A 57,671-nucleotide genomic window follows, 5' to 3' on the forward strand; every position below is an offset into this window, starting at 1 on the left:
AGTTTCGTTCACCGATTGTCGCTTCGAACCGTAAATATTCGTGTTTTGAGCAGTAATCAAGCAGTAATTCGAATTCGAGAATTATCGATTCAGCCTCTTTTATTTTTAGGCTTTAGCTATGTCACACCAATCGGAATTGATCGCAGAAGATATTAATGCTTATCTGGCGCAGCACGAGCGGAAAGAGCTTTTGCGTTTCCTCACTTGTGGGAGCGTCGACGATGGCAAAAGCACCTTGATTGGTCGTTTGCTCTATGACTCGAAGATGATCTACGAGGACCAATTAGCTGCGGTTCAGCGTGATTCGGCAATTCATGGCACAACGGGTGGGGATTTTGACCCGGCCTTGCTGACCGATGGTCTGAAAGCAGAGCGTGAGCAGGGGATTACGATCGATGTTGCTTATCGGTATTTCTCCACAGCGCGACGAAAATTTATCATCGCAGACACGCCTGGACACGAACAATACACGCGCAACATGGCGACAGGGGCCTCGACGTGCGATCTCGCCATTATCCTGGTGGACGCTCGCCACGGAGTTGTCGAGCAGACAAAGCGCCACAGTTTTATCACTTCATTACTTGGCATCAAGCACGTACTGGTCGCCATCAACAAGATGGATTTGGTTGATTACAGCCAGGAAGTTTTTGAACAGATCAAATCGGATTACGCTGAATTTGCTGCCCGTATGTCAGTGGAGGATTTGCACTTCATACCGATGTCTGCCTTGCTTGGCGACAATGTTGTCGAAGCGGGCGATAATATGCCTTGGTATGAGGGCGGAACTTTAATGCACATGTTGGAAACGGTCCACATTGCGTCGGATCGAAATCTGATCGATTTCCGCTTTCCAATTCAATACGTAAACCGTCCAAATTTGGATTTCCGGGGTTTTTGCGGTACGGTCGCATCTGGCATTGTCAGGAAGGGCGACGAGGTGATTGCGTTGCCGTCGCAGAAATCTAGCCGCATAAAAGAGATCGTCACGATGGACGGGAATGTGGATGAAGCATTCTCGCCGATGTCCGTCACTCTCACACTTGAAGATGAGATTGACGTGAGTCGTGGTGACATGTTGGTGCATCCCGCAAACATGCCTCGATCCGAACAAAAGTTTGACGCGATGATCGTTTGGATGGACGAGGAACCTCTAGTACCTGGTAAACAGTATGCGATTAAGCACACGAGCAAAGAGGTGGCTGGAACAGTTGACACGTTGCGTTATCGGGTCGATGTTAACACCTTGCGACGGCAAGATTCCCCGACTCTTAAATTAAATGAAATCGGTCGATGTCATTTGACATTGAATCAGCCGATCATGTATGACGGCTACCGTCGCAATCGCGGAACCGGTGCCTTCATCGTGATGGATCGGCTCAACAATACCACCGTGGCTGCTGGGATGATTCTCGATCGAGTGACGACCGATGATCAGAATGATTATTGGGACGATGCGTCGACGAATCAGCACCTGCGTTCCTCGACCGGTGAGGTCACGTTGGAAGAGCGTTCGGCTCGATTCGGACAAAGTCCTCTGACCATCCTTTTGACCGGGCTGACGGGTTCTGGGAAAACGACCCTCGCTTATGCGTTGGAACGACGTCTGTTTGATCAGGGCCGAGCAGCGATGGTTGTAGATGGCCAGAATTTGCGGCTAGGTCTCAACAAAGACCTTGGCTTTTCCCAGGAAGATCGCTCGGAAAATCTTCGCCGTACGGTGGAAGTTTCACGCCTGCTAAACGCGGCAGGCATGATCAGCATTTGTGCTTTTGTTGCACCCAACCGGGCGGTACGACAGCGGTTTCGAGAGGCGTTCCCGCAAGATCAATTTATGTTGGTGCATCTTGCGGCACCGATCGAAGTGTGTCGTGAACGTGATTCTGAGGGAATGTATGCCAAAGCCGAATCAGGTGAAGTCGAAAACTTCCCTGGTGTCTCCATTGAATACGAGCCACCACGTAATAGCGATCTGACACTTTCAACGGACAAGATTTCCGTCGAACAATGTGTTGACGAAATCATGGAACTCTTGACCGCTCGTGAGGCTATCGCGTAACTCGTAACTGTGAGCATAAGCAATTCCCAATTCTACGCGACCCATCAAATAGCTCGCTGAGAGATGTCGGGCTCGGGGGGAATTTGTACTGCCTGAGTGCATCGAAGGTCAAGTCTCTCGCAATGTCGACTAATTTCAGTCACCGCATCTTTAGCGATGGAGCTTGTTAGCTCTCTGCGCCATTGGAAATGATGACGCTAACATCGCTGTCCGGATGCGTGCCGGTATCCAGTCGAGCGAGCGATCCGCTCACAATGACGCTGCGAACGACCGACCTATTCTGGCGTATGTCCGGCATCATGCCGCGTAGTTTTTCGGTCTGTTCGAGAGACCAGCCTGGTGACGTCGCAATCTCTGGGAATTCACGCCAGTTGAAATTCGCGATGCGGGATGTCGAAGAAGTGGAGTGTATCGAAGGTGGCGTTTCACCCCTGTCATCCCGCTTTTCTTCATGGCTAAAGGTGAGCTCGCAGCGGAATCTGTAAGCAGCATACGATCCTGCTTTCTGTTTTGGTTAATTCCTGCCGGGCGGGTGGTTGGACCGTTTATCAACTTTAACCAATCCACTCACTCAAGCAGAGTGAGTCGCGATGATTTTGGAAAATGGGTGTTGTTTTTGTAGATAAACAAAGGCGCCGTTGATAGACTGCCAGCCAATTCCCCGATTTGCATTGGTTCTGAGGCTGTTGCTAACATGAAAAAATTCTATCGATATTCAATGTTGTTAGTTTGCTTTTTGGTTGCTGTATCGACCAGTGTTGCTGGGACCTACAGCGATCGGGTGATTTCGTTGGAGCCAAATTACTATTTCCAGCTCAACGAGCCAGAATCCAAAGCGACGCGGGGCGCACTTGATACGATCAGTAATCAGCATTTTGGAAGTTACAAAGGTGTCTATGGAGTCGGTGGTCCTGAGTTAGGCATGCCTGGACCTGATTTTCTCATCGAAGATGGTCGTTGGACAACCTCGGATGAGTGGGGTGAGCGAGGGAATCTGATTGAGCTCATCGGGCTCGACTCGGACAACACAGCCCATGCGAGCAACAATGCGGCCCAAGTCGTATTAGGTCCTCATGAGGGTTTTGGAGCGCCTGCGATGACTGTCGCGATGTTCGTCCGAGGTGGGCCGACAGAAGGTGGAGATCGTATCTTTACTAATAACCTCTTTGACCCGATGCTCAGTTTTCAGATCGTCTCAGGCTTTGACGGTCTTGCTGTGGTGACGAATCCAACTGTCACTTGTTCCAGCGAAATCGATTGTGGTCATCGTGTGTTATCCTTGCCCAAGCAGGGTGTCAGATTCTCCAATTAGGGAGCCGATCATGGGCTCCTGAGCGCAGATAATGCTTGGTGGCATATTGTGGCCACGACCGAGGGCGCGAACCCTGACCAGCGTACGAAAAATATTCGTCTCTGGTTAAATGGCGTCGATCGCACTGAGGATATGTTACCCGGACGGGATTACGGTTATGGGGTCAACACCGATCTGGCAAAGATCGGTGGCCGTTTCCACAATGAAACCCACCCAACAACTCACTCAGGTGCCCAGGATGAAGTTTCGCTCTGGTTGGATCGTGCCTTGTCGGACGAGGAAATTGGGAGTCTCTATGAGGCAGCAATTTCTGCCGGCCCGATTGCGGTGCCGGGTGACTTTGACGGCGACGGTCAGTTGACGGCGTTGGATATAGATCGACTCTCGGATGCGGCTTTGGCTGGCGACAACAAATCTCAGTTTGATCTCAACGGTGACTCTTTGGTCAATCAATCCGATCGTGAAGTCTGGGTTGATGAATTGAAGTTCACGTATTTTGGAGACTCAAATCTCGATGGCGAATTCAATAGCACGGATTTCGTCGTTGTTTTCGCCGAAGACAAATATGAGGACGGTGTCGATGGCAATTCGGGTTGGGGCAGTGGTGACTGGAATGGAGATAAAGATTTCGACTCTTCCGATTTTGTCGCAGCATTCGGGGCGGGTGGCTATGAAATGGGTGCCCGTCAAGTAGCTGCCGTCCCCGAGCCGTCGACCTTCCTGCTCTTCGCGATTGGATTATTGATCTGTCTCGTGCGGCGGCGTTAGATCGGGCACTTGATCTTCTCCAAAAGCTTGATTGCAAAAATTCATTTTCCAAAACCAGCGGAGGTCGCCGATTTACGCGTTGACCTCTACTTCCATGTCTGTCGGGAGCCGGACGAATCGGCCTGCTTCACTCTATCCAGCCGGGTACACGCGTTGGAAGAGCGTTCGGCTCGGTTTGGCTAACAGCCGCTGACCCTCGTTTTGATTGGTCTTAACAGGTTCTGGGGAAAGGACTCTCGCTGATGCGCTGGAACGATGCGTTGTGGAACAAGGTCTGTTTGATCAGGGCCGAGCAGCGATGGTTGTGGATGGCTAGAATTTGCGTCTAGGTCTCACCAAAGACCTCAGCTTTTTTCCACAAGGTCGCTCGGGAAATCTTTGCCGTGCGGTGAAAGTTTCACGTCTGCTAAACTCAGCAGACATGATCAGCATTTGTGCTTTTGTTGCACCCAGCCGGGCGGTACGGCAGCGGTTTCGAGAGGCGTTCCCGCAAGATCAATTTATGTTGGTGCACCTTGCGGCACCGATCAAAGTGTATCGTGAACGCGATTCTGAAGGAATGTATGTCAAAGCTGAATCAGTTGAAGTCGAAAACATACCTGCTGTCTCGATTGAATACGAGCCATCACGTAACAGCGATCTGACACTTTCAACCGACAAGATTTTCGTCGAACAATGTATTGACGAAATCATGGAACTCTTGGTCGCTCGTGAGGCTATCGGGTGACTCGTGTCTGGACTTAGAAGGAAGAAGAGCCGCTTACCTTTTCCAGATAAGCGGCTCTTTTCAGTTTGGTCTATGAATGCGACAGATTCTCTCTGCCGATCGCGGCGATAACTTTGCTGGCCCTGCGGAACGAGTCACAAAGTATACGAAAATGGAAGGGGAAAGTGAGGTCGAGCTGTTTCGAAACGATCTCTTTCCTCAATCAAAAGCATAGCTTATTTCAAAGCGCGTTGATGGTGTTTTTTTGCTCCTCTCGCGCTGCACGCGTTTCGTCATCAAAGACTTTAATGAAACGTCCTCCACTGTCGTACCAGCCGGGATGGAGGAAGCGACACCAGGACAGTTTGAGTACTAAATGAGTGCAGTGGTCAGGACCTGATTCCAGTGAGACCAGTCCGTAACGATGCGTGATAGGCTCGTGATGGTAGAAATCCAAGCCTAAGGAAGCTAAATCTTTGCCGACGACGTAAAACGGTGCCCCTGCCGGTGTCAACATGTCGGTGCATAGTGGTGTCAACGGAATCAGCTTGGGATAGGAAACGCGATCTTGACTTCGGCGCTCATGACCGTTCGACGGTAACTGGCTGAACTGGGCGATTCGACTTGCCACTTCGCGAATTGTTATCTCGCAGCTGGTGGACACCTGAGTCTTTATTGCAGACGGGTTGCGTTGGAGAGATTCCTGGGTGATCAATCGACAGGTTCCTAGACAGGTTGGGATAGGATCGCAAGGGTTATCTGCGAATTGGCGTAGCGGTTGCAGAGTTGAATCGAATCGTCATTCGTGAATACGTTTGACGATTGGACAGCCGATGGGTTTGTGCAGATGAGTGATGGGATCGAGGGTTCCCCTCACACCCAAAGGATTCTTACGTCCTTTTCGAGCGGTTGTCAAATTTCCGCCACGATTACCCTCCGTTTCTTTCGAGAATGCGACCCTGAAGCTCTTTCGAAATCTGGTCGGCCTGGAGATGGTTGCCATGACGTCGCAAGGCAGTGATCCATTTTTGATGCACATAGACATCATTTGCAGTGAGGGGACCGTAATTCGAATCGATCAGCAGGCCACGAAGAACGAGATGAGCCGCCTGAGGGTAGTCGCCTTGAGCACACAACGCGATGGCCCAGTTGTTGATGGTTGCTAACATGTTGACGCGTGCTGAGCTGTCGAACGGATCCAATTGGCAACTTCGGCTTGCCGCTGTGAGTGCCTGGGCATACTGGTTTTGATGGGCGAGCCGAATCGCTTGGTTGTAGTAAAGACGGCCTAGTAAGGCGACATCCGAGAGCTCTTGAGACAAATGGATTTGCGGGATACGCCTGTCATGGGGATTCAGGAGCGTGAAACTGGGGTGGGTCGTCTCAACCAATGGCCCCGCGGGTAGAGGGAGTCGGACCAGCACATGGTTAGGAACAGCAACAGCACGTGCGTTCAGGCCACATTCGCGGCACAGGCAGATATAGAGCAGGGTTGAAGTGATGCAATTGAAATTGCCTGATTGTAAGGTCTGCAGGACGCAATTTGTATTCTCGTTGTAACCGGAAGTCAGAATTTGGTCGTGAAGGTAGCGAAACACGAGTTCCGCTCGTTGGTCGCTGGATGTGTTTGCGGGGATAAGGCGGGCGCACTGTTCCGCGTGCCATTGAAATCGACGTTGCCATCCCGTCGGTACGCGTGCGTCAGGGGCTGTACAGAGCATGGCCGCCTGGAACAACGAAAACTGGTCCAGTTGACCATCGGCCGTGTCGAGAAAAAGCCGATGCTGTGCCTGGGAACTAGCGCTCTGATCCGCTGACGACGTGGCGACGATGGTCAACGGAATACTTAGAGTGAGAATAATGCGGATGATCATTGATGTCAGAATGCCACATCGTGAACCAAAAAATGTTGCCCAGAAAGAATACGTTGCAAAAACGCAACCGGCTATTTTGTGCAGAGGTCAAAAACTGTTTTTTCAGGAACGGTTGTTGCCTTTTCCGTTCGTAGCGGCTGTAACGGATTCTGATGTGAAGGGACGATCGGCTCGTCAGCATGACGACCGGGTCTCTTGTCGATCGCGACTGCGGACTAGCTGCGGGCAGATCGACGGGGCACGAGACTTTGTTTGTCGAGAGCCAGGCGTCCCTTGGATTCTGATCGTTGTAGGAGTTTACCGATTAGTAGATCGGAACTTTCGCTTGGCGAGCAGGGCCTGAGATGCGAACGACCGCAACCCATTCTTGATCCGGATCGGATCCCAGCGGCTGAGTTGGATCGGCGAAAGCAGTCATGCCGTCAATAATCAATAGTGCGGGATTCTTACCCCAGCCCATTTCTTGATTCAGCCACGCTGTTGGAAGAATTGTTTGGCATCCTCCACGCTCTCCATACTCCTCTTACCGCTTGATTTAATTTTCGGAAACGTTGTCAGGCAGTTTGTGCCCCATCTTGTCCCGCTTCGTGGCGAGATAATTTGCGTTGTGTTTGTTGATTGGTGGCATGATTGGAACTTGGTCGACGACCTCTAACTCAAATCCACCGTAGATAAACGCATCTGTTTTCTTCGGGTTGTTCGTCAAGAGGCGGACTTGGGATAGACCTAAATCTTTTAGGATCTGAATCCCGACGCCGTAATCGCGGGTGTCGGCTTGGTATCCGAGTGCCAAGTTGGCCTCGACCGTGTCTAAGCCTTCATCCTGGAGTCCGTAGGCTTTGATCTTATCGACCAAGCCGATACCTCTACCTTCTTGAGGAAGGTAGACCAAAACGCCGGCCTCTTCCCGTCCAATCATATCCAGTGCCATGCGTAGTTGGTCACCACAGTCGCAACGTAGGGAATCCAAAAGATCACCCGTGAAGCAAGAAGAGTGCAGCCGGACCAGAGGATTGCTTACCTTGGATAGATCACCCATCACAAGCACAATTGGCTGCTGCGTTTCATACTGCACTTCGTAAGCAATGACGCGGAACGGACCAAATTTCGTGGGCAAATCGGCTTCAGCTAAACGGTGCACCAGCCGTTCGCTGCGACGGCGATACCGGATCAAGTCTTCGATGGTGATGATTCGTAGATCGAACTCCTCGGCCAATGCGAGTAGCCGGGACCGGCTGGCACGTTCCCCCGTTTCATCGAGGATTTCACAGAGCACGCCGGCTGGTTGGCATCCGGCCATTCTTGCGAGGTCGACCGCCGCCTCGGTGTGGCCGGCCCGTCGCAAGACACCGCCCGCTTTCGCGACGAGGGGTAGAATGTGGCCGGGTCGGACGAAATCGGCTGCCTTACTTGCCGGATTGACCAATTCTTGAATGGTTTTGCAACGTTCACTGGCTGTAACACCTGTGCGAACCGAGTGGTAATCGACGGTAATGGTGTACGCTGTACGATAGGAATCTGGCCGGGCACTCGTCATCGGAGGCAATTCCAACCGATCGGCCGTTTCCGACAGCATCGAACTACACAGGAGCCCCTTGCCGTGTGTAATGAAGAAGTTGATGATTTCGGGCGTGACCTTGTCTGCGGCGCAAATGAAGTCTCCCTCATTTTCGCGGTCCTCCGCGTCCAATACGATCACAATTTCACCGCGACCCACTGCCTCAACAGCGGCCTCAACGGAAGAAAATTCGTCACCCATGGCTGAACTTCCTCTTGTGGGGTGGCAGATGAAACGAGAGAGAGCGTGAAGGTAACTGGGATGGTAACTCGGAAGACCGAATTAGCGGTGCCCAGGCGTTGATCGACCCATTGCTTGGGGATTGTCCGCTAAGTCAGTATAGCAACAGTGCACTTTCTGCGAATGACCTTGAACCGAACGATCAAGACGATGATTAACAATCCCCTTGTGCAGCGACATCTTGTCCCTTGGCTGGCCACCGCTTGGTTTTGCGCGATCACCAACTTGGTAGCACTTATGCCGATGATTCTGCCGTCAAGCGTCCATGCAGACGGGACCATCGAAAGAAATGTCGAATATTTGCGGCGAGAAACGGTTCAACTGCTGGCCGATATCTATCAGCCGACTGGTGATGGCCCTTTTTCGGGAGTATTGATGGTTCACGGAGGCGCCTGGATGTCGGGAAACAAGTCTCATGTCGTTCAGCATGCGAAACGCTTCATGCGGCGAGGCTATGTAGTTGTCGCGATCAATTATCGTCTCGCTCCACGCCATAAATTTCCAGCGCAACTCGAAGACTGCCGTGCTGCTCTTCGCTGGATGCGATCCAATTCAGAGAAATATCGCATCGATCCCACGGAAATTGCCGGATTCGGCTACTCCGCCGGTGGGCAACTTGTCTGTCTGTTGGGGCTGAATCCGTCGGAGGATCATCGCGAGTGTTTGCAGGCGATTATTGCTGGAGGTGCACCCTGTGAATTCCGTCAGATCCCCGAATCTAGCAAAGCGTTGGCCTACTGGCTCGGGAGCACGCGCCGTGATCGCCCTGACATTTATCGGAATGCGTCGCCAACCTCCTTTGTGACGTCGGATGACCCACCCGTCTTTCTGTTTCACGGTGCCAGTGACTCTTTGGTTCGCTCCTCGAGTTCGCTTGATCTGTACCAAAGGCTGCAAGATAAGGGCGTGGAGAGCAAAATGCATATGGTTGCTGATTCGGGACACTTGAAGACGTTTTTCGACCCGGAGTCCTCTAATCTCGCGGTGGAGTTCCTGGATGAGGCATTGGGGTCAGCCGTTCAGAAGCAGGTGGCACCGTGAATCGTACGGCCGCTGAATCGACCGCAAAACCCAACCCAGGGCTCGACCGGGAGGAATATGTTGAGCAGGCATATTTCTTTCAGACGCTGTTGGACCGACTCGGGGACAATATACCCCTGCAGGAAGTGATGGATTCGATCCGACACGAGGTTCTGGCGACCACCAAATTACCGATGGCGATCGATTTTTTGTTGAGTGAACTGAAGCATGCTGGTGGTTTTGGGCTCGCTATGGCCCGCCTCGATCACTACTTCACGCCTTATCAGACGTTTCTGATTCAGCAAGCCGAAGATGAACGCGGGCGATTCGACTTTCGCATTGCACTGGCGATCCTGCAAAAAGAAGCCCAATACCGTATCGATCAGCCCACTCGGGAGGGTGTCTTTCTCTATCAGTTTGAGACCCTTTCTCGTAACCGTTTGGTCTACGATGCCGGTCTCGGAGCGTCGGCGAAGGATCCGATTTTTGACGAGAACTGGAGTGATTGGATTTACACCGTTCGACGGCAAATCGGCCTGGTCGAACTCGCCGATTTGATCTACGTGCGGAGTGTTCACGCTTTGGAACAGGCGCGACGTCGGGGTAAACAGCTGGAAATCGTGCCGCTTTTCGGTGAAAAAGAAGGGAAGATCGCCCTGGCGAATCGAAGTAAGAATCCTTTGCTGCTATTTGCCGCGCTCCAACGCCATCTGGGATATCCGCCGGTGCCACGGCCGAAGCCCGTGGATGAGTCTCAGGATTTGCTCCCGGCAATGGCTCGGCGATTGGAGCGGTTCGAGGCTCGATTGAAGCTGCTGGAGGACGAACAGCAAGGTGGCATCGATCTGTCGAAATTCTACCGTGGTCCGAACGCAGCCGAGCCCTAGACTGATTTCGGGATCGCGCTATTTAGTCGCGAACCTCGGGCGGTGAGGCCTGCAGACTCAGTTCCTCCGCGGCCCTGACTAACCTCGAGCCGAGTTTCAAGATTGAATCGCCACGAAAATGCGGCTCACACACGAGTTTTGTCCTTCTAACAAATTGAGTCGCGTGGTAGATTTTATTTCATCTGATCGGCTGCCGTTGGCGGTACGCCCTCGAGATGGCCGATTAGTGATAAAGGGGAGCCTGAGGTGGGATCGAATCTGATTGGGCTGGTTCGGACACCTTTGTGTTCCCGTGGGCACAAGTTCCGCCCCTGAAACCCTATGTAAGGCGACCAATCGTGGTCTTTCAGCTCCACCTGGATACAGAGAAGGTTGAGCACATCGATCTTTCCGAGCCGTTGTGTGTGGGCCCGGAAATATCGGTTCGAGCTGTGCTTGAAATGCTCAAAAAATCTCGCCGTTCAAATGTACTGATTTGTCGCGATGGCAAATTAGTCGGCATTTACACGGAGCGAGATGCATTGCGGATGATGGCGGCTCAATCGGACCTCGACGGCCCGATTGAACAGTCGATGAGCGTTGATCCGGTGACGATCCAGCCTGGAGATACGGTGCAAGCCGCCATTAAGAGAATGTCTTCTGGCGGCTATCGACGCCTTCCCGTGGTCGACGATGACCATCGTCCCGTCGGCCTGCTCAAGGTGACGGCCATCCTGCATTACATCGTTCAACACTTTCCTCAATTTGTTTATAATTTACCTCCCAGCCCGGATGACACGACAAAGCAGCGAGAAGGAGCTTGATCTGTTTCTTGTTGTCCTTGTCACCCGCCCTCCGCGACAATTGTGTTCTTCGGAACCCTATCATTTCTTTCAATCTTTGATATTTGGCATTCACGATGGCGACATCTACTAAAGATAAATCTGGAACATCCAAGGAAATCATTACGCTTGAATCGGCAACGGTTCGCTTTGCTGGCGACTCGGGCGACGGCATGCAATTGGCCGGGACACAGCTCACGAACACTTCGGCACTTGCTGGAAACGATGTGGCGACCTTTCCGGACTTTCCGGCTGAAATTCGAGCGCCTCGGGGTACTCTGGCTGGCGTAAGCGGTTTTCAAATTCATTTTGCTTCGGAAGATATTTTCACGCCGGGCGATAATTTGAACGCACTCGTGGCAATGAACCCGGCTGCGTTGAAAACCAATCTTGCGGATCTCGAGTCGGGGGGGATTCTGGTTGTTAACGAAGACAGCTTTGACAAAAAAAGCTTGGTTCAAGCCGGCTACGAAGTGAATCCCCTCGAGGATGATTCCCTCGACGGCTATCGGCTCTTCAAAGTAGGGATGACCAAAATCACTCGAAATGCGGTAGAGGGGCTTGGACTCAGCCAAAAAGAAGCGGATCGCTGCCGCAACTTTTTCGCCATGGGGCTGGTTTATTGGCTGTTTGGTCGTGGTCTGGATGCAACGGAACGGTTTATCGAAAACAAATTCGGCACGAAGCCGACAATTGCTGAAGCCAATCGTCGGGCGCTGCGAGCAGGTCGCAACTATGGCGAGACGACCGAGGCATTCGCCAGTAGTTATCAAGTCGATCGTGCCAAACTGCCAGACGGCACCTATCGCAATATGACCGGAAACGACGCTCTCGCGTGGGGCTTCGTGGCCGCATCCAAAATGAGCAAGACTGAACTGTTTTTGGGTTCCTACCCAATCACACCCGCCAGCGACATATTGCATGAACTCAGTCGCTTCAAGAACTTCGGAGTTCGTACCTTTCAGGCGGAAGATGAAATTGCTGCGGTGACCGCTACGATCGGTGCTGCCTTCGGTGGAGCCATGGCAATTACGACCTCCTCCGGCCCGGGTATCGCTCTGAAAGGTGAAGCGATGGGGTTAGGGATGATGCTTGAATTGCCGATGATCATCGTAAACATCCAACGCGGTGGCCCCAGCACGGGGCTCCCAACGAAAACGGAGCAATCGGACCTGTTTCAGGCGATGTTCGGTCGAAACGGTGAGTCGCCGCTTCCTGTCATCGCTGCACGCAGTCCGGCAGACTGTTTCGATGTGGCTCAAGAGGCTTGGCGGATCGCAGTGCGATTCATGACACCTGTGATTTTGCTCTCCGATGGTTACATCGCTAATGGTTCTGAGCCTTGGCGTATTCCCGATGTGGCCGATTTAAAGACGATCGACGTCAAGCATCCGCCAGCCCGCGACGATGACAGCGAACCGTTTCTGCCCTACGAAAGGGATGAACGTCTGGCTCGCCCATGGGCCCTGCCTGGCACCAAGGGGCTCACCCATCGGATCGGTGGCCTTGAGAAAGATGATGTTTCCGGCAACGTCAGTTATGACCCCATGAACCACCAGCACATGACGGATACGCGTGCTCTCAAAGTGGCGAAGATTGCCGACGATGTGCCACTCCAGGAGGTCAATGGAGAGGTGACTGGCGACGTTCTGGTGCTCAGCTGGGGAGGTACTTTCGGGGCTTGCACGACCGCTGTCGAACGGTTGCGGGCAGAAGGTAATTCGGTCTCGCACGCCCATTTGCGATACCTCAACCCCTTGCCGAAAAACCTCGGTGAACTCGTCGGTGGCTTTAAAAAAGTCGTGATCCCTGAGTTGAATATGGGGCAACTCCGACTGCTGATTCGAGCCAAGTTCTTGGTTGATGCCTACGGCCTCAATAAAGTGCAAGGCAAACCGTTTTCAGTCGGTGAGATTGTTGAATTCGTTAGAAATCTGCTCGATTCCTGACTCAAGGCGAACGCCGGCAGTCAGATCACCTCTGTTCAAAGCAGCATTGAAAACACGAGAAGCTGAAAGAAAATACGAAAATGAGTACTGAATTGCCGGTCCTGAAGGCATCCGATTTTGCCAGTGACCAAGATGTGCGGTGGTGTCCGGGATGTGGGGACTATTCGATCTTGGCCCAGATGAAAAAAGTCTTGCCAACGATGGGGATCCCGCGAGAAAAGCTGGTATTTGTTTCCGGGATCGGCTGTTCGAGTCGCTTTCCCTACTACATGAACACTTACGGCATGCATTCCATTCATGGTCGTGCACCTGCCATCGCTTCCGGCTTGAAATCCGCGCGACCCGATTTGACGGTGTGGGTGATTACCGGTGATGGTGACGGCCTCAGTATCGGCGGCAATCATCTGATGCATGCGATTCGCCGAAACCTCGATATCAACATCGTGCTCTTCAATAATCGTATCTACGGTCTCACGAAGGGTCAGTATTCGCCGACTTCACCACTCGGAAAAATTACTAAAAGCACTCCGATGGGCGCCATTGATAATCCGTTACACCCGCTCTCGATTGCGATCGGATGCGAAGGTACGTTTGTCGCTCGCTCCATTGATGTAAATATCAAGCATCTCGGCATGGTCTTGAAGCGAGCGTCCGAGCATCGCGGCACGGCCTTCGTTGAGGTCTATCAAAACTGTAACGTCTTCAATGATGGTGCCTTCGAGTATGCAACGGACAAATCGAGTCGCTCTGATAACACGATTCAACTCGAACACGGGAAACCCCTGATCTTTGGCAAAGATCGCGATAAAGGAATTCGCCTCAACGGGATGGAACCTGAAGTTGTTGAGTTGGGGAAAGGCATCACCGAGGACGATCTCTTGTTCCACGATGAGAAATCGTCAGAGCCCAGTTTGGCTTATCTACTAAGCCGTATGCGACACCCCGAGTTCCCGGAGCCGATCGGCGTTTTTCGTGCCGTTGATCGACCCAAGTACGACGAAGAATTAAACAAGCAAATCGATGTGGCACGCGAGACCAAAGGCGAAGGTGATCTCGAGCAACTCTTTAATTCGGGCGACACCTGGACGGTGACATCATGATTCCTTGTCCACTGTGTGGTGAAGATAACATCCAGGGCGTCGACGTCTGCGATCAGTGCGGCCAACCACTCAGTGACATGCATCTTCCCGATCCAAAAAATGCGGTCGAAATCGGCCTGCTGAATGACAAGGCGGGGAGTCTGGAAACGATCCCGCCAATTAGCGTCGTGGGCGAAACGCCCGTGCGAGACGTGCTTGATCTGTTAGTCAGCGAGGGCATCGGTTGCGTCTTTGTCGTCGATGATCAAGAAACGATTATCGGGGTTTTTAGTGAACGAGATGCGCTGCTGCGGTTGAACACGCAGAGTGCCGATCTGCTCGACCACCCGATTTCCGACTATATGACCGAGAATCCTGCCTCGATTAGAGAATCGACTCGGATTGCCTTTGCGGTTCACCAGATGGATATTGGCGGCTATCGCCATCTACCTATACTGGGTGGTGTGGGTAGCGCTGTAGGGGTGATATCCGTACGTGACATTTTGAGTTATCTTACCAAGAAGTTGGCAGCAGGTTCGGCCCTTTAAAGCCGACCACGTTCCAACGATTATTTTGCCCCCTGGTGCGTCCTCGAAAGCTGGCTTTAGCCGCCTTCGAGGACGCTTTCTTTTGGTAGCGGCGTTTTCCGCGACAGCCACGCCCGGTCTCGTTCTCGAACGGTGGATTGGGGCCGCTTGGCTCCGGCCTTCCCTATCTTGCTCAGGCTGCTTGTTTTGGCAGTGTTTTTGCGTGGCGGTCTTCCAACGGGGGTGGCAGCTTGTGGGCAATACCAGGAAGGTTAGAATCAGGGCGTGCGATTGGGCCCGTCAGAGGGCAGATCGCGTTAGTTGCCGCATCGAAAAGGCGTCTAAGAACAGGGGATCTTATTTCCCGCTGCGGAAGTCATTCTGGCTTGTCGCGTGCTGCTTCGACGTCAACCATTGTGAAGAGAGATCAAAATGCGTATTTCGGATTGGTTGAACGGTCGAATGTTCAACATGGTTCACGGCAACAACCTCGTCTACAACACCTGCTGGGAGGATCCACGTCTGGATCGCGTGGCGCTCGATCTGGGTCCGGATGATCGTGTGGTGGTCATCACGTCGGCGGGTTGCAATGCGTTGGACTATGCGTTGGAAGCACCGCGCCACGTGCACGCGGTCGATATGAATCCTCGCCAAAATGCCTTGCTCGAGCTCAAGCTGGCCGGCATTCGGCATTTAGAATACGAAGATTTCTTCGACATGTTTGGTCGCGGTCGCATGAAAGATGCGGTTGATACTTATCACCAAGTACTGCGAACTTCGATTTCTCCGTGGTCGCAGCAATATTGGGACCGCTGGATTCGGTTTTTTGACAATCGCCATCGTCCTTTCTACTATCGTGGCACCTCTGGCACGTTCGCAAAGGTAATGAATGTCTATGTTGATCGTGTGCTTCGTGTGCGGGAGTGGCTTGATGCCATTTTGGATGCCGCATCGGTCGACGAGCAACGTCGAATTTATGATGAGCATTTGCGTGAGAGATTCTGGACGCGATCCTTAAAGTTTGCGATGGGTCGGAATGCGACGTTATCAATGGTTGGTGTGCCGAAAGCTCAGCGACAACAGGTAGATGACGACTACGATGGCGGGATCGTAAAATTCGTACAGGATTGTGTTGAAGCCGTGTTTGCCCGATTGCCCTTGGCGGACAATTACTTTTGGCGCGTCTATCTTACCGGCGAGTACACGCAAAACTGTTGCCCCGAGTATCTTAAGCCCGAGAATTTTCAACGGCTCAAAGAAGGCCTTGTTGATCGTGTTACGGCCCATACCAACACCGTGGAGGGTTTCTTGGATTCAGCGTCAGAGCCCATTTCACGATTTGTCCTTTTGGATCACATGGATTGGCTTTCGAACCACCACTACCATTTGCTGGAATCCGAATGGGGAGCCATTTTGCGGAAGGCAACGCCCGACGCGAGATTTCTCTGGCGTAGCGGTGGGCTGCAGACCGAATTCGTTAATCAAGCTCGGGTTCGGTTCAACGGTCAACCACGACAAATGGGCGAACTGTTGAAGTACGATCGAGAGTTGGCCGATAATCTGCATGATCAAGATCGCGTCCACACCTACGGAAGTTTTCACATCGCAGATCTTGCGGCCTGACCCTTGCTCCGTTTGCTTCGAGAGAATCTATCGTAGCTGCTTTGGGAAATCTTCGATGGCGTTACTTGCTGACCTGAGAGTGCTGTATCATCTTGCAGTCAAGCCGGTACGTGGCCGTGATCATGCCGAGCGGATGGAGAGTTTCTACTCGGGGCAAGCCGATGCGTACGATGATTTTAGACGTCGGCTGCTCAAGGGGCGGGAGGAAATGTACTCGTCCCTTGAATTGCCCGACGCGGGCGTGTGGGTGGACATGGGAGGCGGTACGGGGTCCAACGTCGAGTACCGTGCTGATGATCTTGAACGACTCAAATCCGTTTATGTGGTCGATCTGTCAAAGTCGTTGTTGGAAGTGGCCGACAAGAGATTCAAGGAGCGGGGCTGGTCGAATGCCCGGGCCTGCACGGCTGATGCGACAACGTTTCAGCCAGAAGAGCCTGTCGATGTCGTCACCTTCTCTTATTCGCTGACGATGATTCCCGATTGGTTTACTGCAATCGAAAATGCTTTACGGATGCTGCGACCGGGAGGCCTGATCGGTGTCGTCGATTTTTACGTCTCTCGCAAGTATCCTCAAGCAACCGCAGAGAGGCATGCCTGGTGGACTCGCCATTTTTGGCCCGCATGGTTTGGCAATGATAACGTCTTTCCTTCCGCCGACCATTTCCCCTATCTGCATGGCCATTTCGAGCCTGTGAGCGTCGGCGAGCATCGTGCAAAGATTCCCTACTTGCCCTTCGTTCGCGCACCCTACTACACGTTTGTCGGCAGGAAAAGCGAATCGGTTTAACCGGTCGTTATTGTGGCCGACTCGATTTACGCCCTTTGCGTTGAAACAGGTGCTTCGCCCCCTCGATAGCAGCTACCATCTGATCGATTTCAGCGAGCGTGTTGTAGAGGTAGAAACTGGCTCGATTGCTTGCATTGATTCCGAGACGCCGGTGCAGTGGCATCGTGCAATGGTGGCCGGCCCGAATTGCAATTCCTTCGCGATCTAGAAGTTGGGCAACATCGTGGGCATGGACTCCGTCGACCGTAAAGCTGACGATGCCCACCTTGTATTCGGGGGCTGGGCCTAAAAAGTGAATGCCACCAATCATTTCTAAGGCCGCGTGAGCCCGTTCTGTTAAGTTTTTTTCATGCTGGTGAATGCTGTCCAGGCCAACCTGATCCAGGTAATCGATCGCCGCACCAAGCCCGATGGCGGGTACGATTGGCGGGGTACCGGCTTCAAATTTTGCCGGCAGGTCTGCCGGTTCGTAGCGGTCCAGATAGACGCGCCGGATCATGCTGCCGCCGCCAAAAAACGGTGGCATCTCTTCTAAAACGTTCTCGCGTCCGTAGAGGATGCCCACTCCGGAGGGGCCCATCATTTTGTGGCCGCTGAAAACCAAGAAGTCCGCACCGAGTGCTTGAACGTCGGTCTTGATTTTGGGAACACTCTGGGCAGCGTCCACCAACGTTTTAGCTCCGGCGGATCGAGCCATCTCAATGATTTGTTGCACGGGATTGGTGGTGCCCAAAACATTCGAGGAGGCGGTGAAGGCTACTAGCTTCGTCTTCTCACTCAATAGTTTCGCGTAGGATTCAAGGCACAGCAGGCCATCGTCCGTTATCGGTATGTGGCGAAGCTTACACTGGGATCTTTCCGCGAGCTGTTGCCAGGGTACGAGGTTCGAATGGTGTTCCATCTCTGTGAGGATGATTTCGTCACCCGCCTGGATATTGGCGTCTCCCCAACTGCGAGCGACCAGGTTGATCGAATGCGTCGTTCCTGTGGTGAAAATAATCTCTTGCGGGGAGGGGGCATTCAAGAATGACTGGACTTTGCCACGAGCTTCCTCATATAAATCCGTACTTTGGTCACTCAGCCAATGAATGCCGCGATGGACGTTCGCGTATTTTTTTTCGTAGGTGTTGACCAGAGATTGGATTACTTGTCGTGGACGTTGTGTGGTGGCCGCGTTATCGAGGTAGACGAGCGGTTTGTCGCCATGAATCACAGTCGACAGAATTGGGAAGTCGGCACGTAATCGTTCGGGATCAAGTGGCAAAGTGGAGTCGGCAACGCTCATTACGATTCTTCTCCCAAATCCGGGCCGTTGAAATCTGGACCCGGATTCGAATCCGGGTCGCTCGCGTCGAGGGGCGAGAAAATGGCGGATTGCAACACGCGCCAGGACAACAGGCAGCATTTTTGTCGATTGGGTGTCAAGCGAGCGCCGAATAGATCCAGCATTTGTTCTGCGCTGAAATCCTTGACGTCATCCACTGACTTGCCATTCATTTTTTCGATCAACATGGAGGCGGAGGCTTGGCTGATGCAACATCCATCGCCGTCGAACCAAACGTCGTGGATTTTACCCCCTTCGTCTAGCTTGAGCTCGATTCGAACAATATCCCCGCAGAGGGGGTTGTCGTCTTCATGGGCATGAGTGGCCTTTTCGCATTGACCCCGATGATAGGGGTCCTCGTAATGGTCGAGCACGTGCTCCTGGTAAAGTTCTTCATCGTTATTTGGCATGGAATTATTTTCAGTTGAAGCTGACAGTCGTTGTTCGGAAGCAGTTAGTCGAGTTTCAGAGAAATAAACCCTCAAGACAGTGTAGAAACGACATCCATTGGGGTCTAGGTGCGAGTTGTTTGAATCGTTGCAGAGAACGCTGAAGTTCGTCGAGATTCGGCTATCGAATTCGCCAGAGATCGTGATCTTGAATGCCAAGTTTCGCTTGAGTTGGCTCGATCTGGTGTTTAAATCGCTTCGCATCTACCGGGTAACCGGCGGTCGGCTTCAAATCCTGGACGAGTTCTGCCCAAAAATGATTGAATGCTCGCATGGCCATTTCGCGAAGATACTTGGAGGTCATCGATGCGAGTGCTGATGGCAGGAAGCTCTCTCCGCCAGCTCGAAAGCTGATTTGAATTGGCTGTTGGGGGGTGCCAAATTCGTAGGCACTTTCTTGCCTACCTTCCGCAATGACTCGGACTAGCCCAGACGCGAGGCTTGTCTGCAAAAGTCCACCGTAGCGATTGCGCCCTCCGTGTTTGTCGCAAATGATTTGTGTCGGAGCTGGAGGCAATTGATTTAATTGTTCTGCGACGAGTTCGAGGGTGGTTGCCGATAACAGTGTGCCTTTCGATCCGGTTTGCTCGACTGACCGATTGAACGTCGCAGGAAAGACTGCGGTCGAACGAATGCTGAGCAATTCCACGCCCGCTTGTGTTAATTGACTTTTTAAGTGATCGGTAAGTTCGCCAAGTTTGGCCTGGTCCAGATCGAGCGGGATTGAACATTGGAAATCCTTGTACCAAGGCAGTTCCCCCAGATGTTCTCCGGCCTTTGGGCAGAGGTGCAACCAAAGCTGTCGCCAGTCCGTCGGGCAACTGGTGGTCTGACTAATCGCTGACAAGACACCTTGTTCGAGAGCTGCGAGACCACCGCCCGGTCGATAGAGCGTTTTGGAGTCCGCAATGCTGATGACGTTTTCGTCATCGATCGAACTGCGCGAGACGGATGGACTCAGGGAATCGTAGAGATCACCGTCAAGCTTGCCATCTGCGACTTTCCAAACGGTAGTCGAGACAATCAGCGGTCCCAGATTGGGGCCGTACCCAGCTTCGTCCGTGCCGATTAAGTATGCCATACGGGCAGAGTCGCTGATCCCAACTCTGTCGTCAAGGTGCGGCTATTCAAAAACCAGCATCCCAAAGCGAGCTTCACTGGGGTTGGTGTCACCAGGACACCAGCTTTGCATTCCGGAACCGGGCACAATCCGCTGGATCCCTAAGGCCCATGCGCTTTGCGGGATAGGATTTTTTGAGCGAAGTTGATGCCAAGGGATCGCTGCCTCGATTGTCCAACTTTTAAGATCATCGTGAGCTGCAATATACCAATTCGGATCCCAAGACGAGTCTTCATTGAGCGCATCGACGGCCCAGCCACGGTCATCGATCACCAATTTCCAGTGTGTGCAATAATCTCGGTCTGTATCCAAACGCAAGATCAGTCGGTCGTGGTTGGAGAGATCAGCATCACGTTTTCTGGATTCGGTTGATTGAATGCTCAGGCCGTAATCGGCACGTTGGCAACGAGCTGCGAGATAGAGAAACTTTTCATCCCAGGCCCAGAAAAGTTCGGTGTTCAGATCACCGACCCCATTCGTTTGAACTTTGAGCATCATCGGCGAAGCGGTTGTCCATGTGTCGTCTTTCAATTCACCATCCAAAAATGGTGGCGACTGGGTGAGACGACAGACGTGCAGCGTGGGTGTGTGAAGCTGGTTCCGCTTAATGAGACTGATTTCATTGGCAGCACAGCTCTTCCAAAACGGATCCGTTTGATTTGCGAGTTGGTAACGCCAGAATCTTTCCGCTTCCTCACGACGACCAAGTCGCCGGTGCAAAGCGGCTAGAGGAAAACGAAACATCGGTTCAAAGTAGAGGTCGGGGCGCTTGAGTTGTATCTCTTTGGCCACATTCAATGCTTGGGTTTGTCGTTGTTGAGAGACATTCGATTCCAAAGGGCCTACAGTCGATGCGTCTCGGCCTTGGGTTGGTTTCTCAAAGGTCGCCGGGCGAACTCCTTTGTCGCTCTGCGGTACTTGGAAAGCCGCCGTGGCTAAATGTTCGATTTGGTTTTCCGTTGGGAGCTTCCAATGTTGTTGACCTTCTTCACTGGAGAGAACGGTGAACTGCAGCAGCGAGGCCGATTCGGCGAATCGATGTTTCGGCATCTCGGCTACTTGCGAAAGCAAGGCGAACGAATCAGCGCTTTGTCCTTTGGCACTGAGTTGCATCGCCGTCTGGTACATTAGATCACCCCGGTCTTGTTCAGGGAGGTCACGCAACAACTGAGTGGTTTGCTGCAGTTGGATTGGCCCTTTTGTTTCTGCATTGCGTAACAAGCTTTCGACCGTTCGCCGTTGTTGAGCATGACGTTGCATTTGCCGGAAATTATCGTGAATGTTCAATTCGATTCGATGCATGCGTTCATCGCGAGAAAGTGTCGCACTGTCGAACAGACGTGAACGCTTTCGCCGGTTTCGAGCGACACCATCGTGACCGACAATGTCAAACAGCAAAAGTTCTGTGCTTGGTTGATAATGCGAGCAAACAATCGAACGAGCTTTGGTTGCTAAATTGGCGTTGGATTGACCCATCGACAACACCAATCGTGAATCGCTGACACGATACGCTTGTTCCGATTCCGTATTCGTCCGAGTAGCGATTTGTCGAACTTGCCATGGTTTCAATCCACCAAAGTCGATTTGGGACCGATACGATTGTGCATCGGCGGCTTGATCGATCGCATTGCGAACCAGGTTTCGACTGAGTTCAAATGCTCCTTGGGCCCGTTGGGGATGATCGGCGATCAGCACCATCTCCGGACGATACAAGCGAAATTGGCGGACCAGGTACTCCGTCAGTTGCTCTCGACTGCTAGTGCCGATCGCAAGATCCCAGTTCTTCGAGATTTGGGCGGCGGTCAATTTGAGTTGTGGATCGAAAGTGGGTAGCGACTGGATGACATTTGCACCGGTGCACGAAACGGATGTTGCCGCATCATAGAGGCGGCTCGCAATCGGAACGGTTCCGGCACTTTGGTTTATCGGGGCGGGACCGCTCAAGACTTCAATCGAGGCGAGGAATCCCTCCCCTGCGGTGGCTTGCGCGAGAAATTCCCAGGGTATATCGGCAATGTTGCTGACGATTGTGGTGACTGCCAGCCGTTGCGGTCCGCCGTTTTGGGTATGCCAAGTCGTGCCGCCATCGGTTGTCGCGAGGATGGTGCCCATCGCTCCGACTGCCCAGCCATATTTTGCATCAGCAAAGTGCAAGGCAAAGATAGGTAGACTCTGGCCTGTCTGTTGCACCTCCCACGATCTGCCGCCATTGTTGGTATGCAGGACGTGACTGCCAGGAACGCCGGCAATCCAAGCCTGTTGGCCCTGACCTGCCATTGCCAGCCAATCGTATTCGGCTAACCATTGATCGGGGACCAAGTTTTCAGGTTTCGACCAGTTGGTTCCACCATCGCGAGTCAATCCAATTCGACCTTGAGTTCCACAGATGATTCCTTGTCTTGCCGATTGCATGTAGAGTTGTCTTGCTAAGGCGCCTCCTAAAGGCGCTTTCGACAAAGGTGTTAGGCGTTGCGATTCCATGCGAGTGAGCCTGCCGTCACGTTCGATCAACAGGCCGTTACCATCGGGATTGAAACTGGCGAAGATGCCGCCACTGGTCTTACCCGAACACGGTTTCCAATGCTTGCCGCTGTCTTCCGTGCGATGAACGGCAGACGGGTACATCGCGGAGGGATGCCCAGCCACAATCCCTCGCTGTTGATCGAAAAATTCGACCTGAGTCAGCCAGGGTAAAAAATTGTTTTCCTGTTTGGTCCAGGTTTGTCCCCCATCATGAGTTTTTAGCAAGACGCCCAACGTTCGGTGGGTGTAGGGAACGGTCTGACCACCGACTGCCCAGCCATGATTCTGGTCCAGGAAATGAACGGATTCCAAGCGACAGTCGACAGAACTCGATTGGAGGTGCCAAGTCGCTCCACCATCGGATGTCTTGAGAATCGTGCCTCGGTCGCCGACCGTCCAGCCGATTTGAGCATCAATGAAACAGATGTCGTAGAGATTTGCATCCATTCGAAATGCTTTTGGCCAGTCGGCATTCGCCGAACCGTTCTGCAGGGCGATGACCGCCGTAAGCAAGCAAAGAATCTGCCGCATCGATCGTCCTCCATGATAGATCTAAGGCTGGATTCTACAGCAGATGGGCGTTGAACTCGAATGGCAAAAGCAGCTGATCTGCGAAAAGCTTGGAGGACTTTTGCCCGATAATCGACTGCTTGCAGCACGGAAAAGCCCGTTTTGCACTCAGAGTTGAGTACGCACGAATGAAGCGAATCACGGCAGATGGATTCGGGAAATAGGGAGGGTGATTCTGCGAAAAGCGGGCGACGGGGTTCGAACCCGCGACATCCAGCTTGGGAAGCTAGTACTCTGCCAATTGAGTTACGCCCGCAGTTTCCCCTTTTTTGGGGGGGGATGAGCCTCCACAAGTGTACCAAGGGTAAATAAGCTTCTGCAAGCTTTCTGATTCTCGTTCGACTTGCCATCAATTCACTCCTTCGACTACACTTCGCCGCTATTTTTTATGCTCGATTCCCAACCCCTGACGAGCCTTGGGTTGGTGTTTGGGGTAAAATTTCAGGAGGAGATGTCACGTGAATCTTGCTCTTACGCTTTTCTTTTGCACCAATCTGGTGGCTGCCGATCCCACGGCCTCCAATTCGATTGCGGTCGATACGGTCGTCGTCTGTGATCCCGCCTTGCGCGAAGCGTTGGAGCCATGGGTCCAATATCGCCAACGCCAGGGGCACGAATTTGCCTTTGTGACTGACCTTCGCAGTGCCGATGAGGTGCACGCCTCCATTCGCCGGTTCGCCAGTTCCGATCGCTTGCGGAATGTGGTGTTAGTTGGTGATGTTGGATCTGATCGCCAGGCGGGCGGGGTGCCGACCGAATTGGTGAAAGCAAAAATCAACGTGAAGTGGGGTTCGGAGTCGGAAATCGCCAGCGATAATCGGTTTGCTGATTTAAATGAAGACAACGTTCCCGATTTGACGATCGGTCGGTTGTCGGCTGACACGCCCGATCAGTTAACGCGGATCGTTGAAAAAATCATCGCTTACGAGCAGTCCCAGGCTTATGGGCCATGGCGCCGGCGAGTCAACTTTGTTGCCGGAGTCGGTGGCTTTGGTGCGATTACCGATGCGGTTTTAGAGTCCGCTACACGGGCGTTCATCAGCCGAGGTATTCCGAATGAGTTTCGGACGTCGATGACTTATGCCAGTTGGCGCAGTCCCTATTGCCCGGATCCGCGAACTTTTCGCCAAGCCGTGCTTAATCGACTTAATGAAGGGTGTCTTTGTTGGATCTATATTGGGCACGGATATCGTCATGGACTTGACTGGATCCGCGTGCCGACGGGGCGTGCTCCTATTTTGCAAGCGAATGATGTCGTTCATGTCCAGGCTCAACAAGGAAGTCCCATCGCTGTTTTTCTTTCATGTTATGCCGGAGCTTTTGATAGCCCGGAAGATTGTCTCGCCGAGAAGCTCTTGCGACGAAAACAAGGCCCCATTGCCGTACTCGCCGGTTCTCGCGTGACCATGCCTTATGGCATGGCTGTAATGAGTAATTCGTTGATGCATCATCTCTTTCAGCAGCGTCAGGCGACCATGGGGGAGATTGTACTCGCCGCCAAACGCGAACTGGCTGACCCGAAGCCAAGTGGGTTTAATCGCCGCATGCTCGATACACTCGCGATGGCGATCAGCCCGAATTCCGACGATCTGGAAGGGGAACGACAAGAACATATTCAGCTCTTCAACTTGCTGGGGGATCCGCTGTTGCGAGTCAAACATCCGCAAGAATTGGAGGTCACGACGGCTCCGACTGCCGCACCTGGCCAATCGTTAACCATTAGCTGTCGTTCGGCTGTCACCGGTGATTGTTACGTTGAACTGGTTTGTCAACGCGGACAATTTACCCACCAGCCGACCCGTCGAACCCAATTTGACAGCACGCATGAGGGCATGAAAGCCTTAACCGCTGAATATCTGCGAGCAAACAACGATTGCTTCGCACAGCGGAAATTCAGGGCAGAAGCGGAATTGTTTGAGACTCAGCTTACGATTCCCCAGCATGTGGTTGGACGCTGTCACGTGCGAGTCTTTGTGGCAGGAGAGCAGGGTTATGCGATGGGGGCGGCGAATCTGCGGGTAGCCAAGCCGCAACCCCCGCTGGCAGGGACGAGTGATAGCACGAAAGCTGCACCTTGATTCAACGTTCGCCTTGGACGACCTATCCTCAGCCGTTATTATTGTGCGTCACGACTCATTTTTAGATTTCATGGGGTGCCCAGCACGCCCTTGGCTCAAGCTGATTAACTTTTATCGTTTCATTAAGGAAGCAGCATGTCGGAGTTTCGGATAGAACGTGATTCGATGGGGGAAGTTCAAGTTCCCGCGGAGGCTTATTACGGCGCCAGTACTCAGCGGGCTGTTGAGAATTTTCCAGTGTCCGGTTGGAGATTGCCACCACGGTTGATTCACGCCATGGGGTTGGTCAAGTTTGGTTGTGCCGTCGCCAATCGAGATTTGGGGAAATTGACCAGTTCCGAAACTTCACCGCTGACGGATGAACAAGTTGAGGTTTTGATCAAGGCTTGTCGCGAAGTCGCCGACGGCAAGTTGGATCGCGAGTTCCCCATCGACGTATTTCAAACGGGTTCCGGCACCTCGAGCAACATGAATGTTAATGAGGTGATTTCCAACCGAGCGGTGGAGATGTTAGGTGGTGATCGATTTGCCACCGAGAAGCAGATCCATCCTAATGATCACGTCAACATGGGGCAGAGTACGAACGACACATTTCCAACATCGATTCATGTTGCTGTCGGAATTGAAATCAAGCGGGATTTGATCCCTTCGCTCGAGAATCTCAGAGACCATTTGCAGCAGAAGGCTGCCGCGTGGGACGAGGTGATCAAGATCGGACGGACCCATTTAATGGATGCGACTCCCCTGCGACTCGGTCAGGAATTTGGTGGTTTTGCTCGCCAAATGGAACTCTCCGTTGGGCGGGCCCAAGATGCACTCAACGCTATTCTCGAACTCCCGGTGGGGGGCACAGCCGTTGGGTCTGGGATCAACACGCACCCCGAATTCGGGCGGCGCGTCAGCGAAGCTGTGGCGGCCGAGTCGGGTATTGATTTTGTCGAGGCGGTTAATCATTTCGAAGCGAATGCGCAACGTGATGGCTTGGTGAGCTGCCACGGTCATTTACGCACCATTGCGGTGACACTGATGAATGTGGCAAATAACATCCGCTTTCTCGGAGCTGGCCCACGTTGTGGCTATTACGAAGTTAAGCTACCAACTCGGCAGCCGGGAAGCTCAATCATGCCCGGCAAAGTCAATCCGGTAATGTGCGAAAGCGCGATGCAGGTCGCCGCGCGGGTGATGGGTAACGACCAGACCATTGCGACCTGCGGGGCGGTGGGTGGGCAGTTCCAGCTGAATATCATGATGCCCGTTATGGGGCAGACTGTCTTGGAAACGGTGCAACTGTTAGCCGGTGCAAATCGCGCGTTTGTCGATTTTTGTGTCATGGATATGGAAGCAAATGAAGAAGCCTGTGAGGCGGCTGTAGAGCAGAGTCTCTCGATGGTGACGAGCCTCAATCCGTTGATCGGCTATGAAAAAGCGGCCTCGTTGGCCAAGGAAGCCTTTGCGTCAGGAAAGACGATTCGTCAGCTGTGCCGAGAAAAAGGTATTCTGCCGGAAGCAACGCTCAAGGAGGCACTTGATCCTTGGAGCATGACTGAGCCGCGGGAGTAATCTCAGCGGCAATTGGAAAACGGAGGTTCCAGTGATGAAACGTACGGCTCACAATTGGTGGACTCAGGGATGGGTATTTATCGCCTGCTGCATGATCTCTTCATCGTTGATCGCACAAACTGGTGCGGTCCAGGGCATCGTCGCACGACCAACATCTGTCGGGCCAGCAATCGGTATTCCGGCTGCTGGAAATTCAGCCAGGCAACAAGTTGATGCGCTCTACGCTCAAGCGACCACGGCAAAAACAGCCGAGGAACTGACTCAGGCGTTGGGACTCGCCAAGCAGATAACACCCGAAGATCCGCAAACCCGTGACTATCTCAAAAATTTGACCGCTTGGCTTCACAACCGTCGCGGTGAAATGTTGACCCAGTTGGCTCACGAGCAAACGAAGGCCGGCAGGCCAGCTGAGGCGGCTACGCTTGAAGAACAGGCCGTGCAAGACTTCACCGCCTCGATTCAACTCAAAGCCAACGGACGGGCTTTCCACAATCGGGGGGTTAGCCTTGCGACTCAGGGCAAGTTTAAAGAGGCCATTGAAGATTTCAGTCAATGTTTGGCCATGAATCCGTCCTACGCCAATGCGAGATTCAATCGAGCGGAACTCTATCTCGAATTGGGACAGTATGAAGATTCTGAAAATGACTACTCCATGGTGATCAGTGCTCAACCGACGGACTCTGCAGCTCTCATCGGACGCGGCCATGTGCGGTTCTACCGAGGTCAGTTCGAAGATTCTTTGATGGACTTTAATGATGCGATCGTGCGTGATCCGGGAAACGCACTTGCCTATGCTGATCGAGCCGATCTCTATTCCTATCTTGGCCGCTGGGAACCGGCTGCACGCGATTATCGGATGGCAATCCGGATCGACGGTAATTTAGGGCGGGCATACCAGAGTGCGGCTTGGCTGATGGCAACCTGTCCCGATGATCGATTTCGAGACCAACAGCTGGCTCTGAGAGCCGCGAAACGGGCGATCGATTTGGAGGGCAGTCGAGACTACCGTTATCTGGACACTTTGGCAGCGGCCCAAGCCAACGCGGGACTTTACCCTCAAGCCCAACAATCGCTTCAACAGGCACTCCAGGCGGCACCCAGTGAGGTGGTCGTGGAGCTTGAGGAGCGAATGACGTTGTATCAGGCAAATCGGCCTTATCGTGACGTTCCGCGCTGACCCCTACGGTTGGTTCAGCTCACCAAAACTGCCAAGATGATCTGAGAATCTTCTTAATAGGACCTTTTCGGATAGTCGAAATGGATTAAGATGATGAGACCCACCACTTATAAATATTAGTCGTGCCATCCCGGGAGGGCGGTGGTCGAGCCACCTGCCGGTGCCTCTCCGCGCGACATTATCCGAATGTTCCCATGCTGTTCCGGGCAACAGGACCACTAGCTGCGTCGTTGCCTCCACCCGTAACCCTTTTGATGTTTGATAGAGATTCGATGGATCTACGCAAGATTCGAAATATTGGTATTTCAGCCCATATCGACTCCGGGAAAACCACTCTGAGCGAGCGCATGCTGTTTTTCACTGGACGGATCCACAAAATGGAGGAAGTCCGTGGCGGTGGTGATGGAGCCACCATGGACCACATGGATCTGGAGAAAGAGCGTGGAATCACGATCACCAGTGCAGCAACAAGCGTCCAATGGGACGGGTTTGACATCAATTTGATCGATACCCCGGGCCATGTCGATTTCACTGTGGAAGTGGAACGCAGTCTGCGAGTTCTGGACGGGGCCGTGCTGGTGCTCTGTGCCGTCGGAGGCGTGCAGTCACAGTCGATCACCGTTGATCGTCAGATGAAACGTTACCACGTTCCGCGCTTGGCTTTCGTAAATAAGATGGACCGCACGGGTGCTGACCCGGCTGAGGTAACCAATCAGTTACGAGAAAAACTCAGGATCGATGCGGTCATGATCCAGATTCCGATGGGTGCCGGCGAACAGTTTGAAGGCATTATCGATCTCGTCTCGATGAAGGCACTCTATTTCGATGGCAATGACGGCGAAAACGTGCGAGAAGAGCCGATTCCGGCCGAATACGCTGACGAAGCCACGACTGCTCGGCAGCAAATGCTTGAGTCGCTGTCAATGTATCGTGACGATCTGATGGAACTTTTGCTGTCCGAGGAAGAAGTCAGCGAAGAACTTATTCACGAGGTACTACGCGACACAGTCCAGGCAGAGGAAGTCACTCCCGTGATGGTGGGTACCGCCTACCGAAATAAAGGTGTTCAACCCCTACTGGATGCCATCATCCGTTATTTGCCTTCTCCGTTGGATCGCTCGATCTCGGCGAAGGACTATTCGGATCCTGATAAAAGCTTTGAGCTTGAACCAGACTCCAGTAAGCCGTTTGTGGGAATGGCGTTCAAGATTGTTGACGATCCTTATGGTCAACTCACGTTCACGCGGGTTTACCAAGGCAAGATCGAAAAAGGTCAGCAGTACTACAATCAACGCACCGGCCGCAAGGAACGCTTTAGCCGAATCCTACGAATGCATGCCGACAAGCGTGAAGAAGTGGATGAGGCAGTTGCCGGGGATATCGTGGCGATCATGGGCATCGACTGTGCCAGTGGTGATACCTATGCGTCAAAACCCAAGCTTTGCACGCTGGAAAACATGTTCGTGCCCGATTCAGTGATCAAAGTCGCTGTCAGTCCTTCGCAGCGAGCTGATTCCGACCGACTCGGCAAAGCCCTTGCTCGTTTCCGTAAAGAGGATCCGACGTTCCGCGTTATGACGGATGAGGAAACCGGCGAAACCTTAATGGCGGGGATGGGTGAGTTGCACCTGGAAGTATATGTCGAACGAATTCGGCGGGAATACAACGTCGAAGTCGAAGTGGGAGCCCCCAAAGTAAGTTACCGTGAAGCTCCGACCCGTGGGGTCGACTACAACTACAAACACAAAAAGCAAACCGGTGGTTCAGGGCAGTTTGCCCACATTGTCGGGCGGCTTGAACCGCTTGAGGATGATGCCGAAGAGGCTTTTGTGTTCGAAGAAAAAGTCGTGGGAGGGCGCATCCCGAAGGAATACATTCCATCTGTTGAGAAGGGTTTTCGAGCAGCCTTGCCGAAAGGGCCCGTGGCCGGCTTCCCAATCATTGGAGTGAAGACCTTCTTGGGAGATGGCTCGTATCATGATGTGGATAGTTCAGATATGGCTTTCCAAATCTGCTCTCGAAACTGCTTCAACGAGACATTCCTCAAGGCAAAGCCAGTTTTGTTGGAACCGGTAATGAAAATGGAAGTTGAATGTCCCGTCGATTTTCAGGGTTCGGTGACCGGTGATCTCATCAGCCGTCGAGGCATGATCATCTCCACCGAAATGCAGGGAGAAATCGTTGTGATTAGCGCCGAAGTTCCCCTTTCGGAAACCTTTGGTTACTCCACCGACCTGCGTAGCCAGACACAAGGACAGGGCACCTTCACGATGGAATTGGCTCGTTACAAGCGAGTTCCTGCGAAGATTCAGGAAGAAATCATCGCCGAACGAAAGAAGGGCGAACTGGTTGGTTCCAAGTAAGCTGACAACATCACTTAACTCGAACGAGGCTGAACTCAGCCTCGTTTTTTTTGCTAGCCACCAAGCGGATCGCTTTCGAGAGGAGACTCAGAGCTGGAAACCATGCTCTGCATTTGAACGGTTTCACACCTGTGTCGTCGCTGCACGGATGGCAGCCCGCCTTTCTACCGCTGCAAGGTCCGCTCTGTGATCGGCGGCAGATCAACTATCGGTCGAACCACTTCTTGAAAGCGTGTACAGTGGTTGCCCGTCCAGCCCGTGCGATCGACGTCGTCAACGGGATTTCTTTCGGGCAAACGGCAACGCAGTTTTGGGCGTTTCCGCAAATTTGTAGCCCGCCCGGTCCACTGAGTGCTTCCAATCGCTCGGAGGCTTGAGATTTGCCAGCCGGGTTGAGATTGAATAAGACCGCTTGGCTGATCGCCTGAGGGCCAAGAAATGCGGTGGAATAGGCTTGGTCCTCCCGCTCCTTCAGCGATTCCTGCGACTCTCCGGCCTGCGGTTGAATCTCAACTTTTGTGTACTGAGGACAAGCTTCTAGGCAGCAGCCACAGCTCATGCACTGACTGAGCGGATAAATCTGTTCTTGATCGTTGCGGGGTACCAGGGGTCCAGGACCCAAGTCGTAGTATCCATCGGCGTTGACCCAGGCTTTCACGCGGCTCAGAGCGTTAAACATTCGACCGCGGTCCACCACCAAGTCACGTACGACGGGAAACTTCGTCATCGGTCTCAGTTCGATCTCCTGCGGGTTGTCGTCGAGCAGTCGGTCCACTATCGCGGAGCAGGCTTGTCTGACACGACCGTTGATCACCATTGTGCAGGCACCGCAAACTTCCTCGAGGCAGTTGCAGTCCCAGGCCACCGGTGCGACTGTCCGGCCATCGGCCGTTTCCGCCTGAGCTGCGACGGACTGTAGGACGCTGATGACGTTCATGTCCTGTTGGTGAGGCACGCGATGACGTTCCCAGTAACTAGCCTCTCCGGGGCCGTTTTGGCGGAGGATGCGGACTTCAAATGAGTGGGGTGTGGACTGCCCATTTCCAGATGCAGAAATCATGCTTATCGTCTCTATACTCGGGGTCAGTTTCAGCTTCCAGCTTTGACGGTTTGCTCAGCGGGTTTTGCGCCATTCTCGACTTTGGCAGCACGTTGTTTCCATGCTTGCTCGATTGCCTCACCTCCCACCAGGCCGTAGAGTCGAGGACGTGGTGGAATGAGTGATACGTCAACGTCTTCGTAGGTGAGGTCAGGGTGGCTACCGTCCCAACTAGCGACGGTGGATTTGAGCCACTTTTGATTGTTTTGCTCGAACGCATCACACCAAGCCTCGGCTTGGCGGTCTCGCTCGGCCGGATCTTGGGCTTCGATACCTTGGCGGGCAAAATCCGGTTTGAAGTGTGCACCGCGGCATTCGTCGCGTTGTCGAGCACCTTTCAAAATTGCTTTTGCGATTGGGAACATGTCGGACAGAGCTTTGGTGAATACGACGTTTTGGTTTGTCCACTGTCCCGTGTCTGAGAGGGAGCAGTTTTGGGCTCGGTCACTCAGCTCGCTAACCGTTTCGTAAGCCTCGTCCAGGTTTTTATTGTGTCGAACCACCGTGCAGGCTTTGGTCATCACATCCCCAAGCTGCTGGTGCAAAAGATAGGGATTCTCGCCCTTTGTGGGGCCTGAGAGCAGTTGCTCGTGACGTGCTTGCTCCCGCGACTCAGCTTGTTCGAACAGAGAGGAAGGCTGATCGGCTGCCGTGCCTGGCGCGTTCTTAAGCCAGGTGTCGATGCAGGGGGCGACAAATAGCCCTGAAAAGATGCAGCTGAGGAGCGAATTCGCTCCCAGGCGGTTGGCTCCATGGTACTGGTAGTCGCACTCGCCGATCGCATATAGTCCGGGAATGTTCGTCACCTGATTGCGTGGCGATCCAGGTTCGAGTCCACCGTCAGCAGATTTTTCGTAGTCTGCCCACAATCCGCCCATGCTGTAGTGGACTGCTGGGAAGATTTTCATCGGCACATCACGTGGGTCAACTCCCTGGAATTTCTCGTAAATCTCGAGGATGCCTCCAAGCTTACGATCCAGTTCGCTGCGTTCGATATGGGTTAGATCAAGGTAGACACATTGTCGAGTCGCGTCGACGCTCAGACCTTCATAGACGCACACATCGAAGATCTCGCGAGTTGCGATGTCACGCGGGACCAAGTTGCCGTAGGTCGGATAGCGTTCTTCCAGAAAGTAGTATCGTTCGGCTTCGGGAATGTCTCTCGGGTCTCGCGGATCCTGAGGAGTTCTCGGCACCCAAACGCGCCCCCCCTCACCTCGTGCTGACTCACTCATCAATCGTAGTTTGTCTGCGCCAGGAATGGCCGTGGGATGGACCTGGATGAATTCGCCGTTCGCGTAGTTCACTCCAGACTGAAAACATCGACTTACCGCACTTCCATTACACGCCATCGACATTGTCGAGCGTCCGAAGATTAAGCCGCAACCACCACTCGCGACGATGACCGCGTCGGCAGCAAACGATTCGATTTTCATCGAGACAAGATCCTGAGCAACACAGCCTCGACAAACGCCGGATTCATCAACGATGGGTGCGAGGAAGTCCCAGAATTCAAACTTTCGAACTTTGCCTTGGCCCTCCCAGCGGCGAACCTGCTCATCCAACGCGTAGAGTAATTGTTGCCCTGTGGTCGCGCCGGCGAAGGCCGTTCTTTTGAAAAGTGTACCGCCGAATCGCCGGCGATCGAGGTAACCTTCACCCGTACGGTTAAAGGTAACCCCCAATCGGTCCATCAAATCGATCACCTTCGGCGCCCAGTAGGCCATCTCTTTTACCGGCGGTTGGTGCTGTAAGAAATCACCTCCGTAGACGGTATCATCCAAATGTTTCCATTCGCTGTCGCCCAGTTGACGCGTCTGATCATTGCAACTGTTGATGCCACCCTGAGCGCAAACGCTGTGAGAGCGTTTCACGGGGGTCAAGCTCATCAAATCGACGTCGATCCCGATCTCGGACAGCTTCATCGCAGCCGACAAGCCGGCCAGTCCGCCACCGATGATCATTACGCGTTGCTTTGCCATTGAGACAGCTCCAGTTTTAATTATCTACTGTTCGGTCGGTGAGATCATTGAAAACGAACAGAGTCCGAGTCGCTTCCTGCGTCGGCTTGTTCCGAGTCCGTCGACTTTGCCTCCTGCTCAGCGTCGATCTCTTCCTCCACTTCCTTCAATTCGGAGGGCGAATACGTCTTGTGCTCCGCTTCGGCCCTTTCCGGGTTGAGCTCACCCGACGCAACCCGCGCGTCGTACATCTCTTCTTCTACCTTGAGGGCGTCACCCACTGGAATGGTCTTGGTCCCAGCCAAAGCAGCGAGACCAACGACGGCCAAACCGACCCCAAACGCACCACAAACATAGTTCGCCCGACGTTGGGCGGCAGGTGTGATCCAAACCCCCCAGGTAATTCCCATTGTCCAGATGCCGTTCGCGAGGTGGAACACACAAGACAAAATTCCAATCGCATACAACACTGGCACAAGTGTGCCTTTCATGGCCAACGCCAGCGAAGTGGCCGCATTGTAGGGGCGGAAATTCGCACCGTTTAACGGATGCGCCACTTTGTCAAGCCAGCCTTCAAAGTGGAACCAGCCGTGCATGTGAAACACATGCCAAACAATGAAAACAAAGGCAATCATTCCGGTTGCCCGTTGCAGGCTGTAGCGGATGTTGCTGCTGCTTTGATAAGTGCCGCTGTTCGGGAGCCCGCTACGAATGATCACGACGCCTAGAATGGCGTGGAACAAAATTGGCGTAAAAATGAAGCCCCACTCGACTAGCGGCAGGATACGCCCCAGGCTGTGGATACGGTAAACATTATTTTGGAATGTGGCCGGCGAATCCAACACACTCGCGTTCGTGATCAGGTGGACAACCATGTAGGCTCCCACCGGAATAAGCCCGCTGAGCGAATGGAGTCGGCGGATGAGGAACTCATGGCGAACCAGCCAGGATTGGTTGGAAGCAGACAGATCGTTCACGGACTTCCCTTTAAAAAGCAGTGGCGCACCCGGATCAGTCGAGTACGTGCGGTACCATGCAATGACGCCTGAGAAACGTCGGAGCCCCACTGGCGTGGCCTTTGTAGAGCCCCTCACAGGACCTGCATAGTATAGATGTGCCACAATCGTCGACAACCAGCCTTGCAGATGATCGATTGTCGCAGGCGCTGCAAAAAAGCTGCAGATTTCTCTCTGATCAGGAGAACCGAATCCGTTGATCCTCACCGCACCCGACTGCTGGCGACGGAACCTGCTGAAATGGCCGGCAACAATTCTGACTAACCGATCCGAGCACCAAAAAAGGACGTAGACAAACTACGCCCTTTTTAAACGACCGAATTCGTTCGTTGGGGATCAGACCACGTCCTTCAGCCGCTTTAACGGGCTGATCTTGACGACGTTGCGAGCTGGCTTGGCCTTGAATGTTGTCGTTTCCTTCGTGAACGGATTGATCCCTTCACGCTCCGGTTGAGCCGGTTTGCGAACCACTCGCACCTTCATCAGTCCTGGAATGTTAAAGACTCCGGGGCCAGCTTCGTCCAGGTTGTCACCGATTAATTTGACGAGTTCGTCAAAGAAACCGTTCACCTGTTGTTTCGAAAGACCCGTACTCGCCGACAAGGAAGCGATAATCTCGGTCTTGGTCATCGCCTTTTTTGGTGTATCGTTCATTTATCACCCTCTTTTAATGCGTGGGACGGTCTAGCGGCGGATCCGTTCGGATCCGCCATCTGGTCGAATTCTTTACGCTACCGGTGATTGGTCAATCACAGCGACCATTTCGTTTCCGGTGAGTTTTGGATACCTAACACGAAAAACTAGTTCCCGACTCAGCCAAATTCCTGGGGCGTTTGCCGCTATTTGTTTTAAAAGGCCACCCTCCTGGGTGGGTACACGACAACGTTTAACGAATTTAACTTGTGGAGGGCCTTTCTGCACCTCGGGAGTGGCAATAATCTTCTTCGTTTTTTTCTTATTGGAGTTTCGGCTGTCGTCTCTGATCGCGGATCAGGTCTGCATTCATCTGCCCAATTGGCAGTATTTCGCTGAAAATGAGACGAAATAACTGCCAACTTGCCGCCCGAATTTGACTCGATGTTAACTGCCAGTTAGGGTACAAACGACTACGATGTTTGGACTTAGGTCAAACTGCGGTCGCGATGCAAGAACCGGCACTCAAATTGCAGAAGTAGAGTGCGTCGCAAGGGGCTGAACTGTTTACAGGGCTAAAGAGTTGGTTATTTCACCATCATTGCTGATCACTGACGATGACCGAGATTTTCGGGAAACATTGTGTGAAATGTTTCGAAAGCGTGGTTTTCGAACGCTTTTGGCGGCCGACGGCGAGGAAGCGTTGGAGATTGTCCGTGCATCCGAGGTCCATTTGGTCCTCATGGACATGCATATGCCGCGCTTGACCGGCATGGAGGCGATCGAGCGGATAAAGCAGTTCCGCTCGCGTTTGCCCTGTATCTTGATCTCCGGACAGTTAGACGACGAGATTCGCTCGCGTGTGCAGGCTTTTGACGTTTTGGCCAAGCCCGTCAGTTGTGCGGAAGTAACTCGCTCTGTTTCAGCCGCACTCAAATTCACCTACAACTGGTCTGTGTTGTAGAGGCACAGGGCGGTGGTGGGGATTCGTTGATGTTTCTCCACTCAAGACGCTCCGCTGGATCCCCAACAGGGAGCGTTTTTCCTAGATCGATCCACTGGCTTGATTGTCGTCGCCCGTCGAGGCTGGCTCTTCGGTATCGGCGTTGCCCGTGGTTTTTATCGAGTCGACTGTGCCGGGCACCACTCGCGGACTGGTTGAACTTTCTTCCATGATCCGCTGAAGTTCCATGCCATCGACGGATTCCACGACCATTAATTCTTCCGCTAACGCGACCAATGCCTCTTTGCGGGTCATGAGGATTTCGCGGACGCTTGTCAGACATGAATCGATGATTTTGGCGACTCCTTCGTCGATCCGTTGTGCGGTGAGTTCGCTGTGTCCGTGGGTCCGATCTTCACCGGGAGTGGCCAGAAATGCCGATCGGCTGCTGTCGCGGTAGCTGATGCGGCCGAGCTCGCTCATGCCGTAGTCCATCACCATGCTGCGGGCGATGTCCGTTGCCCGTTCCAAGTCGTTTTGGGCGCCCGTGGAGATGTCACGGAAGACTAATTCCTCGGCAACCGTGCCTGCCAACAGGACCTGAATCCGACTTTCGAGCTCAGGTTGGGTCATGAGAAATCGATCTCCCTCGGGTCTTTGGAGCGTATAGCCGAGTGCTGCTAGTCCGCGTGGGATGATGGAGACCTTGTGAACCGGATCGGTATTCGGCAAGCTGAACGCGACCAGAGCATGCCCGCCTTCGTGATAGGCGACCCGATACTTTTCATCTTCATTCATGATCCGCTGCTTCTTTTCCAAGCCAGCAGTGACTCGTTCGACACCGTCGTCGAATTCGGACATCGCCACGGCCGATTTGCTTTTTCGAGCCGCCAGCAGAGCTGCTTCATTGACAAGATTCGCGAGATCAGCTCCGGCGAACCCTGGGCTAATTGCAGCAACTTCCTTGAGGTTGACTGTCGGATCGAGTTTTACCTGTTTGACGTGCACCTTCAGAATGTCCTCTCGCCCACGCACATCCGGTCGATCAACCAGCACTTGTCGGTCAAAGCGACCTGGTCGGAGCAGCGCCTGGTCCAGCATTTCGGGCCGATTCGTGGCCGCCATGACAATGACTCCGCTGTTGGAGGCAAAGCCATCCATCTCAACAAGCAGGGCATTCAGTGTTTGCTCGCGTTCGTCATGCCCACCGACCATGCCTGACCCGCGTGATTTCCCGAGTGCATCTAATTCGTCAATGAAAATGATGCACGGTGCCTTGGCCTCGGCCTGTTGGAACATGTCGCGCACCCGTGCGGCACCGACCCCGACAAACATCTCCACAAAATCGGAGCCTGAGAGGCTATAGAAAGGGACCCCCGCTTCGCCCGCGATCGCCTTTGCGAGCAACGTCTTCCCCGTTCCAGGGGGACCAACCAGCAAAACTCCCTTTGGAATTCGGCCGCCTAGCTTTTGGTATTTTTCGGGTGATTTGAGGAAGTCAACGACCTCGCGGACTTCTTCGACAGCTTCGTCGATGCCTGCGACGTCGTCGAAGGTGACTCCCAAATCCTCTTGGGCATACAATCGACCACGACTTCGCCCGAAGGACATGGGAGATCCTGCACCGCCAAGCCGCCGTAACATTAGAAAGAAAAAGAGTAAAAACAGGCCGCTAATGACAAACATGGGCGCGTAGGATCGCCAAATGCTGGGCCCCGGTCGATGTTGCCAACGGATACCAGCGGCGTCGAGTGCAGTCGTGAGCCGAGTCAGATCGGCTTCGCTTTCGCTTTTATAGCTACGGAATTCGACGACTTTGTCTTCCGTCGGGCTTTTCCTTTTAATTTTGCCTTCGATGGAGGTGTTGCCAATTCTCAGCGGCTGCCCGTTGGGCTGGAGATCGCTGTAGACGATCTCTTGTGCACCGACTTTTACCTTGAATTGAGCGTCTGGATTGGTTTTTTTCTCTTCGACCAGACGCAACAGTTGGGGATAGGCGATTTCTTCGGCTGACCCGACCACGTAAAAAACTACGAATAGGATCGCGATCCCAAAGACCGTTGCGAACAGCAGAAAGTTATAGCTGTTGTTTTTGCCCTCAGACCCACGCTTATTTGATTCGTTTTGGCTCATCGACTCGGTTTTCTCTCGCGATTAGGCGGTCTAGAGGCGGGTTCCCCGCCAGTTTTGTGGCGTAGTACGGTTTTATAGCGAAGCGGTTGGGGCTCGGTAAGGCATCTATTTTGCTCTGCATTATAGCAGTCAACGGGTGACCGTCTCAGCTTCGGTTCCTAAGCACTGAGAAAACTGTCTTGTCGCCGAAAAAACACGTCTCTAGAATGCTCCCATCCTGTCACTTGCCAATCACTTAATCTGCAGCGATTGGCGGATCTGCACTGAACCATACTTTAGTGCAATCCGAGAGGGCCACGCTTTTTGTTGTTCTGACCCGCGACGCTTGGAGACCCAGTCATCTCGTTTTGGTAGAGTTGCGTTTATCCGTCGAAATCCGTTTTTTTCAGTCCTTTCTGAGTGGTCGAGTGTCGAACGTCGCGATCCTGGGATCTACCGGCAGTATCGGATGTAGCACGTTAGAGGTTATCGATGCCTCGGCGGGTCGTTTGCATGCGCACGCCTTGACCGCCCATAGCCGCATGAAAGAGGCGGTTCAGCAGGCTCAGCATTGCCGGCCCCGCTGGCTGGTGGCAACTTCGCTGCGAAATCGGGATGAATTTTCCTGGTCAGATTTGCCGGCTGAGACCGAAGTACTGGTCGGTGCCGAGGGAATTGAACGAGTTGTCACGGACGAGGCGATCGACGTGGTGGTCGCGGCCATTGTCGGCAGTGCCGGCTTGGACGGCACTTGGGCTGCGATTGAAGCGGGTAAATGTATCGCTTTGGCCAACAAAGAGACGCTGGTCGTGGCCGGTTCATTGGTGATGCAATTGGCTCGGGAACGGAATGCACCGATTATTCCAGTCGACAGCGAGCATAGTGCCATTTTTCAAGCTTTGTCCGCTGGGAAATCAGCCGAGGTCAAGCGGATCGTGTTGACGGCGAGCGGGGGCCCGTTTCGTGACCGGTCGCTCGATCAGATGAATCGGGTGACACCGGCCGAGGCTTTGGCCCACCCCACCTGGAAAATGGGGCCTAAGATCACCATCGATTCGGCGACAATGATGAATAAGGCCTTGGAAATTATCGAGGCACGTTGGTTGTTCGATCTGCGACCCGACCAAATTCAGGTCATGGTCCACCCTCAGTCGATTGTCCATTCCTTGGTAGAATTTGTGGATGGCTCGGTGGTGGCCCAACTCGGACCACCCGATATGAAGCTGCCGATCCAGTATGCTTTGACCTATCCTCAACGATGGGAAGGTGTGGCGGAGCGAATGGACTGGAGTCAGCCGTTTCAACTGACTTTTGATCCGCCCGATGAGGAAAAGTTTCCGGCGATTGCCCTCGGGCATGAAGTGGCTCGGTTAGGAGGCACTTCGGGGGTGGTCGTCAATGCGGCCAATGAAGCGGCCGTTCAAGGTTTCTTGGATGGTCGATTGAGATTTACTGAAATTGTTCGCGCCTGCAAGGCGGTTCTGGAACATCACGAATATGATGCGAAGCCAACGCTTGCCGATCTGAATCGGCTGGATACGTGGGCACGTGAGGAGGTTTTTCGGTGGATTTGCACATGAATCCGATGATTGCGGCCATTTCGATTTCAATGCTGACGGCAATCCTGAAAGCAGCGTTTGGATTAGGGTTCGTCATCTTCGTACATGAGTTGGGTCATTTTCTTGTCGCAAAGGCATGCGGCGTGAAATGTGAAAAATTCTACGTGGGTTTCGATGTGCCGATCAAAATCGGTCCGATCCAACTTCCCCGCACGTTGTTTCGCAAGCAATGGGGCGAGACCGAGTATGGGATCGGCATCGTTCCACTCGGCGGATATGTGAAAATGTTGGGCCAAGACGACAATCCGGCTAACTCGGCCAAGGAAGCCGAACGGATTCGAGTCGCACGCGAGGAATCGGGTGCTGCTGACGCTGGTGACGCGCCAGAAATTGATCCGCGAAGTTATCCGGCCAAGAGTGTGCCACAACGCTTGGCGATCATTTCCGCCGGCGTGATCATGAATCTGATTTTCGCCGTGATCTTTAGCATGATTGCCTATCGCATGGGGGTAAGTTACACGCCGTGCATCGTGGGATCGACAACGCCCGGACTCTCAGCCTGGCAAGTCGGTTTGCAGACCGGCGATCGTATTATTCAAATGGATCGCGACGGCACCGAAAGTGAAAACCTGCGATTCGACAAAGACATGGTGGTGAAGGTCATGATGACCGGTGCCAACCAAGATCTCGATCTGCGTATCCAACCTTACTCGGCACCCGGAACAACTCCTCAGCTACCGATGTGGGTCGACGTCGAACTCAGTAGCCCCCGCGAAGAGTTGAACGGACGACCCGTGATCGGTATCAGCCCGTACGCCACAACAAAGATTGGCCTCCCTGATGAGAAAACCAAACTTTTGAGTAATCTGCCGATCGGCCAAGCTAATCCCCCGCTGAAATTCGGAGATCAGATCGTTGCCGTGAATGGTGATCCGGTCGTGAACTACGAAGAACTCAGCGTGCAACTGGCTCGTCGTGTCGACGAAGATCTCAAACTGACCATCAAACGAAAGGCAGAAAGTGGCCAGGCCGAGGCCGATCAATTCGAATCGATCTTGCCCCGAAACCCACTGCGTTCACTCGGTATTAACCTGCGAATCGGACCAATCGTCGCGATTCAAAACGGTTCCTTAGCGGAAAAAGTTGGACTCAAAGTTGACGATCGTGTGTTGACGGTCAACGGGAATCCGATTGGAGACCCCCTCACGTTACCCGCACAGTTGCGACGTCTGGCGGGAAAAGCCGTGACAATCGGCGTCGAACGACCGGGCGTTGATGAGCCCGTATCGATTTCGGTGACTCCCGTTGAGCCTGATATGCTCCATCTCGGAAGCGGGATTGGAGACCCTCTCGCTGTGGAAGCAGTTGGATTCGCTTTCACCATCGAAAATGTCATTGTGTCGGTGACGCCAGGCTCGCCAGCGGACCAAGCTGGTGTGCAAGCCGGTGATCTGTTGCAAGAGGTTGGTTTTATCCCAGCCAGCGAAGAAGAAAAGCGTTTGGAAGAGGAAATCTTTTCAAATTTGAGCCCCATCCCGTTAGGTGATAAGAATCGATCTTGGCCTGTGGTGCAAGAACGAATTCAGATGAGTCAACCCAACACGAAATTCAATGTGGTTTTCATCCGTGATGATCTGCAAAAGAACGTGGAATTGGTGGCCGTGAAGTCCTCGGAATGGAATGTGCCTGACCGTGGTCTGCGACTGATGACGGATGAGGAGGTCCATCGCGTAAGCTCATGGTCAGATGCCTTTAGTCTGGGAGTCCGAGAGACAAACGAGTCGATCAGTCAAGTCTACTTCATTCTCTTCCGTCTCGTGACCGGGCGAATCTCACCAACTAACTTGGGCGGACCGGCCTCCATCGCGACCATGGCTGGCATGGAAGCGAATCAAAGCACCGCTCGCTTGCTCATCTTTTTGACCATGCTGAGCGCTAACCTCGCCGTCATTAACTTTTTACCCATTCCCGTTCTTGACGGTGGCCACGCGATGTTCTTGCTTTACGAAGGAATCTTTCGTCGACCCGTCAACGATCGGATCGCTTTCGGACTGACAATGGCCGGATTCTGCTTCATTTTGGGCCTAATGATCTTCGTGATCGGACTCGACGTCTGGCGATTTTCTGGATTGGCCAGCTAACTACTGTCGAGAGGCGGAGGCGAGGTCGTGGTCGAACAACGGTCAGTTCGGACCATTATGTTTGATGCGGTGGGAACCCTCCTGTTCGCCAAACCGAATGTCGTTGATGTCTATCACGGCTTGGGGGCGACCCATGGAAGTCGGGTGACGCGAGACCGGGTGGGAGATCGATTTCGAACGGCCGTTGATCTGTTTCACCGTCGTCCTGGCCAGGGGCAGTTGCCCATGGCAACTTCTCAAGATGATGAGTACCGACGTTGGCAGTCGATTGTCGCTTATGTGTTTTTGGATCTGTCCGACACCTCAGATCTCTTTGAAGCGTTGTGGAATCATTTCTCCAAACCAGAGCACTGGAGCGTTTATGATGATGTCCCGGCGACGCTGCAAACCCTTCGCGATCGCGGCTTCCAACTCGGAATTGCATCCAACTTTGATCGACGTTTGGAGCAGATCGCTGAACAGCTGAAGCTGCAAATACCGGACGAGTTCGTATTTCATTCAGCCGGTTTGGGGGTGCGGAAACCTGCAAAGGATTTCTTTCGACGCATCGAGCGAGCCTGTGACCTGCTTTCCCACCAACTTCTTTTGGTGGGTGATAGCCGAGAAGTGGATTATTTGGCGGCGGAACAGGCGGGTTGGCAGGCCGTCTGGTTGCGGCGTGGAAGCGGGGATGATTTGGAGTCGGGCCAAATATCCGATTTACATCAGCTGAGCGAAGTGATAGCTGCTTGCTGATGTCACCGATCGCTCTTGTTCGGCAAACGAGTTCTCAGTACGATCGCCGACTCGGTGATGGCAGGGATAGACTGGCATGACGTCTTGATTCTATCTCGATTCACTTGTTGATAAACTCGTGGTGACATGGGAGTTGCTATAGATGAGCATGACGCTCGGACAACTTGCAGAATTGATTGGTGGTCGGCTTGCCGGCGATGCAAACCTGCCGATTTCCGGCGCAGCGACCTTGGATGCTGCCGGACCGGACGAGATCAGCTTTGTCGATCAGGAGCGTTTGCTGAAGGAAGTTTCGGAATCTGTTGCTGCTGCCGTTGTCTTGAAAGAAGGTATGAAGACGGTCGCTCGGGACGCGATCTACGTGGGCGACCCACGTGCTGCTTTCACTCAGATTGTGACCCGCTTTCGTCCGCCTGTTCCAGTTGCCCAGGCAGGGATTAGTGCTGCAGCGGATATCAGTGCAAAGGCGCAAATCGGGCGTGAGGTCAGTATCCAGGCCGGCGTTGTAATTGGCGATGATGTTGTGATTGGTGATGGCGTGACGATCCACGCGAATGTCACGATCATGGCCGGCTGCCAGATTGAGCGAAAGGTGACGCTTTTTCCTGGAGTTGTGATCTACTCGGGTACTCAGGTTGGAGCCCGTTCGGTGATTCACGCGGGCGCAGTGATTGGAGCGTTTGGCTTTGGCTACGACACAATCAAGGGTCAGCATCAACGTGGCCCTCAACTGGGCTTTGTGAAGATTGAAGCTGACGTGGAGATCGGCGCTTGTACGACGATTGACCGGGGGACTTACGGGCCGACGGTGATCGGTGAAGGAACCAAGATTGATAATCAAGTAATGATTGCTCACAACTGTCGCATCGGTAAACACAATCTCATCTGCTCACAAGTTGGTATCGCCGGCAGTAGCAGCAGTGGTGACTATGTCGTCATGGCAGGACAAGTGGGTGTGCCAGATCATTGTCGTGTGGGGAATCGAGCGGTGGTGGGAGCGAAATCGGGCGTGATGAAAGATGTGCCGGATGACACGACCGTCGTTGGCATTCCCGCCACTCCGGAACGTGAACAAATGGCAAAGCAAGCCGCTTTTTCCAAACTACCGGAAATGAGAAAACAGTTGCGGTCGCTGCAACGAGTTGTCGATCGATTGGCGGAAGAAGTCCGTGCCACTGAGATTTCGACCAAGGCGTCCGAAGCCGCTTGATTTTCCGACTCCGTGGTGAAGAGCAGACGAACAACAAGGAATTGACGTGTTAGTCGATCAAACTCAACCCGACCGTGTGGGACTCGTTGCCGGATGGGGCCGCTATCCGATCGTCGTGGCCGAAGCACTTCGCCTTCAAGGCAAGCAAGTGTACTGTTTAGGCGTTAAGGATCATGCGGATCCAGCGCTCGAAGATATTTGCCATGACTTTCAGCAAATTGGTATCGCGCGTCTTGGAGCGGCAGTCCGTTACTTCAGACGGCATGATGTAAAACAGGCCACGATGGCGGGAAAGATCCACAAAGTACTTTTGTTTCAAAACCTCTACTGGTTGAAGCACTTTCCCGATCTGACCTTCGTGCGCACTTTTTATCCCCACTTTGTCACGCTGACGCGCGATCGAACTGACGATACGATGCTGGGAACTTTTGTTGAGGCCTTCGGTGAACGAGGCATACGTTTCGCGCCCGCCACCGATTTTGTGCCCGAACTGTTGGTGAGCGATGGGAGGCTAAGCGGTCATCGATTGAGTTCCAGTCAACGTAAGGACATCGAATTTGGCTGGCAGTTGGCGACTGAAATGGGACGGTTGGATATTGGACAAAGTGTGGCGGTGAAGGGCCGCGCGATTTTGGCGGTTGAGGCAGTGGAAGGGACCGATGAATGCATTCGTCGAGCAGGCCAATTGTGCCCGGCTGGCGGCTTCACCGTTGTTAAAGTTGCCAAGCCGCAGCAAGACATGCGTTTCGACGTACCCACGGTGGGGATGGGCACCTTGCGGGTCATGGTCGAGTGCGGTGCACGGGTTCTTGCCGTGGAAGCGGAGCGGACGATCCTGATCGACGAATCGGAGTTTATTCAATATGCACAAAAGCATCGGATTTCTGTCGTTGCACTCAGCCGGCGCCCCGCTGTGGGTTTGGCGGATGCTGCCTGATTCGGCTTGATTCGAGCTGATTATCTTCAAAAACCGGTCCCCATCTGACAGCAGTCATGCAACAATGTGGAGAGTTCCTGCTGCCCGTGTGGCTGGAGCAACTGTTGTTGTCAGGATGTTTTCAGACTCACGCAGGTTTCAATTGAGGTTGCGATATGAGATTCCCACGCGCCCAGGTTGTCACGATCGGAATCAGCATGCTGCTTGCATTCCATGGCTCGTCCAACAACAAATCGCTCCTGGCTCAGGACTCCATTCCAGAGGCTCGTACGGAATACAAAGGCCGAGCCATCGCGCAAACGATGCACTTTTTTGGTGCGAACTGGCTGACGCGAGATTCTCGCCAACGCGAAGAGGATTGTGTTCAGATGTTGAAGAATCTGAACGTGAAGCCGGGCATGACCGTTTGTGACATGGGTTGTGGTAACGGTTTCTACACGTTGCAACTCGCCGAACTCGTCGGCGCCCGTGGAAAAGTCCTTGCTGTCGACATTCAGCCAGAAATGCTCAGGCTGATGCAGGCTCGCGCTGCCGAAAAAAATCTGCAAAATATCCAGTCGATACTGGGAACCGTCGCTGACCCCAAACTGCCAGAGGGCCAGGTCGACCTGATTCTATGCGTCGATGTGTATCATGAGTTCTCGCATCCCGAAGAAATGCTGGCCGCCATGCGAAAGTCGTTGAAGCCAGATGGGGCCATCGTCTTGCTCGAATTCCGCAGTGAGGATCCGAGAGTGCCGATCAAACCGTTGCACAAGATGTCAAAAAAGCAGATGCTGAAGGAGCTAAGCCCCAACGGTTACAAGTTGGTCAAAGAATTTGATAACCTTCCTTGGCAGCATATGATGTTCTTCGGCCGCGATCAGAGCTAGAGTTCACGTCTGGCGGGTTGGCATCAGCCATTTCGCCGATTGACTTTCGCATCACCTGCGGATGCTTCTTGCCGCTTTCGTTGGAAGCTCTCTCAAAAAGTGCTTCGTCGAAGCTTCGTAAAATTACTCGCGCTAAGATTTCGATACATCAAATTCTCGTCAGGCGCTAATAATGCTTAACGCTGCGATTTCTCTTCCTTTTATTGGGGCGCCATCGTCTAGTCGTTGTGTAGGATCGGCAATCCGGTGGAGCAGGGGGGGTGACGGAAAAACTAATTGCAATGGCCTTATTGTCGATTACAATGCGGGAGATAAGACACGTTGATGTTTCGGATAGTTAGGTTTAGGTGGACTAGTGATTAGAAGTTAGTTACCGTCAAAGGTAACGCTCACCAGGATTTATAAGCAACCTAGGCGACGTACGTCTAGTGTTTGCGGAGCTCTGTATGATGGAACCGTCAAGCGGAATTTGGGACCGAGCTAACAAGCTCGATGATCGATTCCCGGACGAGGAATGGATTCTTGGTGATGATCCGACTGTTCGTCGGATCGCACAACACGCTAGGCGAGCTGCCAGCGTCGGCTGCACGGTATTAATCACAGGTGAAACGGGTACTGGCAAAGAAGTTTGGGCCCGACAAATTCACGAATTGGGTGGCCTTTCTGGGCGACCTTTTGTTCCTGTAAACTGTGCAGCGCTTACGGCAACGCTGGCAGAAAGCCAACTCTTTGGTCATGAAAAGGGCGCCTTTACGGGCGCGTTGGGCGCCGCGCTGGGTGTGTTTCGAGCTGCTCAAGGGGGAGTGGTTTTTCTGGACGAAGTCGGTGAAATGCCACAAGAGTTGCAACCCAAGTTGTTGCGCGTGCTCCAGGAAAGCGAAGTCACACCGGTTGGTTCTGCGATTCCCGTTCCAGTGAAGGTCCAAATCGTGGCCGCCACCAACCGCAACTTGGAAGCGGAGGTTGCCAAAGGGACCTTCCGAGAAGATCTTTACTTCCGACTGAATATGGTCGAGCTGAACGTGCCATCTCTTCGTGAGCGTGTGCAGGACATTCCCGACTTCATACGCTTCTTCTCGAATCGATTTGCGAAGCAGTACAAACATGAGACCGTTTGGGAACCGGATGACCAAACGTTGGAGAGTTTTTGTTCCTACAGTTGGCCCGGTAACATTCGTCAACTCTCGCATGTTATCGAGCAGTCCTATGTGCTCGATTGTGCCCCGATGCTTCCCTCTCAGTCGGACAACTCGCCCGGGGGAAATCGGCTACCATTCTTTGATCTTGCCAAGCTTCGATCGGTGGCAGTGCGTCAGGCGTTGCGAGCTACGAATGGTCATAAAGGCCGTGCTGCAAAATTGCTTGGTGTGCATGCCAACACGCTGACAAGAATGCTGGCCGAATTAAAGGATCAACCTGACGAAGAAATCTCGATTCATTGACCCTCTCTTTTGACGTTTCTGACGAGTGAATTCAGCTGCTCGATCTGCCCCAGACGTCTTGCTCGATTCGCGGTGAGTTCGAAAGCAATCTGCCTCAGCAGTTGCTCCTAACGTATTGGAGATCATACTACTGTGTTGAATCAGTGATGAGCGGATTGTAGCCGAGTTGAAGTCGTGCGGGGGAAGAGAGGCGAGGACTGACAATCGTATCCAAGTATCGACTTTTTCGCGGGTGAGATTTCTCGGTTAACTGTTGAGTTGCTAAAACTCGTGCGGTTGGTGACAGCGATTACTTTTTTCTCTGTCGCCTTGTTTGACGATTCATGGTTCAGCCCAGATAGGCAGCAGACCTTGATTGACATTACTGAGTTAAAATGAGCGGAGATCAAGAATCCAACATCGCGCGTGGCGGTGTTGGGGGAACAGGCTTCCCCAGGGCCGTTCGCATTTGTGGGGAAAGCTGTTCTGTCTGCATAAACCACGAAAGGCTGACGCTCACAAAACCCAATCGTGTTATTGGTTCGGCGGTTGATTGGTCGTTTGTCAAGCTTTGAATGTGTCGACGGCTTCCCCGCCGATTCGAGGCCGATTCGAGGCCGTCAGCCAGCAATCCGATTTCGCACACCTTTCGTTGCTGATCATAAGGCAAATACAAGCTTGCTTGCTACCGATCATCATGCGACTCGGCCAGTATCTTTCGGTAAGCTTCCCGAGCCTCTTCGAAGGCTTGCGCCGCTTCGCCTTGTTCCGATTCGCGAATTCGAGGTGATTTTTGCTCCCAGCAAACGTCGACGGCGTCCAAACACCATTGTGCGCTGCGTTTGCTGGCTCGGATCGGCTGGTGGTCGACTTCCACGAAGATGGGATTCGTGTGCACCGTGGGGAAAATTCGCATGGCGACCCAGCAGGATCGGGTCGGACGGTAGCTAAACTGCAGGTCTTGGATTGAACCATCGCCAGTGATCTCTCGACGCTCGACAACTTCTCCGTTGACAATGAGTTCGACGGGAACTTTGTTGGAGTTTCCAATTCTGGCTCGCTCGACATGCCAATAGGGCTGAGCACTTAATGGTCGATTGCGAATGTCGTCGCGGGCTTTTTCTGCAAGTTTTGCCGCCGAACTCACGCTAATTGTTAGCTCGTCACCCGACTTGGCTTGGAGGAAACTTGGCCTGGCGTCGTCACCAATTTCTCCGACTGCCAGGTTGTTGATGCGGAAGTTAAACAAGTGACTAAGTCCGTCGCCGCAATAGCTGCGACCATCGCGTAGGCCCATGACCCATTGGTCGTAATCCAGCTGCTCTTGTTGGGGTAGCTTGACATAAACGCGTCCGAGACCAACGCGTTCGCCGTAGATACAAGGAAAGTCGGTCTCACCGCTGATGCGACAGGTGTATCCACAATTCAATGTGTGATACCAAACGCTCAGCTCCCAAACGATGGGTGTGTCAACGGACGAAATGAAATCACAAACGTCGTGGACGACATCCACAACATATTCATTGGCACCGATTCCATCGAAACGGGGCATCTCATAGCTGGGAAGTTCATCCCCTGGCACTTCCATGCCCCAACCACTGTGGCTGAATCCGACGACGCCACCTTGTTCCTTACCCCATTTGAGGACGGGCAGATCCCAGCTAGGCCATTCTTCGATCTTCGTGGTCCCTGGGTAATCATCTTCTGAGAGTCGAAGCAAACAAAGATGTCCGCAATGGGAGCTTGGGAAACCGGAAACTTCAACGTCGTAACGCATCAAATAACGGTTGTTCGAAAGCGTGTGGACTTTGCCGTCGAAGAATTGTTTTTGGTGATACCAGCAGGGCCCCCAGGAAAGGACGCAGCCCACGTTCAAGTCTTCCCCCATAATGTGACGCATCATTGCCTCCGGAGTGACGCCCTGCGTGGGAGCTTCGTAGTGGGAGCAGCCGGCGGCGTGTATGTGGTGGTCTCCCGAGTACCAGCCATGGTCTGTCAATCGAATCCAGCGACGCAACCGAAAGCTTTCCGTCTGTTCTTTGACAGCGTTGACGTGGATTTCGCGGGTCAAGATTTGATACTCGGGACCGCGAGTGTAAGTCACTTCGTAGTCACCTGGGGGTAACAAAACATGTTCGCCATGATGGCGATAGATCTGATCGTGAAAAAAGAAGTCCGGTGCAAGTCGCCGTGCACGTGATGGGTAGACGCGACCATCCTTATCACGAATCACGAATTGACCGGTAGTTGTCGTGGTACCGTCGTCATCCACGATTTCTAGTCTGACTTTTACGGCCGGTTGGCATTCGAATAAGATTGGCACTTGATTGCGGAAACCCAAGTCTTGGGTGCCTTGTCCAACATCGAAGGACAGGATGGCTTCGCGTTTGCCATGGTCACGACTGTATAGTTGTACGATTTGGTATTCGAGCTCTAAGCCGGAAAGCGTTTTGAGCAGCGGGCGTTCGGTGTACATTTCCACGTCAAGCCACCGATTGGGAACGTCGGTCGGGAGGATGGATGGAGTCGGAGCGGCTTTTCCGGTGGATTGTTGGTACAGTGGCGCCGCGTTGGGACTGGCGACGCGCAATGGTGCGGTGACGCCGGCCTCGTTGTGGATCTTGACCAGAAACACGCGCCAGCCTTGCTCCATGAGTTCGGCAGTGGCCGGTCCTCGCGCAATCTTAACTCGGCTTTCGGGGTTGATGTGCACGCCGGCGATGCATTGTTGGTCCAGCACGGCTTGTAGGGCCGGGACCGCTACTTCATCACTTTGTTCGAGTGCTTCTTGAAGCTGCTGTTGGTCCGCTTGGTTCAAGGGCTGTCCGAGAAATTCCAGCGCACGGATCAACCGCGAGACTTGTGATTTCAAAGGTTGGGACTCAACCGATGTGACCTGGGGCAGATCTGCGGTGGCGACGGTACTGAACAAGCAGGCGAACAAGAGGCTAAGAGTGCGCATGGTGAGCTCCGAAAAGATGGCTTTTGATGGCATTCGTTCCAAGGGCACGTTAAAAAAGTGGCGCCAAGTTAGCCTTCAAGATATCGCATTCCGATTTAGCAATCACGCGCTCCCTATGAATTTTTCAACGATTGCGAATTGTTTTTTAATTGGGGGAACCGTTTTGACTGCGTAAGCTTTACCGGCTAGTGAGGTTGCGGTGAGGTTGTCCATTTTCTTTCAAGATTTGTGGAGCAACTGTCGCAACTTGGCTGGTTGTTGAGTCATTCTGAATACGCTTCCGGCTTTGCTGGCGGGAATTGCTGGGCAAAAACGAAATGGCACAGTCTTTGCTTTCTTAGCTTCCGGGTGGACACGAGTAGATCAGGGAGCTAGAGGATGTTCTTGAGCACGGTATTAATGACGGTCGGATGTGGACTCGCTCTGGTTTCGGTGATGGGAGCCATCTTGCCAAGGTCCAGGTCGAGTTGGGAGAGATTTTGAGCGAGATTGTTGGTCGTCTCAGCTAGCCTGAAGGATGCTGCGATTGGCAAAAAGAAAACGGAGCACCGTTCCCGCAGCTAACGGCGCTCCGTAAATTAAAACTGCTTTTGAGAGGTATTCCCTCTCGGATGATCTGTTTATGAGCAGCCCATGCTGTTACCACAATTGTGGCACAGATAGCAGTTTCCATTTCTTACGGTGATCGAACCGCAATTATCGCATGAAGGCGCGTCACTTTGGAAACGAGCAAATTGGTCATCACGAGTTTCCACGCCATCCGTTTCCTGGATCTTAACTCCTGCACGATCGAGGATTTCTGACGTGGTTTGCCCGTTGTTTGAAATATTGGTGACGGTCGACTCCGCATTGCTATTTGTGATCTGCTTTTGAGGCGACGAATCATCCGACGTCGTCTCGCTGACGGATTTCTTGGCTTCCGATTGGGTGCTACTTGGAGTCGTCCCAATAGTCGCTTCTCGATAGCCGGGCAGGAATTTGATACCGAGCCAGCGGAAGATGTAATCCACCAGGCTTTTGGCGATTCTAATATCGGGATTGGTCGTGTAGCCCATTGGTTCGAATCGCGAGTGAGAAAACTTGTTGACGAGGACTTCCAACGGAACTCCGTACTGAAGGCTCATGGAGACGGCGGTTCCAAAGCTATCCATGAGGCCGCCGATCGTACTGCCTTCTTTCGCCATCGTGATGAATAATTCACCCGGTCGTCCATCTTCATACAGACCGACCGTCACGTAACCCTCGTGTCCGTTGACATTGAATTTATGCGTCACGGATTGTCGTGTATCGGATAAATGTTCGCGACGAGGTCGAGGGGTGTCCACTGTGGCAGCTTTGTCTGCCTCACTGGAGGTGTTTAGAGGCTGGCTTTGCTTGGAGCCATCTCGGTAAATTGCCAGCGCTTTCAGTCCCAGCTCCCAACCCCAACGATAGGCTTCTGCAATATCATCGGGCGTGGATTCGGCCGGCATATTGACGGTCTTCGAAATGGCACCTGACAAGAAAGGTTGTGCCGCCGCCATCATGGAAACGTGAGCTCGCCAAGGAATGCTCCGAGCTCCATTGGCTGGCTTAAATGCACAATCAAAGACATTCAGGTCGTCGTCATGCAACTCGGACGCACCTTCGATCGTATCATTTTCGTCAACGTAGGAACAAATCGCGGAGATTTGTTCGTTGTTGTAGCCCAGACCTTCGAGCGCTTGCGGCACGGTCCGATTGATAATCTTCAGCATGCCACCACCGGCCAGTTGCTTGTATTTGACCAGCGCGATGTCAGGTTCGATCCCGGTCGTATCACAGTCCATCATGAAGCTGATGGTGCCGGTAGGAGCCAGGACGGTGGCCTGAGCATTGCGGAATCCATGGGTGGATCCCTCTGATAACACTCGCTCCCAGACCTCTCGTGCAGCTTCTTTCAGATCCTGCGGACCGCTGTCGTGGATTTCTTCTACCGCGGCACGGTGCATTTGCATTACGTTCATGAACGGTTCGCGGTTTTCCGGATAGCCTTCGAACGTTCCGACGGCGGCCGCCAACTCCGTACTGGTCAAATTTGCAGCACCGTGGAGCAAGGCCGTGATGCCTCCGCATATTCCACGAGCCGCATCGGAATCGTAAGCTTGGCCGCTGGACATGATGAGGCTGCCGAGGTTGGAGTAGCCTAGGCCCAGCGGTCGGTAGCGGTGACTGTTCTCGGCAATCGGATCGGTCGGGTAACTGGCGTGATCCACGAGGATCTCTTGAGCAACGAAAAATAATCGGCAGGTTGCCTGGAACGATTCATGATCAAACTGGCCGTTCTCTTTTCGATACTTCATCAGGTTGACGCTGGCCAAATTGCAGGCTGTGTCATCGAGGAACATGTACTCCGAGCAGGGATTGCTGGCATTGATGCGGCCTGAATTGGGGCAAGTGTGCCAACGATTAATCGTTGTGTCGTATTGCACGCCCGGATCACCGCAGTGCCAAGCACATTCGGCCATCCGTTGAAGGAGTGTGCGAGCCGGATAGCTGGGGCCCTCTCGATTTGGATCAGTGATCCAACGTGTTTTCCAAGTTTGATCCTCCGCCACAGCATCCATGAACTCGTCCGTCAATCGAACGGAGAGGTTGGCATTTTGGAAAAGAATGGAACTGTATGCTTCGCCGTTGAAGTTGGCTTCGTAACCACCCTTCTCGATCAAGCAGTGGGCTTTTTGTTCTTCCTTATGTTTGCACTCGACGAATTCCATGATGTCCGGATGCCAAACTTTCAGCGATTGCATTTTCGCTGCTCGCCGTGTTTTGCCTCCCGATTTGACTACCGCGGCAATTTGATCGTAGACACGCATGAACGAAAGAGGGCCCGAGGGGTGTCCACCACCAGAGAGCTTTTCACGGTGCGAACGGATTGTCGACAAGTCGGTACCGGTTCCCGAGCCAAATTTGAACAGCATTGCTTCGCTGGTCGCCAACCGCATGATGTCTTCCATGTTGTCATCCACGCTTTGAATGAAACATGCAGATGCCTGCGGAAACTCATAAGGGTTGTCAGGCTGATGGGCTTGCCGTGTTTTCGTGTCCCAGTGCCAGTTGCACTTGGCTCCCTTCACACCGTACTGGTGATGCAGGCCAACATTGAACCAAACGGGCGAATTGAAGGCCCCGTGCTGGTGTAAGCAAAGCCAGGTTAAATCACGGTAGAATCGCTCGCCGTCGGCAGCGGTTGCAAAGTATCCGTCTTCTAGCCCCCAGTCGGCGATCGCTCGCGTTACGCGATGGACCAATTGCCGAACGCTGTATTCTCGTTCGTCCGTTCCTACCTCGCCATAAAAATATTTGCTGACAATCACGTTCGTTGCCAACTGACTCCACGCCGTGGGGACTTCGCAGTTGTTCTGCTCGAAAAGCACTTCGCCTTTCTCTCCCTTGATGGCTGCCGATCGAGTTTCCCATTCGGTCGTTTCAAATGGATCCTTAACGTCGGTTGGACAAAAACGGGCCTCGAAGCGGAGCCCCTGTGGGTTAAGCTGCTCGCGTTGAGTTGCTTCTGGTTTCATTGCATTCCCAAGATTTGCAGTCGCCATCCGCTAAAGCTCCTTCCAGTGCTAGAGAGTTTCCATACCTTAGTGTACAGAGGTACACTTTGCAATTATCGTTAGATCCACGGCAATCTGTTTACGCCAATCGGACAACCCTTTTCGCCAGGCTTCCGACCCCAGTTACCGTAGAACCACTATATATTGTACCTCCGGCTTTTTGGCCTACAACATCTAGTGTGAGACGCCGATTCTACGAACTCAAGATTTTACGTCAATAACTTTTTTTGAGATTGCCGTAAGTCGTTATGGTCATTGAGTTTCGAGTTTTTCCCCTCAGAGGACTCCAGCATATCAATGCTAGCTGCTGGTGACAATACTGTTTAACAAATCGGTGGCGTGATTTGGCGTAAACCCTTATCAATCAATGAGTACCAAAACGCAAAAATCAGTCGGTTGAGAGAATGCGACGACGAAAGTGAAGAAGGCAGACGCGCTGTTCGAGCGAATTGTTCGCTCGATTTTGGGGCAGATTGGTCTGCTGTCGAGAAAAGCTATCTCTGGATTTCGTCATCCGATGACAGGTCGGGTGAGTGGATGACCTGGCTGCCGTGTCGAAGCCAGGGCGGAAGATGTTGGATTCAGGGCCGCATTTTGTTCGGGGCCGTTCTTGGCAGTCTGATGGCCGGACTAGCCAGCAGCGCGCGGTCGAAACGAAAACCATCTGCGTGGATTGGTTTGCTTTTGGAAACGAAGTGGATAACCGACTGCGGCGAGTTCGTCGGCAACACTGGCTTCCAGTTCGGCGAAGAATTCCTTGTCATAGTGGGCGAATTCTTCGATTTTGCGCCGATTCCGAACTCCGAATTGATGGATCACATTTGTCCCGGTTGGCGTCACGTCGGCTAGACTCGACTGCTTGATCACATTCTGTAAATGCTCCGTGTCAATTGGCTCGCTCGGCTTGAAGAATTCGGTGATTTTCGAGTAGGTCTGCAGTGGCCGCGCCGTCAGGTCTTCATAGCGGACAATGAGAATCTCAAGCTCCGGACTCTTGTTGAGCCATTTGTTGACGAATCGTCGGTAGAAGACCGACTTTCGTGTTGCAAATGCGCGCCAAGCTTCGCAGCTGTCTTCGTGGCCTCGCAGATAGAGGTGGTAATCTGAGACAGCAGCTTCGAGGAAGTTTCGTAGCAGGACCAGGTAAGGAACGCCGGGAAGTTGCGGGATGCCCGACTGCTCGTTTTCAGCGATGTCCATATCGTGGTTTTTGGTCATCGTGACCTTGGCGTTTGTGCATGGAAAGGACTGGCAGCAGGCATCCGCGTCTTGCTGGTAGTACTGGCAGTAAACAAACGCGTCTGCGAAATAGCGTCGGAGCACACCCGCTGTGAGATGGTGTCCTGAGCGCGGATAGCTCACGCATGCAACGTATCGCAACGAGTTGTTCGAGCGGTTTTCCATACTTCGAAATCTCCTGAATCGTGCGGCAGTTGCAGCGAGCTGATCCTGAGCGAAAGTTGCGCCGCAGCTTTGCTAGCTGAGCGATAGGTCGATTACCAAGCGAGGGCGGGTTGGGGTGTAATCCGCAGCTTAGGAATCGGATCGGTAACGACAATGGCCGCATCGCACTAAAAATGGCAACTTTTCAGGAAGATTTCGCGATTGGCAGCATTCGATACCAAAAGACTGGTCACGATCCCAGCTAGCAAAAGCAGCTTTGTTAGGAGTTGACCGAGAGCGACAGCTGGGGAGGGAAGATGCTAGCGGGTAGAGATCCCGCAAGCCCTAGCCCGACATTGGCTTTACGTGCCAATCTTTTCGATCTTCACCATCGTATGCATTTGGCGATGGCCGGTGCGTCGACGCGAATTCTTACGGCGTCGTAGCTTTTGGACGGTGAGTTTATCGCCCATCTTTACGCCGACGACTTCAGCCGAGACGCTGGCACCCTCGACGACCGGCTTTCCAGTCGTGAGTCCATCATCATTCGATACGGCGAGCACCTTACCGAACTCGATTTTTTCGCCCTTGGGGACGTCTCGATAATCGACTTCGAGTTGTTGGCCTTCTTCTACTCGATATTGTCGGCCACCGTCTTCGATGATTGCGTACATGATCGTTACCTTTAAGTCACCAAAACGTCTCAAGCAAGTCCGGCAGTTTACCAGTGGATCCTGGCGTCGTCGACCCCTATCCAAGATCCGGGGGCCGTTATCCCGACCCGCCTACCCGTGGGGGTCTGCGGATTGAGTGGTTTTCGTGGGTCGCGAGATTTAGGTAGGAATGAGTACGGGGCTGCCAGCGGCATCTTTGCACTCTAGTTCCAGGAATTCGGGGAATACGTTTTCCGTACCCAGAATCTGCACGTTCATTTGGCCTTCTTCCTCGAATCCGGACAGCTCACGCCGCTTTTTGTTGTTCAGGTAAGCGGCTACTTTGTCGTTCACTCGCACGTTGACGCGTGATACGGCAGGATTCTGGCTGGCGAGCATCAGCAGTCGAATGACTTCGATCGACATGCTTTCGTCAGTTTTCACGACGCCTTTTCCTGAGCAGCACGGACAATCGGCGAACACGCTGCGTTTTAGGCTTGGCCGGACCCGTTGCCGCGTCATTTCAATCAATCCAAACGGGCTGGTTCGAAGGATGCGGGTTCGAGCTCGATCACGACTCATCGCATCGCGAAGAGCCCGTTCGACGTTTCGTCGGTGGCGTTCTTTTCGCATGTCGATAAAGTCATTGACGATGACGCCGCCCAGGTCGCGCAGTCGCAGTTGTCGAGCGATTTCGCGAGCGGCGGAAAGGTTCAGTTGATAGGCGGTTTCTTCGGCTGAATCATCGGTTCGAAAGTTGCCGCTATTCACATCGATTGCGACGAGTGCCTCGGTTGTGTCAACAACAATCGAGCCTCCGTCTTTGAGTTTAACCTCCCGACGATGGATGTTCGCGATTTCCTGCTCAAGCTTGTATTTGTGGAACAAAGGCTCTCGTCCGTCATAAAGTTTGAGTCGGTTGACGTGACGAGGCATTACCAATCGGAGAAATTCACGTGCTCGTTCGTAGGCCGATTCTTCATCGATGTAGATGGCGTCGACATCCGAGGTGAAAATGTCTCGGATGGTGCGAATGATCATGTCACTTTCTTCATAGATGTCGACCGGCCCTTCTTTCTTTTTGACTCGTCGTACGATGACTTTCCAGAGTCGAAGCAGGTAGGCGAGGTCTCGCGAAAGGTCACGTCGAGTTCGACCTTGCCCGGCAGTACGCACAATAAATCCCAATCCTTTGGGTGGATTGAGGTCAAGCATGGCGTCTCGTAAACGCCGTCGATCATCATCGTCATCGATTTTTCGTGAAACGCCGACTCGTCCGAGTGCAGGCATCAAGACCAGGTAGCGACCGGGAATACTGATGTAGGTTGAGAGTGTCGGTCCTTTGGTACCGATGCCTTCTTTGATGACCTGGACGAGCACTTCGTCGCCCCGCTTGAAAATCTCCTGGATGGGAGGTTTGAAGCGAGGTCGCGAGCTCATGCGTGGATTTCGACGTCCTCGCCCTCGTTGGTCACGACGGCCTCGTTTTTCGCCCTCATCGTCACTCGCTTCTTCGGACTCGAGGTTGGCCGGATCGTAACCGCCTTGCCGAAAGTATTGGGGTTCAACATCGCTAATGTGGAGAAAGCCGTTTCTTCCTACACCAAAGTCGACGAAGGCGGCTTGGATGCTTGGTTCCAGGTTGACCACTTTGCCTTTGTAAATGTTGCCCACGTAGTTGTCTTGACTGGCCCGTTCGATATAGAGTTCTTCGAGCATGCCGTCTTCAACAATGGCAATGCGGCATTCCTCCGGTTGAGCCACATTGATCAGCATTTCTTTTTTCATCGCGGTGCCTTTTCTTGCCTTAGTCGCGGACGGTGTGGGACCGTTTAGCGTTGTGTTTGTCATCTCGCAATTTCCCCTTTCCGGGATTTTGTCGCATCAGGATGTCAGGTGCACTTCAGTGCGTGTAATCCAACGGCCTCGATCTTCGAGGTCATCCACCCTTAGGACTTGCAGTATTTCACGAGGTCGAGCGATCGTTTCTTGGGAAACCCAGAGTTGGATTTGCAAACGTTCGTCGACAAGTTGGATATCTTTAATGCTTCGTCGCAAGTCAATTGGTTCGGTTCGGCC

The 57,671-nt window shown here is 53.1% G+C and carries 43 protein-coding genes, 1 tRNA gene and 1 pseudogene (2 of these 45 running past the window's edge); 25 read left to right on the plus strand and 20 right to left on the minus strand.

The window, feature by feature from the left end; translation table 11 throughout:
• The 5 genes from cysD to P8N76_14010 form a co-directional block, all read left to right on the plus strand.
• Positions 1–2 carry a 2-nt sliver of a sulfate adenylyltransferase subunit CysD gene (gene cysD, locus P8N76_13990; GenBank protein MDG2382776.1) on the plus strand. The gene continues 910 nt to the left of window position 1, outside the view, so a 2-nt sliver of its 912-nt coding sequence is all that appears in the window; its start codon lies beyond the left edge, outside the window; only part of the stop codon is in view: it crosses the left edge, with 2 bases visible at positions 1–2.
• 116 nt (positions 3–118) lie between these two features.
• Complete coding sequence (cysN, locus tag P8N76_13995) at positions 119–2,056, plus strand: sulfate adenylyltransferase subunit CysN (GenBank protein ID MDG2382777.1); 1,938 nt, start codon at positions 119–121, stop codon at positions 2,054–2,056.
• Positions 2,057–2,750: 694 nt separating this feature from the next.
• Positions 2,751–3,368, plus strand: coding sequence for a hypothetical protein (locus tag P8N76_14000; protein MDG2382778.1), 618 nt, complete (start codon positions 2,751–2,753; stop codon positions 3,366–3,368).
• A gap of 48 nt (positions 3,369–3,416) precedes the next feature.
• Positions 3,417–4,136: a PEP-CTERM sorting domain-containing protein gene (locus P8N76_14005; GenBank protein ID MDG2382779.1), complete on the plus strand. Its 720-nt coding sequence runs from the start codon at positions 3,417–3,419 to the stop codon at positions 4,134–4,136.
• A gap of 319 nt (positions 4,137–4,455) precedes the next feature.
• Complete coding sequence (locus tag P8N76_14010; GenBank protein MDG2382780.1) at positions 4,456–4,863, plus strand: adenylyl-sulfate kinase; 408 nt, start codon at positions 4,456–4,458, stop codon at positions 4,861–4,863.
• A gap of 220 nt (positions 4,864–5,083) precedes the next feature.
• Here the strand turns inward: P8N76_14010 and P8N76_14015 are convergent, their stop codons facing one another.
• The 4 genes from P8N76_14015 to ribA all read right to left on the minus strand — a co-directional run bounded on the left by P8N76_14015 (position 5,084) and on the right by ribA (position 8,475).
• Positions 5,084–5,506 (minus strand): hypothetical protein, encoded by a 423-nt coding sequence (locus P8N76_14015; GenBank protein ID MDG2382781.1) that lies wholly within the window; start codon positions 5,504–5,506, stop codon positions 5,084–5,086.
• 265 nt (positions 5,507–5,771) lie between these two features.
• On the minus strand, positions 5,772–6,716 hold the full coding sequence (locus tag P8N76_14020; protein MDG2382782.1) for a transglutaminase family protein: 945 nt from the start codon (positions 6,714–6,716) through the stop codon (positions 5,772–5,774).
• 304 nt (positions 6,717–7,020) lie between these two features.
• On the minus strand, positions 7,021–7,176 hold the full coding sequence (locus P8N76_14025) for a hypothetical protein (GenBank protein ID MDG2382783.1): 156 nt from the start codon (positions 7,174–7,176) through the stop codon (positions 7,021–7,023).
• A gap of 75 nt (positions 7,177–7,251) precedes the next feature.
• Positions 7,252–8,475 carry a GTP cyclohydrolase II gene (ribA, locus tag P8N76_14030; protein ID MDG2382784.1) on the minus strand — a complete coding sequence of 408 codons (1,224 nt, stop codon included), beginning with the start codon at positions 8,473–8,475 and terminating at the stop codon, positions 7,252–7,254.
• Positions 8,476–8,664: 189 nt separating this feature from the next.
• Here ribA and P8N76_14035 point away from each other — a divergent pair, with 189 nt between their 5' ends.
• From P8N76_14035 to P8N76_14070, 8 genes are all read left to right on the plus strand, one after another.
• Positions 8,665–9,555 (plus strand): alpha/beta hydrolase, encoded by an 891-nt coding sequence (locus P8N76_14035; GenBank protein MDG2382785.1) that lies wholly within the window; start codon positions 8,665–8,667, stop codon positions 9,553–9,555.
• Positions 9,552–10,421 (plus strand): hypothetical protein, encoded by an 870-nt coding sequence (locus P8N76_14040; GenBank protein ID MDG2382786.1) that lies wholly within the window; start codon positions 9,552–9,554, stop codon positions 10,419–10,421. Before P8N76_14035 ends, P8N76_14040 begins: the two co-directional genes overlap by 4 nt.
• Before the next feature lie 338 nt (positions 10,422–10,759).
• Complete coding sequence (locus tag P8N76_14045; GenBank protein MDG2382787.1) at positions 10,760–11,224, plus strand: CBS domain-containing protein; 465 nt, start codon at positions 10,760–10,762, stop codon at positions 11,222–11,224.
• Between the two features lie 95 nt (positions 11,225–11,319).
• The gene (locus P8N76_14050; GenBank protein MDG2382788.1) at positions 11,320–13,191 is read left to right on the plus strand and encodes a 2-oxoacid:acceptor oxidoreductase subunit alpha; all 1,872 of its coding nucleotides are present in this window, start codon (positions 11,320–11,322) and stop codon (positions 13,189–13,191) included.
• Positions 13,192–13,271: 80 nt separating this feature from the next.
• A complete protein-coding gene (locus tag P8N76_14055; protein MDG2382789.1) occupies positions 13,272–14,291 on the plus strand; it encodes a 2-oxoacid:ferredoxin oxidoreductase subunit beta in 1,020 nt (339 codons plus the stop codon).
• Positions 14,288–14,818 (plus strand): CBS domain-containing protein, encoded by a 531-nt coding sequence (locus P8N76_14060; protein ID MDG2382790.1) that lies wholly within the window; start codon positions 14,288–14,290, stop codon positions 14,816–14,818. The genes P8N76_14055 and P8N76_14060 overlap by 4 nt, the downstream gene beginning before the upstream one ends.
• Before the next feature lie 411 nt (positions 14,819–15,229).
• Positions 15,230–16,420, plus strand: a complete 1,191-nt coding sequence (locus P8N76_14065) for a BtaA family protein (GenBank protein MDG2382791.1) — start codon at positions 15,230–15,232, stop codon at positions 16,418–16,420.
• 55 nt (positions 16,421–16,475) lie between these two features.
• A complete protein-coding gene (locus tag P8N76_14070; GenBank protein ID MDG2382792.1) occupies positions 16,476–17,210 on the plus strand; it encodes a class I SAM-dependent methyltransferase in 735 nt (244 codons plus the stop codon).
• A 7-nt stretch (positions 17,211–17,217) separates the two neighbouring features.
• Here the strand turns inward: P8N76_14070 and P8N76_14075 are convergent, their stop codons facing one another.
• The 5 genes from P8N76_14075 to P8N76_14095 form a co-directional block, all read right to left on the minus strand.
• A complete protein-coding gene (locus P8N76_14075) occupies positions 17,218–18,495 on the minus strand; it encodes a cysteine desulfurase (GenBank protein ID MDG2382793.1) in 1,278 nt (425 codons plus the stop codon).
• Complete coding sequence (locus P8N76_14080; GenBank protein MDG2382794.1) at positions 18,495–18,944, minus strand: SUF system NifU family Fe-S cluster assembly protein; 450 nt, start codon at positions 18,942–18,944, stop codon at positions 18,495–18,497. Before P8N76_14080 ends, P8N76_14075 begins: the two co-directional genes overlap by 1 nt.
• A 160-nt stretch (positions 18,945–19,104) precedes the next feature.
• Positions 19,105–20,064: a hypothetical protein gene (locus tag P8N76_14085; GenBank protein MDG2382795.1), complete on the minus strand. Its 960-nt coding sequence runs from the start codon at positions 20,062–20,064 to the stop codon at positions 19,105–19,107.
• Positions 20,065–20,106: 42 nt separating this feature from the next.
• Entirely contained in the window at positions 20,107–23,157 is a 3,051-nt protein-coding gene (locus P8N76_14090; protein MDG2382796.1) for a YCF48-related protein, read from the minus strand.
• Between the two features lie 222 nt (positions 23,158–23,379).
• A tRNA-Gly gene (locus tag P8N76_14095) sits at positions 23,380–23,452 on the minus strand.
• A 202-nt stretch (positions 23,453–23,654) separates the two neighbouring features.
• On the opposite strand from P8N76_14095, the gene P8N76_14100 reads away from it, so the two are divergent.
• The 4 genes from P8N76_14100 (at position 23,655) to fusA (ending at position 30,374) form a co-directional block, all read left to right on the plus strand.
• Positions 23,655–25,274, plus strand: a complete 1,620-nt coding sequence (locus tag P8N76_14100; protein MDG2382797.1) for a C25 family cysteine peptidase — start codon at positions 23,655–23,657, stop codon at positions 25,272–25,274.
• A 135-nt stretch (positions 25,275–25,409) separates the two neighbouring features.
• On the plus strand, positions 25,410–26,834 hold the full coding sequence (locus tag P8N76_14105; protein MDG2382798.1) for a class II fumarate hydratase: 1,425 nt from the start codon (positions 25,410–25,412) through the stop codon (positions 26,832–26,834).
• A 34-nt stretch (positions 26,835–26,868) separates the two neighbouring features.
• On the plus strand, positions 26,869–28,011 hold the full coding sequence (locus P8N76_14110) for a tetratricopeptide repeat protein (GenBank protein MDG2382799.1): 1,143 nt from the start codon (positions 26,869–26,871) through the stop codon (positions 28,009–28,011).
• Positions 28,012–28,283: 272 nt separating this feature from the next.
• Positions 28,284–30,374 (plus strand): elongation factor G, encoded by a 2,091-nt coding sequence (fusA, locus tag P8N76_14115; GenBank protein MDG2382800.1) that lies wholly within the window; start codon positions 28,284–28,286, stop codon positions 30,372–30,374.
• 205 nt (positions 30,375–30,579) lie between these two features.
• Here fusA and sdhB read toward each other — a convergent pair whose 3' ends face one another.
• The 4 genes from sdhB to P8N76_14135 all read right to left on the minus strand — a co-directional run bounded on the left by sdhB (position 30,580) and on the right by P8N76_14135 (position 35,104).
• On the minus strand, positions 30,580–31,434 hold the full coding sequence (gene sdhB, locus P8N76_14120) for a succinate dehydrogenase iron-sulfur subunit (protein MDG2382801.1): 855 nt from the start codon (positions 31,432–31,434) through the stop codon (positions 30,580–30,582).
• 29 nt (positions 31,435–31,463) lie between these two features.
• A complete protein-coding gene (sdhA, locus tag P8N76_14125; GenBank protein ID MDG2382802.1) occupies positions 31,464–33,455 on the minus strand; it encodes a succinate dehydrogenase flavoprotein subunit in 1,992 nt (663 codons plus the stop codon).
• 44 nt (positions 33,456–33,499) lie between these two features.
• Positions 33,500–34,411, minus strand: coding sequence for a succinate dehydrogenase cytochrome b558 subunit (locus tag P8N76_14130; protein ID MDG2382803.1), 912 nt, complete (start codon positions 34,409–34,411; stop codon positions 33,500–33,502).
• A 375-nt stretch (positions 34,412–34,786) separates the two neighbouring features.
• Positions 34,787–35,104 carry an HU family DNA-binding protein gene (locus P8N76_14135; GenBank protein ID MDG2382804.1) on the minus strand — a complete coding sequence of 106 codons (318 nt, stop codon included), beginning with the start codon at positions 35,102–35,104 and terminating at the stop codon, positions 34,787–34,789.
• Positions 35,105–35,684: 580 nt separating this feature from the next.
• Between P8N76_14135 and P8N76_14140 the strand changes: the two genes are divergently transcribed.
• On the plus strand, positions 35,685–36,047 hold the full coding sequence (locus P8N76_14140; GenBank protein MDG2382805.1) for a response regulator: 363 nt from the start codon (positions 35,685–35,687) through the stop codon (positions 36,045–36,047).
• Positions 36,048–36,128: 81 nt separating this feature from the next.
• Here P8N76_14140 and ftsH read toward each other — a convergent pair whose 3' ends face one another.
• Complete coding sequence (gene ftsH, locus P8N76_14145; protein ID MDG2382806.1) at positions 36,129–38,159, minus strand: ATP-dependent zinc metalloprotease FtsH; 2,031 nt, start codon at positions 38,157–38,159, stop codon at positions 36,129–36,131.
• A gap of 407 nt (positions 38,160–38,566) precedes the next feature.
• On the opposite strand from ftsH, the gene dxr reads away from it, so the two are divergent.
• The 7 genes from dxr (at position 38,567) to P8N76_14180 (ending at position 47,034) form a co-directional block, all read left to right on the plus strand.
• The gene (dxr, locus tag P8N76_14150; GenBank protein MDG2382807.1) at positions 38,567–39,718 is read left to right on the plus strand and encodes a 1-deoxy-D-xylulose-5-phosphate reductoisomerase; all 1,152 of its coding nucleotides are present in this window, start codon (positions 38,567–38,569) and stop codon (positions 39,716–39,718) included.
• The gene (locus P8N76_14155) at positions 39,715–41,838 is read left to right on the plus strand and encodes a site-2 protease family protein (protein ID MDG2382808.1); all 2,124 of its coding nucleotides are present in this window, start codon (positions 39,715–39,717) and stop codon (positions 41,836–41,838) included. The genes dxr and P8N76_14155 overlap by 4 nt, the downstream gene beginning before the upstream one ends.
• A 27-nt stretch (positions 41,839–41,865) precedes the next feature.
• On the plus strand, positions 41,866–42,573 hold the full coding sequence (locus tag P8N76_14160) for an HAD-IA family hydrolase (GenBank protein ID MDG2382809.1): 708 nt from the start codon (positions 41,866–41,868) through the stop codon (positions 42,571–42,573).
• Positions 42,574–42,715: 142 nt separating this feature from the next.
• A complete protein-coding gene (gene lpxD, locus P8N76_14165) occupies positions 42,716–43,783 on the plus strand; it encodes a UDP-3-O-(3-hydroxymyristoyl)glucosamine N-acyltransferase (protein ID MDG2382810.1) in 1,068 nt (355 codons plus the stop codon).
• Positions 43,784–43,829: 46 nt separating this feature from the next.
• The gene (gene lpxI, locus P8N76_14170) at positions 43,830–44,720 is read left to right on the plus strand and encodes a UDP-2,3-diacylglucosamine diphosphatase LpxI (GenBank protein ID MDG2382811.1); all 891 of its coding nucleotides are present in this window, start codon (positions 43,830–43,832) and stop codon (positions 44,718–44,720) included.
• A 155-nt stretch (positions 44,721–44,875) separates the two neighbouring features.
• Complete coding sequence (locus P8N76_14175; GenBank protein MDG2382812.1) at positions 44,876–45,592, plus strand: methyltransferase domain-containing protein; 717 nt, start codon at positions 44,876–44,878, stop codon at positions 45,590–45,592.
• Between the two features lie 446 nt (positions 45,593–46,038).
• Positions 46,039–47,034: a sigma-54 dependent transcriptional regulator gene (locus P8N76_14180; GenBank protein MDG2382813.1), complete on the plus strand. Its 996-nt coding sequence runs from the start codon at positions 46,039–46,041 to the stop codon at positions 47,032–47,034.
• Positions 47,035–47,698: 664 nt separating this feature from the next.
• Here the strand turns inward: P8N76_14180 and P8N76_14185 are convergent.
• The 6 genes and pseudogenes from P8N76_14185 to P8N76_14210 form a co-directional block, all read right to left on the minus strand.
• Positions 47,699–49,975 carry a CehA/McbA family metallohydrolase gene (locus tag P8N76_14185; GenBank protein ID MDG2382814.1) on the minus strand — a complete coding sequence of 759 codons (2,277 nt, stop codon included), beginning with the start codon at positions 49,973–49,975 and terminating at the stop codon, positions 47,699–47,701.
• A gap of 635 nt (positions 49,976–50,610) precedes the next feature.
• A pseudogene (locus P8N76_14190) lies at positions 50,611–53,517 on the minus strand (vitamin B12-dependent ribonucleotide reductase).
• A gap of 669 nt (positions 53,518–54,186) precedes the next feature.
• Positions 54,187–54,960: a sulfotransferase domain-containing protein gene (locus tag P8N76_14195; GenBank protein ID MDG2382815.1), complete on the minus strand. Its 774-nt coding sequence runs from the start codon at positions 54,958–54,960 to the stop codon at positions 54,187–54,189.
• 341 nt (positions 54,961–55,301) lie between these two features.
• Positions 55,302–55,613, minus strand: a complete 312-nt coding sequence (gene rplU, locus P8N76_14200; GenBank protein MDG2382816.1) for a 50S ribosomal protein L21 — start codon at positions 55,611–55,613, stop codon at positions 55,302–55,304.
• A gap of 159 nt (positions 55,614–55,772) precedes the next feature.
• Positions 55,773–57,443 (minus strand): Rne/Rng family ribonuclease, encoded by a 1,671-nt coding sequence (locus P8N76_14205; GenBank protein ID MDG2382817.1) that lies wholly within the window; start codon positions 57,441–57,443, stop codon positions 55,773–55,775.
• A gap of 33 nt (positions 57,444–57,476) precedes the next feature.
• Positions 57,477–57,671, minus strand: the 3' portion of a protein-coding gene (locus P8N76_14210) for a TIGR03936 family radical SAM-associated protein (protein MDG2382818.1). Its footprint extends 435 nt past the window's final position; the window shows 195 of its 630 coding nt (coding positions 436–630); its start codon lies beyond the right edge, outside the window — the gene reads right to left on this strand; the stop codon is at positions 57,477–57,479.

This window comes from Pirellulaceae bacterium, assembly GCA_029243025.1.
Classification (GTDB): Bacteria; Planctomycetota; Planctomycetia; order Pirellulales; family Pirellulaceae.

Coding starts and splice junctions, on each gene's coding strand:
- cysN (MDG2382777.1), top strand. CDS start 119: ATGTCACACCAATCGGAATTGATCGCAGAAGATATTAATGCTTATCTG.
- P8N76_14000 (MDG2382778.1), top strand. CDS start 2,751: ATGAAAAAATTCTATCGATATTCAATGTTGTTAGTTTGCTTTTTGGTT.
- P8N76_14020 (MDG2382782.1), bottom strand. CDS start 6,716: ATGATCATCCGCATTATTCTCACTCTAAGTATTCCGTTGACCATCGTC.
- P8N76_14025 (MDG2382783.1), bottom strand. CDS start 7,176: ATGGGCTGGGGTAAGAATCCCGCACTATTGATTATTGACGGCATGACT.
- ribA (MDG2382784.1), bottom strand. CDS start 8,475: ATGGGTGACGAATTTTCTTCCGTTGAGGCCGCTGTTGAGGCAGTGGGT.
- P8N76_14035 (MDG2382785.1), top strand. CDS start 8,665: ATGATTAACAATCCCCTTGTGCAGCGACATCTTGTCCCTTGGCTGGCC.
- P8N76_14050 (MDG2382788.1), top strand. CDS start 11,320: ATGGCGACATCTACTAAAGATAAATCTGGAACATCCAAGGAAATCATT.
- P8N76_14055 (MDG2382789.1), top strand. CDS start 13,272: ATGAGTACTGAATTGCCGGTCCTGAAGGCATCCGATTTTGCCAGTGAC.
- P8N76_14060 (MDG2382790.1), top strand. CDS start 14,288: ATGATTCCTTGTCCACTGTGTGGTGAAGATAACATCCAGGGCGTCGAC.
- P8N76_14065 (MDG2382791.1), top strand. CDS start 15,230: ATGCGTATTTCGGATTGGTTGAACGGTCGAATGTTCAACATGGTTCAC.
- P8N76_14070 (MDG2382792.1), top strand. CDS start 16,476: ATGGCGTTACTTGCTGACCTGAGAGTGCTGTATCATCTTGCAGTCAAG.
- P8N76_14075 (MDG2382793.1), bottom strand. CDS start 18,495: ATGAGCGTTGCCGACTCCACTTTGCCACTTGATCCCGAACGATTACGT.
- P8N76_14080 (MDG2382794.1), bottom strand. CDS start 18,944: ATGCCAAATAACGATGAAGAACTTTACCAGGAGCACGTGCTCGACCAT.
- P8N76_14085 (MDG2382795.1), bottom strand. CDS start 20,064: ATGGCATACTTAATCGGCACGGACGAAGCTGGGTACGGCCCCAATCTG.
- P8N76_14090 (MDG2382796.1), bottom strand. CDS start 23,157: ATGCGGCAGATTCTTTGCTTGCTTACGGCGGTCATCGCCCTGCAGAAC.
- P8N76_14105 (MDG2382798.1), top strand. CDS start 25,410: ATGTCGGAGTTTCGGATAGAACGTGATTCGATGGGGGAAGTTCAAGTT.
- P8N76_14110 (MDG2382799.1), top strand. CDS start 26,869: ATGAAACGTACGGCTCACAATTGGTGGACTCAGGGATGGGTATTTATC.
- fusA (MDG2382800.1), top strand. CDS start 28,284: ATGGATCTACGCAAGATTCGAAATATTGGTATTTCAGCCCATATCGAC.
- sdhB (MDG2382801.1), bottom strand. CDS start 31,434: ATGATTTCTGCATCTGGAAATGGGCAGTCCACACCCCACTCATTTGAA.
- sdhA (MDG2382802.1), bottom strand. CDS start 33,455: ATGGCAAAGCAACGCGTAATGATCATCGGTGGCGGACTGGCCGGCTTG.
- P8N76_14135 (MDG2382804.1), bottom strand. CDS start 35,104: ATGAACGATACACCAAAAAAGGCGATGACCAAGACCGAGATTATCGCT.
- ftsH (MDG2382806.1), bottom strand. CDS start 38,159: ATGAGCCAAAACGAATCAAATAAGCGTGGGTCTGAGGGCAAAAACAAC.
- P8N76_14155 (MDG2382808.1), top strand. CDS start 39,715: ATGAATCCGATGATTGCGGCCATTTCGATTTCAATGCTGACGGCAATC.
- lpxD (MDG2382810.1), top strand. CDS start 42,716: ATGAGCATGACGCTCGGACAACTTGCAGAATTGATTGGTGGTCGGCTT.
- P8N76_14175 (MDG2382812.1), top strand. CDS start 44,876: ATGAGATTCCCACGCGCCCAGGTTGTCACGATCGGAATCAGCATGCTG.
- P8N76_14180 (MDG2382813.1), top strand. CDS start 46,039: ATGATGGAACCGTCAAGCGGAATTTGGGACCGAGCTAACAAGCTCGAT.
- P8N76_14185 (MDG2382814.1), bottom strand. CDS start 49,975: ATGCGCACTCTTAGCCTCTTGTTCGCCTGCTTGTTCAGTACCGTCGCC.
- P8N76_14195 (MDG2382815.1), bottom strand. CDS start 54,960: ATGGAAAACCGCTCGAACAACTCGTTGCGATACGTTGCATGCGTGAGC.
- rplU (MDG2382816.1), bottom strand. CDS start 55,613: ATGTACGCAATCATCGAAGACGGTGGCCGACAATATCGAGTAGAAGAA.
- P8N76_14205 (MDG2382817.1), bottom strand. CDS start 57,443: ATGACAAACACAACGCTAAACGGTCCCACACCGTCCGCGACTAAGGCA.